We start from the raw sequence: 57,671 nt of genomic DNA on the forward strand, positions 1-57,671 counted from the left end.
TATGAGAATGGTCGTGGTGTTCTTGTGAGTGATTAGAATTATTATGGGAGTGGTTATGGTGTGAGTGATTACAAGAATGATTGTTTGAATGTTGTTTTATTGGTTTATGAATTAAGTCTTGATAGGTGCAAGTCATTGTTTTTCCTTTAAATTTAGTTTTAGGATAACTTTAATCCTTTTTAATTTTTGTGATTATAATTCATATTTAAGTAAATGTAAATTACTTACGAATTTGTAAGTATAAAGGAGTTTTTATGCAAATAAATATGAATAATGTAACCTGTCCTTTGCAAGTAGCTGCAAATATGATAAATGGAAAATGGAAAAGCATAATCATTTTTCAATTAAGTTTAGGTAATTCTTCTTTATCAAAATTACAAAAAGATATAATTGGAATTAGTCAAAAAATGCTTCTTGAACACTTAAATCAATTAAGAGAAAATGGCTTAGTAGATAAAATAACTTATGATGGCTATCCACTAAAAGTAGAATATTTTTTAACAAATCGTGGAAAGCAAATGTTAAAAGCTATTATTATTTTTCAAGAAATAGGCATTGAAGTTTTAAAAGAAAAGAAATTATTCAATGCTTTAAATGAAAAAAGCTTATCATACATACGAAAAAGTAAGTAATTTACAATTATTTTTAAAAAAGATAATATCTATCCTTTAATTTAATTTAAGGAGATTTTATGAATACAAAAGTTCAATTAATTAGAAGTGCTTGTGTAAAAATCACTATAAATAATGTGTGCTTTTTAATAGACCCTATGTTAGCACCAAAAGGCACTTATGAAGGTTTTGCAAATACTTATAATTCACATTTAAGAAATCCTTTAGTGGATTTGCCATTTAGTTTTGAAGAAATTATAAATGATGTAAATGCTGTAATAATTACTCATAATCATTTAGACCATATAGATGAATATACCTGTAAAAAATTAGATAAAAATATTAAAGTCTTCGTTCAAGATAATCAAGATTATAATTATTTTAAAGATTTAGGATTTAAAAATCTTGAGATTTTAAGCGATACTTTAGAATTTCAAGGAGTAAAACTAACAAAAACTAAAGCAAAACACGGAAGCGAAGAAATATATAAAAACGAAGAATTAGCAAGGCTTTTAGGTGATACAATGGGAGTTATTTTTAGTGCAAAAGATTGCAAAAGTGTTTATTTAATAGGAGATAGTGTTTTAACAAAAGATGTTGAAAATACTTTAAAACAAAATTATGATATTGTTATTGTAAATGCTGGAAATGCTATGGTTTTAGGATTTGATGATAGTATTATTATGAATGAAAACGATATTAAAAATATTGCTAAAATATCAACTAGCAAGATAATAGCCGTTCATTTAGAAGCTATTAATCATTGTATTTTAACTAGAAAAGCTTTAAAAGAATTTGTAAATAAGAATAATTTAAGCGATAGAGTTTTAATCCCAGATGATGGGGAAAGCTACATTTTTTAAAGGAGATAAAATGAAAAAATATGAGATTTTTAATGTAAATTGCAATCATTGTGTAAATAAGATAAAAAATGCTTTAGAAGAAGATTTTGGGGCAATTAATTTTAGTGATGATTTAAAATATATTTTTATAAATGCGAATAAAGAAGAATTTGAAGATGAGCTTTTAGAATTAGGATTTAGATTAGGTAAATTAGTATGAAAAATATAAGGCTTTTTATTAATGGAATGCATTGTGTAAATTGTGCTAATTCAATCAAACAAGAAGCCTTAAAATTAGGCGTAATAGATGCAAGGGTTGATTTTATCAATAAATTTGGAGAATTTAGTGTAAATGATGATTTTGATAGTGAAAAGCTAATTTTTGCTATCAAAAAACTAGGCTTTGAAGTAAGCTTAGAAAAAATAAATGCAAAAAAAACTTACGAAGGCATTAGGCTAATTTTTTTAGCGATTTTTAGTGTTTTAACTTTTATTGATTTTAGCTTTTTATTCTCTTGTGTTTTTGCAAGTTTGGCTATTTTACTTTCGCTTGATTTTTATAAAAGAGTAATATTTCATAAAAGCTATGGAATGGATTTACTTGTAGTGCTTGGAATTAGCATTAATTATTTTTATTCATTTTTTAGTATTCATCATCATTTCTTTTTTGAAAGCACTTTTGTCTGCTTTGTGATTAGGCTTGGAAAATTTATTGAAAATAAAGCAAAAGCTAAAGCAAATTCTTTAATCACACCAAGCAAAATCCCTACAATAACCCTAGCAAACAATAAAATAATAAAAGCAAATCAAATAAATAAAGATGATGAGCTACTTATTAAAAACGGCGAAGAAATCTTAGTAGATGGGATATGTCTAAATGAAGCCTTAATTGATGAGAGCGTTATTAGTGGAGAAAGCTTTAGTCTAAGCAAAAAAATAGGAGAATTAGTCTATGCAGGTAGCATTAATAAGGGCGAATTATTAAAGATAAAAGCAACTAGCACTTATTATGAAAGCTCACTTGAAAAACTTAAAGATGAAGCAATGAAAGCTAATAATAAGGATTTAAAAGCCTTTAAATTAGTTGATAAGATTAGCAAATATTTTGTATTAATAATTTGTATAATCGCTAGTATTACAGGACTTGCTTGGTATTTTATAGATTCTTCTAAGGTGTTTTTTTATGTTAGTAGTGTGTTGTTAATTTCATGTCCATGTGCCTTAGGACTTGCAATTCCTATGGTAATAGTAATTTGCATTAATTTATGCTTTAAAGAAGGAATAATTTTAAAAAATCCAGAGCTAATTAACTCAATAAAAGATATAGAATGCTTTGTTTTTGATAAAACAGGCACACTTACAAATTCAGTGCAAAAAATATCACACGATTTAAGCGAAGCTGATTTTAGGCTAATTGCAAGTATTGAAAATACTCAAAATCACCCAATAGCTAAGAGTATTACGAATAATTTTACTGATTTTTTAGATTTAAATGGAACTTGTGCTTTAAAGGATAATTCTTTAATTTATACTGATGAGAATTTAAAAGTAGAAATAAAACCTTGCGAAAATGAGTTTTTATGCTATAAAAATGATTTGTATTTAGGCAAAATTACTCTAGAAAACGAAATTAACGAAAATGCAAAAGAATTAATTAGCTTTTTAAAATCACTCAATAAAAGAATAATAATAATTAGCGGAGATAGTAAAGAAAGAGTAGAAAATCTAGCAAATAAACTAGAAATTAGCGAATATTATTTTAGAGTTACACCTGAAAATAAAGCTGCGATAATAAAGAATTTAAACGCAAAAAGCGTATTTATTGGGGACGGGGCTAATGATATTAAGGCATTAAGAACGGCTAATTTTGGTATATCATTTAGCAACGCAAATGCAATTGCTAAAAATAAAGCCGATGCGATATTGCTAAAAAATGATTTGATTAAAATCATAAAACTTTTTGAGATTTTTGATAAAGCTTATAGTAAGATTAAGCAAAATTTATTCATATCGTTTTTTTATAATTTCATAGGAATTGCTCTAGCTTGTGGGGTTTTTAGCGAGATTAATTTGCATTTAAATCCTGCACTTTGTGCTATGCTTATGAGTATTTCATCGCTTGTTGTGGTGTTTAATTCTTTGCTTTTGTTTAGAAAAAATAATTTATCTAGTTAGTAGTAACTAGATAAATACTAAATACTAAAATTTTTAAAATTCTGCCTTAAGGCTTCCGAGCTTAAAAACGCAACGCTTTGAGCTAGATTAAGCGACCTGCCATAACTTTTCATAGGTATTAAAAAGGTGTTTTCATTACTTAAAATCTCTTTAATTTCAGGCTGTGGCAAACCAAAACTCTCACTTCCAAACACTATAAAATCTCCTTCATTAAAACTAGCGTTAAAATAAGGATTTTTTGATTTTGTGCTAGCGAATTTCATTTTAGCAATATCATTATTAGCTAAAAAATCCTTTGCATTATCCCAAAAAATCGGCTCAAGTTTATCCCAATAATCAAGACCTGCATGCATAATCTTTTTGTTTGAAAAATCCAAAAAATGAGGTCCAACAAGGTGCAATTTAAAACCTAAGTTATAGCACATTCTACCTATTGTCCCTACATTTCCTGCAATTCTTGGCTCAACTAAAACTATATTAAACATTTTTCATATACTCCTTAATGGCTTTTTCTTCGCATATTAGTGCTTCTTCTTTTGAGCTAATATTTTCATATACGACTTTTATTTTGTCATTATAAATTCCTAATTCTTTAGCTCGTTTTACAATATCCTTATTTAGTCCAAGCCACTCTCTAAGTGGCATTTTAATAGCAATTTTGCATAAATTATAGTCATTTAAATCATTAAAATTTGGCTCTTTTGTTAAAAAGAAAAGCATTTTTTTATAAGGCATAAATTGATAATATGTATTAAAATAATCAATAAAATAAAAAAACATTAAAGCAAATCTTTTTTCCTTACAAACTAAATTCTTATTATCTTTAATCTTTTTTAAAACAGCAAAAAATTCATATTTGCTAACACTAAAACCAAAACATTTTTCAAATAAATTTAGTTTATACAAATAATAAAGCCCAATTTCAGGGTATTTTGCTTCAAATAATTTTATTAATTCATTATAAATTCTATCCTTGCTAAGGTTTGAAATATCAATTTTTTTTAGATACCTTAAATCCTTTTTCTTAGTCTTTAGCTTAAATCTAGCAATGAATTGAATAAATCTTAAAAGCCTTAGCGAATCTTCTTTAAATGTAGAATAATTCACTATTCTAATTAGCTTTTTTTTACAATCTTGAATGCCTTTATGTAAGTCTATTATTTCTTGTGTAAAAATATTAATCATTATTGTATTCATACGAAAATCTCTTCTAAGCGAGCCTTTGTATATGCTTGTTTCAACTTTTACACGAAAATCCGTATGTAAATCGCCTGTTTTTTTCTCTGTTCTTGCAAGTGCTAAATCATAATTTGCTTTTTTATATACAAAAAAACTTTTGCCTACACCTAAAGCGTTTAATTCTTTAGCAATCTGCTCCATTTTACTAGGACTTACATCATAAATCTCTATATCATAATCATTTGTATTATTTCTTAGATAAATATCTCTAACACAACCACCCACAAAATAAGCTCTTTTTGTGTATTTTGATAAAATTGATTGTATTGTTAAAAAAATCTCATCATCCCAAGGAAGCATTAATTTTTTAAACGCTCTTCAATACTTGCTAGTAAAAATTCTATAAAAGATATTGTTATTTCTAATCTTTTTTGTAAATCTTCTTCATTTTGCTTGGTGTTTAAAGCTTCAAAAAGAACTAAAATTCTTTCTTTAATTTTCAATAAATATTGCTTTTCATAAGTTGATAGCATAGCTGTGCTAGTAGTTTCTTTAGCTCTTTGAATATCTTCAATCTTAGCTATTATCTCTTCTTCGCTACTGATTTCATTTACTGCTTTTACTTCATTTATTTGCTCTTCTTCAGCTTTTTCGTATTCTTTTTTAATCTCTTCTGCTGCTACTTGAGATAATCTATCAATCATTTGTGATAATTCTTCATTATTCATATATTTATTAGCCACCTTTTAAACTCATTATATTCTTGTTCGCTTTTAGCATTCATAAAAAAATCATACATTAATAAATTAAGCTCAAGTTTATGCACCTTAGCACCACTTAATCTATAAATACCTTCTTTAGCTGCTTGATTGTTTTTATCACGCTTTAAAATATTTTTATATATTTCAAGGGCTTCTTCTCTTAGCCCTTGTTCTTCATAAATCTTTGCTGCGGTTATTGTTTGCATTAGCAATACTTCGCTACTAATTCGCCCATTTCTTGGGTATTTAATTTAATTTTTGCATTAGCTAAATCAGCACATCCATAGCCTTCGCTTATTACTCTTTTTACTGCATTTTCTATTTTTGATGCTGATACTTCATCGTTTAATGCAAATCTTAACATCATAGCAGCACTCAAAATTGTAGCAATTGGATTTGCTATGCCTTGACCAGCAATATCAGGAGCACTTCCGTGAATTGGCTCATAAAGTCCAACTTTTCCACCTATACTAGCACTTGCAAGTAATCCGATTGAGCCAACTACCATACTAGCTTCATCGCTTAAAATATCTCCGAATAAATTCTCTGTTAAAATCACATCAAATTGCTTTGGATTTTTAATAAGTTGCATAGCAGCATTATCTACATACATATAGCTTAATTCAACTTCAGGATAATTTACAGCCAACTCATCGCAAACTTCTCTCCATAAAGCTGAAGTTTCAAGCACATTAGCTTTATCTACCATACATAATTTTTTGCGGCGTTTCATTGCACTTTCAAAACCAATTTTTGCAATTCTAATTATCTCATCACGAGTATAAACCATTGTATTATAAGCTCTATCTGCTAGTTTTTCTCTAGGTTGTCCAAAATAAATTCCACCCGTTAATTCTCTTACTACAAGTAAATCAACGCCTTTTACAACACTAGCTTTAATAGTGCTAAGCTCTTCAAGCCCATCATATACAAAAGCAGGACGAAGATTTGCAAATACTCCTAAAGCTTTTCTAAGTGCTAATAATCCACTCTCAGGTCTTAAATGGCGTTCTAGCTTATCCCATTTTTCTCCACCAATTGCACCAAATAAAACTGCATTAGAATTTAATGCTACATCAATAGTTTCTTGTGGTAAAGGAACTCCAACAGCATCAATCGCAGCCCCACCCATTAAGCATTCAGTATATTCTAAATCAGGGCGAACTACTTTTAAAACTCTTATAGCTTCATTGATTATTTCAGGGCCTATTCCATCGCCTTTAATTACACAAATTTTATTCATTTTGCAACCTTACTAGCGTATTCAATCAAACCACCCGCATTTAATAATTCTTGCATAAATACAGGGATTGGATTTATTTTATAGCTTTCGTTTTTTGTGATATTTTTAATAATTCCATTTGTAATATCTATATCTAATTCATCATTTTCTGCAATTTTATCAGTATCGTTGCACTCTAATATTAAAAGTCCAGTATTGTATGCGTTTCTATAAAAAATTCTCGCATAAGTTTTTGCGATTACACATTTAATATTTGCAGCTTTAATAGCAATTGGTGCGTGCTCACGACTAGAACCACAGCCAAAATTCTCTCCTGCAACTATGCAATCATTTTCTTTAATTTCTTTAAAAAATCCAGGTCTAGCATCTTCCATAACATAACTAGCTAATACTTTTTCATCACTTGTATTTAAATATCTTGCGGCTATGATTAAATCTGTATCTATATTATCGCCAAACTTAAAAACTCTCATTAAAGCTCCTTAAAAATTATAATTAATACCCAACATAAACTTATTGGCAAAATAATCTTTAGCATAATTTAACTTATAATTTATCCCAAGATTAAGCCTATCGTTAAAAGAATAACCTAAACCTAAATTAATATTAGTTAATAGTTTTTTTGAAAAACCATTACTAATATCAATGCTATTTTGATAGCTTATATTTTTTGCCTTTAATAAATAATGTTTGTAAAAATTATATTCTAAATCAACACTAGCTAACAAGTTTAAATAATTTAAATTTTTCTTATACTCAAGTCCTATATTTGAATAAGTAAAAAACTTTTTAAAGCTATTAACACTTACGCTAAAATCATTGCCTAATTCATTAAAAGAATTTTGTTTATAAAAAATACCATTTAAAGCGACAAAAGGATAAAAATCATTCAATTTATAAGCAAATTTTAAAGTATATGCTAAAGAATTATCATAAAATTTTGCATAATTGCCAAATCTTTCTGTCTTATTTAAAGTATTAATATAACTTAATTTATTATTGATATAAAAATCATCTAAATTAAAATTCGCATTAGCAATTAAGCCAAGAGTTCTTGCATTGTTTTTAAAATCATCATTATAAATATTTGAATTATTATAAACAAAACCTAAAGCGAATTTAAAATCATCTTTTATTAAAGCATTGCTAATTAAAGTCTCATTTGAGCTTTCTTTTAAAGAATTAATTTTATTATATTTATAACTTTGTTCTATATTAAAATCATCTTTTAAATCATTTGCTTGAATACTTTTAACCTTTGCAATATTCATTAAACTATTATCGTATAAATCATTAGCAAAAAGCTTATTTGTATTTTTTGCTAATTCGTCTTGGGTAGTGTTTAAAATACTAGCATAAAACAAATCAGCTCTTCTTAAATTGTATTCAGCTTCGCTTAAATACCCATCTAAATTAATATTATTATAAGCTAAATCATCGCTTGTTTTATCTCTTTTACCAACTTCGTATTCTAAATAATTATCAAGTTGATTAAACAATAATTGATAATTTTTGCTTGCAAAATCATTTAAATTATTAATTTTATTCAAATCAATTCTTTTAACCATAACGCTTACTTTATCATTAGTATAAGTTGGCTCATTAATTTCTAAAAAGGTTACCAATGATTGCACTGATTTAAATCTATTTTCAATGCTTCTTGCCGTTAGAATATCTACATTTTGACCTTGAGTTATATTCGCACCTGATTTAACACCTACTAAATTAAATTCCCCGTCTAATTTAGCATTACCTAAAACTCTAAAACTCTCGCCTAAATTAGAATAAATCTTGCTATTTGAACCTAATTCAAGGCTACCTAAAGTTAAACCTTCGTTTATTAAAACACTATTATTTGTAATACCACTTGCAGTTGTATTGCTTACTCTTAAAACACCATTTGTATTTGTAAAATGTGCTTGATTTTTCTTGCCAGTTAGCCACAATGTGCCGTTTTTAATCTCGCTATTACCTTTAAAAGTATTATCCCCACTTAATACTAAAGTCCCAATTCCATCTTTAATAAGACCAAAATCACCTTTAATATTATTTGAAAATACATATAAATTATCTAAATCCACATTAGCATAAAAGTCTTTTCTAAACTCAGCAACCCCATTCATAGCACGAGTAGGATTTAAAATCCCTACCCCAAAACGAGCCTTAATATCATCAGCATTATTTGTAGTGCTTGTAACCTTAAATGCGGTTGTAAATAAACTCTCTTTAATATTATCATTACTCATCCAAGGGTATTTTTCATAAATTAAAGCCGCCACACTAGCAGTTGCTGGAGTGCTATAACTTGTGCCTTCAATTCCATTTATTTTAAAAGGAGCTGAAATACAATCATCCCAACCATTTTTCTTGCAAGTATTTCCGTGATGAAAAACTTCTTTAATTGCTCCATCATTATCTTGTATGTAAAAATGCTTACCATATTCATCTGCTCTTGCAGTATCTGTTTTATATCCTAAAACAATTACCCAACCTTTTCTTAAAGGACTATCAAGTGGGATTGCGTGGGTTGTAAAAGGCTTATTAATATTATCAGTAATATTACCTGCTGCATTAAAAACTAAAGCATTATTTTTCATAATTGCCGTATAAAATATGCCTGTATTTGGACTTGAATAATCTAAATTACTATATTCATAAGATTGATTAAAAAACCTAACTCCACTATTTGATAAAGCATCAATTGTAGCGGCTAAATTAATATCATCGCCAATTTCACTTTTACTAATAGGATTTACAATATTTGCAAATTTTATTTTATTTGCAATAAGACTTGCTGTATCTATTACATTTTTGCCGTGTAAAATAGGACTATTATTGCTATCTTTTAAAATAGAATTTGAATAGTTTTTACTTATAAAATTATCATCATCTATCCTATTTGCTAATGAATTCCATTTAGTTTGATTTGTCTTTTTATAATCATAATGCTCGTTAAATAATATATTTTTTAAATCATTAGTCCCTGTATCATTTATACCTATAATTATTCCATTACCTAAAAAGCCTTGATTCCAATTAAAACTAAATCCATAGCTTGATTGTTTTGCTTCAGCTCTTGAATTAATATCATCTGTATTTACTATATCTTTTGAGCTTTCGTAATTAGAAACATTATTTGCTACACTAAAAGTCTTTAAAGAACTATCATAAAGCTTATTAAAAACTTCTATTACTTCTTTATTTTGGCTTGTTAATTTTGCGCTTAACTCTACTTTATTTTCTATTTTAATGTTAGGCAAATTAGCATAAGTTTCTTTAATTTCTGCCTTGCTTATATTTGTATTAACAAGATTTAGCACTAGATTTGGCTCAATTGGTTTTGGAATACTAGGCTCTGAATTATTTGGGCTTGGATTACTTGGCTTTAAATCCGGATTACTTGGAACTGGATTACTAGGTTTTGGTGTAACTGGATTTGGACTACTTATAGGTGTCGTTTTTGGAATAGAATTTGAAACCGGAACTACAGCTCCACCACCGCCACCACCACAAGCACTTAATAAAAATATAGAAGCAATTAATGATAGTTTAAAATTCATATAAAAATCCTAAATTAAATTTATTTGCAAAATAATTCTTAGCAAATGAATTATTATAATCAAAATTAAAATTAACTTTATCATTTAAACGATAAGATAAATTAATACCTAAATTAAATAAATATTGTTTATAAAAGCCATTTGATATTTTTAATTCATCAGAAAAATCATATTTAGCTAAAAAATAATAATCTTTATTGAAATTATATTCTAAATCAGCATAAGTTTTAAGATTTAGCTTTTTAAAAGCAAAATTAGAATTAATTCCTAAATTAGCATAATAAAAGTCTTTATTAAACTTATTAAACGATAAAGCTAATAGATTACTATTTTCACTAAAACTATCTTGAAAATACTTCAAATAATTTAACCTAAAATAAGGACTAATATTATTATTTAATCCTAATTCACTTGAGATTAAAAAGGCTTTATTTTTAAATTTTGAGCTTAAATCAAATCTATTTGCATTATTTTTAATATCAAAATACGAAATCAAATTCTTAGAATAATAATCATCTAAATCTATTTTATAACCTGCTAAAAAGCCTAAAGTTCTTGAATTGTTTTTAAAATTATCATTATAAATCCTAGCGTCATTATAAACAAAAGCAAGACCTAAATTATCAAAATTATTAGCTATTTTATATTCACTTGAACTTTCTTTTAAATCACTAATTTTATTGTAATTATAACTTACTCCGAAATTATCAAAACTTATTTTATTTAGTGATTTTATCCTTGCGATATTTAAAATTGAGTTTGTATAAATATCTTCTGCAAATAATATTTTCGTAGTAGATGCTAATTCATCTTTTGTTGTATTTATTATCGCATTTGCAATCATATTGTATTTTAAAAACTCGCTTTCGCTTAAATTACCATTTAAATTCACTTCTTTATAATTTGCCGTATCCAATGGTAAATCAGGCTTTTTTGTTTCATAAAGCAATCTATCAAATTTTGAAAATAAACTTGTGTAATTTTTCTTAGCATAAGCATTTAATTCAGGTAAAGTATTTAAATCATCAATTTTATCTACCTTAATACTTAAATTATTTTCATCATATATTGGTTCGCTTAATTTCAAAAATGTAGAATTTGGTTTTATATTTTTAAACTCACCTTCAATACTTCCTGCTGTTAAGATATTTTCTCTTTCTTTATTTAAAGTATAGCCGTATTTAACCCCAACTACATTTAAATCCCCATTAAGTATAGCTTTATTAATTACATTAAATTTTTCGCCTATATTTGTATAAACTACGCTTGTATTAGCTAATTTTAGGTTATTAACTTCCATTCCTTCATTAACTAAAATTCCATTATTGGTTAAATTTGCAGCACTAGCATTACTCATTCTTAATATAGAATTATTAGTGATACTAGCTTTATTTGAATTACTAAGCCACAAAACACCTTTTTTAATACTTATATCTCCTGTAAAAGTGTTTTTTCCACTTAAAGCAAGAGTTCCAATCCCATCTTTAATAAGCCCTGCATTACCACTAATATCATTTGAGAATACATATAAATTATCTATATCTACATTAGCATTAAAATCATGCCTTAAACTTGCAACTCCATTCATTGCTTTTGCTGGATTTATAATGCCTTCTCCAAAATGAGCTTTAACTTCGCTTTCATTTGCTCCATAAACCTTATAAGCCGTTGTAAAAATACTCTCTTTAATATTATCATTACTCATCCAAGGATATTTTTCATAAATTAAAGCACCAAGAGTTAAAATAGCTGGGGCACTAAAGCTAGTTCCTGCATTATTATTTATTAAAAAAGGAGCTGCTATACAATCATCAATTCCGTATTTTTTGCAAGTATTTCCTGCAGAATATACATATTTTTTAACCCCATTATCTATAATATAATAAATATTTTTGTAATCTTCTTTTGGTTTATCATAATAACCAAGTGCAATTATCCAACCTTTTCTAAGTGGGCTATTAATAGGTAAAGCATGAGCTGAAAAATCTCCTGTTGTTTCCTCATTTCCCGCTGAACTAACTATAAGAGCATTATTTTGCATAATTGCTGGATAAAAATTCCCAACTAATTCTTCGCTTTTATTAATTTCGCCTATTTCTGCAAAAGAACGATTAAAAAACCTTATCCCACTATTTGATAAATAATCAATTGTAGCGGCAAGATTTATATCATCTCCTGAACTTAACTTATTTTTATATGCATCAAGTAAAGGCAAAGGCACATTAGCAAATCTTATATCCTTTGCCAAATGATTTGCTGTATTCATTACTAGCATTCCATGAGTTGCTTTTGCTTTTGTTTTTTCATTAATCAAAACAGAGCTTTTGTAAGTTTTTTGAGCAAAATTAGCATTATTAACTCTATATTCTAAATCATTCCAATATAATGTTGCGTGATTATTGTAATCATAATGATTATTAAAAGCTAATTTGCTTAAATCACTTGTCCCTGTATCTAGGATAGCTAAGATTATTCCTGTTCCTAAAAAACCTTGATTCCAATTAGAGCTAAAGCCTATATTTGTAACATAGCTTGATGAAGAATTTTGCGGTGTGAATTTTAAATAACTACTATTATATAAACTATCTTCTAAATTAAAATTAGCAGTAGGCAAATAATTTGTATAATCTTTATTAATTATGCTTTGATTATTTGAATTATTTGGCTCTACACTAGCAGCACCACCGCCACCACCACAAGCACTCAAAAACAATAAACTAAGTAATAAAACACTATATCTCAATTTAAATTCCTAAAAAATAATTTCGTGTAAAACATAAAAAACACAAGTTGCTAAAATAATGCTAATAAAACCTTTTTTAAACATTATATGAGAGATTAAGGCAACAAGCCCAGCTACTAAATAATCACTTGCATAAGGTGGGTTTTCATAATCTAAGCCTTTATATAAAAAGCAAACTAAGATAACCATAATCAAAAGTGGCATATGTTTTTCAAGATACATTAAAAGTTCATTTGGTTTTTTTGTCCCAAAAAATATATAAGCTAAAGCCTTTAAAACAACAGCACTAAAACCAGCAATTAATAAAGCACTCATCGTATAAGACATAATTTCTTTCCTAAAATCAATATAAAAATTCCTGAAAAAATACAACTTAACATCATATATTGTTTATCTATGAAAAATAAACCTATAAGCCCAAGAGTTAAGGCTATGAAAAATACTTTATTTTCTTTATGTTTTATGTAAAGTTCGTAAGCTAAAACTATAAATAAAGCATTTAAAGAAAATCCTAAAGCACTATAATCAGCCTTAGCAAAACTTGCTATAAAATACCCTACAATACAACCAAAAATCCAATAAAAATGATTAAAAGTTAGAATTAATACGGCAGTTTTTTTATCATAATCTTTTGCACTAAGTAAGGCAAAACTCTCATCAGTTAAAGTAAAAATCGCATAGTATTTTATAAAGCCTAAATCTCTAAAATATTTTAAAGCTCCTAAAACATAGAAAAAATGTCTAAGATTTAGCAAACTTGAAGCTATTAAAATCTCTACTAAACTAGCACCCGAGCTAAGTAAAGATAATAATAAAAATTGCAATGACGCAGAAAAAACAAAAACAGCAGCCACAAAAACTTCAAAAAAACTAAAAGAATTTGAATAAGCAAGAATGCCAAATGCAATACCAATTACTATATAAGCAACGGCAACGGCAAAAGTATCAATTAAAGCTTGTTTTATCATTTTGTATACTTTTTGATATATTCATCTACATTGCTTACTTCTTGTTTTTTTATAACTTTTTCTTGTTTTACATTATTATCATCATCTTGAAAATATATGTAATCAATCCCAAAAAGTATTCCTATAAATATAATTAATGGTATTAAAAAAATCATTTTCTCTCCTAAATGTATGCTTATAAATAATAACAAATTTTTTTAAAAAAACAATTCAAAAATTTTAAAAAAATCCCCTTAAAATAGAACTTTTAAAAGGATTTATAATTTATTATTTAATTCATAAAACTTTTAAAAATAATTAATACTTTAATTATTTTTTATCAATCAATCTAGTAATTTCACTATCTTTTAAATCTTTTGCTAATTCGCTTAATTCTTTTTTGTTTTTAATACCTAAGGCTTTTAGATTTTCTAAACGAGAACTAATACTACCTTTACCATATAAATGAGTATCAATTTTTAAAAAACCATTTTCGCATTGTTTTTTTAATTTTTCATAATCTTCATAAAAACTAGCGTATTTATCATAAAATTTACCAAATTCATTAAAGACTTTTAAAGCGTTTTGATTTACTTCATAGTTTTTCCAGCCAAAATAAATCATTTTAAGTCCCATAAAAAGCGTAGTAGGACTTACTAAAAATATCTTTTTAGCTTCGGCTTTTTTAAAAATCTGTGAATCACTTTCTAAGGCTAAATCTAAAATATTTTGATAAGGCACAAATAAAATCACATATTCATTTGCAAAATCAACTGCTAATTCATAATCTTTTTTCGCAAGTTCATTTATCCTAGCATTTAAATTATTTGCAATTTCATCTTTATAAACTTCTAAATTATCACTACTTGGTAAAGAGAACTTAGAATCAATAATAACGCATTTGTTAGGTTCAAAATACACAATCGCATCTGGTCTTTTTGTATTATTATCACTATCTTTAAAGCTTTCTTGCATAAAAAAATGCTCGTTTTCAATAAGCCCACTAGATAATAAACACTGCTTAAGCATAATCTCTCCAAAATCCCCACGAGCCTTTTTATCACCTTTTAAAATATTAGCAAACTCATCAGCCTTTTTGCCTAAATTCTGACTTGTTTCAAACATTGTTTTTATATTATTTTCTATGCTTGTATTTTGCTTTAATAAAGCTTTTTCATATTCGCTAATTTGCTCTTTTAAAGGGCTAAAAATCTTGTTTAAAAGCTCATTTGAATTATTTAATAATACTTTTGTGTTTTCTTCATAAATTAATTTTGAGCTTTTTTCATTTTGCTCTTTTAGGTTATTTTCTAAGGTTTTTAAAGTATTTTCATATTTTTCTTCTAAAGATTTTAAATTGTTTTCATACAATTTTACTTTTTCGTTTAAAGCTTCGTTTTTAGCATTTTCTAAATGGTATTTAGAAGATAAATTATCTAAAATATCTTTTGTATTTTTTAAGTTTTCGCACTCTTTTTCAAATTGCTCTTTAGTATTTTTAAGCTCTTCATTTAGCCTTGAAAGTTCTGTATTTAAAATTTCATTTTGATTACGCTTGTTTGCTATTTCAGCATTTATAAAATTATTCTCGTTTTTTAATTCTTTATAATCATTTTCAAGATTATTTACTTTTTCGCTTAAAGCCGAGTTTTGAATATTTAAATTATTTCTTTCATTTTCAATTTGCACTAAATTATTTTTATAATTATTTAATTCTTGTTTTAAATTCTCACTCAAAACACTCAAATATTCTTTATCTTTAGCAAGAGATAAAAACTCGTTTTTAAGCGAGCTTTCACTCTTAAAAATATTTATATAACGAATATAAAAAATAATGCAAACTATAAAAAATACAATACTAATAATGGCTAAAATTAGCTCATTTGTCATTTTCTAAAACCTGCAATAATCTTTCGTAATCAGCCTTTGTATCAATACCAAAAGACTTTGTATTAATCTCGCACATTTTAATGATTTTGCCATTTTCAATAGCTCTTAATTGCTCTAATTTTTCAATATGTTCTAAGCTTGATTTAAGAGTTATAAATTCTTTTAAAGACTTAGCTGTATAAGCGTATATACCTAAATGATGATTGTATTTTACACCCTTTTTATCTCTATCGTAAGGAATTACAGCTCTTGAAAAATATATAGCATTTTGCTTAGTATCAAGGACTACTTTTACCATATTTTCATCACTTGGAGTATCTTTTATAGTATAGCAACTCGCCATAAAAAATTCATTCTTAAATTCATTGCAAAATTCTTTAAACTTAATTAAATTGCTAAGCTCAAATAAAGGCTCATCTGCTTGAAGATTTATAATTAACTCATCATCATTAAGACCTAAAATATCAACGCATTCAGCTAATCTTTCAGTCCCACTTTCGTGAGTTTGCTTTGTTAAAATAGCTGTTAAATTATATTCTTTTGCTAATTCTAATACCTTAGAACTATCAGTAGCAATCACAACCCTATCAGCCTTACTAGCATTTAAAGCTGTGTAAATACACATAGGAATGCCTTTGATTGGCACTAAAATCTTTTCACTAAAACGACTTGATTTAAGTCTAGCAGGAATTATAATCATTGTTTTATCCATTCTATTATTGTTTTTTTAATCTCATCTACTTTTATATCTTTTGCATAATAATTAGTTGAATTTAAAGCATTTAAAAGACTATCATTAAGCTTATAATTATACTTTTTAGCCAAATCTTTAATGCCACTTAATTCATCTTTAAATATGCCTAAAGCTTTTTGAATACTAGGGGTAAATTTAGTCCATTCAGCAGTAGAACAAATCACATTAAAACTATCATCAAGAGCATTAATAGCTGTTGCTGTGTGTGGGTCTAATAAATAATTTTTATAAGCTTTAATATTTTCTAAAGTTTCGGTATCACTGCATTTATAAGCTATAAAATGCTCTTTTAATCTAGCAAGTTCATCTTTAGTAATTTTAAAATATTTATCACTTTCAAGACTTAAATATAATTGTTTAGTTCTACTAGCTCCGAAGAAATAATACATTAAGCGTTCAAGATTTGATGATTTTAAAATATCCATAGCAGGAGAATAAGTGCATTTAAACTCACGATTTCTTAAATCATATTCACCTGTAGTAAAGAAATCATAAAGAATTGTATTCTCATTGCTTACGATTTTGATTTTATCTATATTTGCACCCATTTGCTTAGCATAAAAACAAGCAAGTGCATTACCGAAATTCCCACTAGGAATTATCACATTTATTGGGTTTTTGTATTGAAGACTAAGATAATAATGATATAGCAATTGATAAGTAATTCTTCCAAAATTAAGTGAATTTGCAGCACTTAGATTTAAGCCTTGATTTTTTACAATTTCTTTAAATTCTTTATCGTTTAATAGATTTTTTAATGTGCTTTGAGCATCATCAAAATTACCATCAATTGCTAAAACTAAAGAATTACCATAATCTACATTAGCCATTTGACGCTCTTGAACAGCACTTGTTTTTCCTTTTGGGAAAATACAAACTACTTTTGAGCTTTTGTTTTTACTAAATGCACTAAGAGTTGCTGGGCCTGTATCTCCGCTAGTAGCACAGATAATTAAATGCTTATCATTATCCATAAGTCTTGCAAGTGGTGCTAATGCTAAGTCCTTAAAAGCTCTAGTTTTTCCGTGAAATAATTCACATATATCAGTTTTACTATCAAGTTTTTTGATAACAAAAGGCTCTTTAGTATCAAAATCTAAATATTCATCTAAACTCTTTTCAAAATTACTCAAATCATCACTCAAACTTGAAAAAATCTTTTTAGCAAATTCTTTATAACCCAAACCTTTTAATTCATCTTTATTAAATACTTGCAATTTACTAGGGCAAAACAATCCCCCATCGCTTGAGAGTGGGTTTTTAAGTGCATTTGCAAAATCACTTGTAATGTTTTCATCTCTACTTGAATAAAATATCATTATTTCTCCTTTAAAAATTCTAAATACTTATCTTTTGCTTTAAATTTATAATACACAAACTCAAAACATTCGTAATTATGGTGTTTTTTGATTATTTTATAAACCTTTTTTATATTTTTTGATTTTATTTCTAAACTAAACTCATCATCATTAATAATTTTTCCGTCCCATTTATAAATACTTGTAATTTTAGCAATATGAATACACTTGCTAAGCTCTTTTTTGATTATTTTATTTGCAATTTTTTTAAGCAATTCTAAATCATTGCTGGTTGTCTTTATAAGATACATTAAATTCCTTTAAATAATTAAATATAGCTGTTTTTAACTCATCAAAAATTATTAATTCTTCATCAATTAATATAGTTTCTAGATTAAAATCTTTTATTTTTACATAATCTTTTTTAGTTAGCAAAATATATTTTGCATTGTGCTTTTGCATAAGATTTATTAGCTCTTCTTTATTAAAACTTGAATGGTCGTTATAAAAATAATAAGCTTTTACTAAATCTTTATATTGCAATAATCTAAAAGGCTTTGCAATAGCTGATATTAAAATCATATCTTCTTTAATGTCTTTAATAAAAGAAGTCCTTTTAAAATGTAAATCTTGATAAGCATTAAAATCTGCAAATTTTTCATAACTTTTAGAAAGTCTATAAGCTCCACTTGGAAGGGTAAAATTATATTTATATTTTATATTTGAGTTTAATAAAATATCAAATTTTTTTATATTTGTCTTAGAAAAAGCGTCATCTAAAATAACGCATTTTGCACCTAAATCTAGTGCTTTTTGAATACCTTTAATTCTATCTTCACTAACAATTACATTTGCTTTTGTAAATAAAGCGTGTTCTAATGCTTCATCACCTGCGTTTAAATAATCGCTTAGAATTTGATTACGCAATTTTACTACAAGCAAACCTTTGCTTTTGCGTTTATAACCACGAAGAATAATAAAAATATCATCGTTATAAATAGGATAAAGCATATCGCTTAAAGCCTTGCAAAATGGGGTTTTACCATTACCGCCTACGCTGATATTTCCTACGCTAATTATTGGAATTTTAAAATCATTTTTCTTTGTAGATTTAAAGTTTTTACTAGCAATAAAAGAATATATATAAGAAAACGGCAAAAGAGTGAAAATTAAAATCTTTTGCCATAAATTAGGATTAAAAAAATATCTATCAATAAAACCCATTAAATCCAGCTTGAATCAAGAGTTTTTATAGCATCACAAACTCTTTTTACATCTTCATCGCTAAGATTTATATGAATTGGTATTGATAAAATCTGAGCATAGTTTGCTAAAGCATTTGGAAAATCATTGATTTTTAGATTATATTTTTGTTTATAGTAGCTTAAGAAATTTAAAGGTATGAAATGAATTCCTGTATTTATCCCCATTTCTTTTAGCTTTTTAGCAAAATTATCTCTATTTTTATCAACCTTTATGATATATCTTAAAAATGTGTGTTCTGGGGTTGTTGTAGGCAATTTAATATGCTTTAAACCCTTTAACTCTTCATTATAAATATTTGCTATTTCTCTTCTTCTTTTTAAGTAATATTTATAATTTTTTACTTTAGATAAAGCTAAAGACGCACATACTTTAGTGATTTCATACTCGTGTCCAATATCTGTTACATCATAAAAATATCCAAGATTGCCATCATCTCCCCAAGCATTTGATGAAATTCCATTTGAGTTTAATAATTTTGCTCTTTCATAAACTTTTTCATCATTAATTACTAAAAATCCGCCTGCAAACACAGGGTCTTTTCTCATCGCATTAAACCCAAAAGAAGATATTAAATCCTTAGTTCCTACTAATTCGCCTTTATACTCCATACCAAGTGCAAAACCACAATCATTTATTACAGATACATTGTATTTTTCACATAAAGCTCTAATTTCATCAAGTTTTGCTGCAAGCCCTGCGGTATGATTTACAAAAACTGCTCTTAATTTCTTGTGATTATGTTTAATTAGTGCTTCTTCTAAACTCTTTATATCAATATTAAAACTATCAAGCTCAACATCTACAAAAATAGGTTCAGCATCAAAATATCTAATACTTTGAGCAATTGTTGGAAATGAATTTACAGAGCAAATTACCTTATCTCCACGCTTTAAATCAATCGCACTTAAAGCTAAATGGTGTGCTGCTGTGTGATTATTGGTTAAAACTATACGAGAACCTTTATAAATTTCACTTAAACTATCTTCTAATAATTTAATACTATTTATATCATTATCTAATGATTTAATTAAAAACTCTTTATCATCTTCTGTAATTACATTTAAAAAACAAGAAATTTCTTTCATATTTATGACCTTTTAAATATTTTTATATTTTCTCTTTTGAACTTATTTTTATTTATTCTATCTAATAGTTTTATATAATTATTATCAATTATATTTTTTTCATAATTTTTTAAAAACTTATCAATTTCTGTATAAGTAAAACCAATATCGCTCTCATCATCTTGACCTTCATAAAGGTCTGCGCTTGGTTTTTTACTAATTATATTATTAGGTAGTTCTAAAAATTTAGCAAACTCAAATAATTCACTCTTGTAAAAATCGCCTAAAATATTAAAAGCACAGGCTAAATCTCCCCAAATAGTGCCATATCCTAACATTAATTCACTCTTATTGCTTGTCCCTGCTACTAATAAATTATGCTTAGCTGAATAATCATATAATAAAGTCATTCTAATCCTAGCTGCAAAATTTCCTATTAATACCTTATCATTAGAACCACTTGCTTTAATAAATTCATCTAAAATGTTTTGAATATTTATAATTTCATATTTTAAAGCATATTTATTTGCTAAATTAATAGCGTCATCAAGATTTGTTTTATTTGAAATATTAGTAGGCATTATAAGACAATGTGGCTTTTTTTCGCACTCGCTTAATATTCTTAATACAATAGCACTATCAAGCCCACCACTAAGCCCTAAAACAGCACCATTAAAATTTTTTAATATTTCATTAGCAAATGAAATCATTTGATTTTTAATATTTTGCATTATTTATCCGTTTTTAGGGGCATTTTATAAAATAAATATTAATCAATTCTATTATAACTTGGCTTTAAAAAACCATCTTCTATTAATTGATTAATAGCAAGTGCTGCAACAGGTAAAGCTGTTTGAGCTGCATAATATCCTTCTTTATCTTTATCAGGGCTCATTACTAAAACACCAATTGTGTATCTATTGTTTTCATCATTTGCAAAACCGAAGAAATTTGCATTATATTCTCTTTCATATTTTCCACTAACGCTAATTCTTGCTGTTCCTGTTTTACCACCTACGCTAATTCCTAAAGGCCAATATTTTGCTAAAGATTTTTGATTTGCAGTTTTTATTAATATCCTATTCATCTGCTTTGCAATTTCAAGTGGCAAGACTTCTTTTTCTGTTTTAGTATATATTTCTTTTAATTCCTTATCTTCATTATAATATTTAGCAATTTTAGGACTAATCCAAATTCCACGATTATTAAATACATTATAAGCTGCTAAAAGTTGTATAAAGGTGGTTCTAAAACCATATCCATAAGCCATAGTGTTTTTTTCTACTTCATAAGTTTTTTTAGCATCTTTTATAAAACCTGCTTTTTCATAAGGCAAGTCAATACCAGTTAAATTTCCTAAATTAAATTCCAAATAACCATTAATTAATTCTTTTACATTTTCTTTATTAGAAATTTGAACCATTCCTATATTTGATGAATGAACTATAATATCTTCAGCAATCATACTATCCATAGGATGTGTATCTGTTATGTAAAACTTATCAAGCTTCATTCTTCCGCCATAAGTCTTTACCCATTCAAAAGGAGTTATGCGATTTAGTTTTAATAAATTAGCAAAAGCAATTGGTTTAATTACGGAGCCTGGTTCGTATTCAAATTCTACAGCGTCGGTATTTAGATACGATAAATCACTTTTTCTATGATATGGGTCATACCTTTTGCTAGTTGCTAGTGCAATTACACTTGCGTCTTTGCTATCTAAAATGCCTATTATTACTTGCTTAGCACCAAAATTTTTTCTAGCAACACTTGCTATATTTTCTAATCCTTTTTGAAGCTTTAAATTTACATTTAAATATACATTACTACCATTAATTCTATCACTTAAAAAGCTATCAGAATTTATGATTATATTTCCACCAATATCCTTACTACCTGTTATTTTATAATCACTTTTAGGACTTAAATACTGCTCATAATATTTTTCCAAACCCTTTTTTGGAATATTTGAATATATTCCATCTTCTAAACTTAGTTGAGAATAACCAAGAATTGGGGTTAAAATATCTCCTTTAGAAAAAACTCTTTCTTCTTTATGTTCAATTATCTCAAGTCTTCTTGTACTTACTTTTCCATTTGCATTTTTAAAGGATTTAAAAAATCCTGAAACATAAAGTTTTTTAGATAATTCTTGTAAATAACTTGCGGCTTTTGAATCAATTTCTTTTGATAAAACAAAATTATAAACTTTTTTTTGCTTTAAAGCTTTTAATAATCTTGCTTTAATATCTTTCATTTCTTTATCATCAATAAAGGCATAAATCTGAAATAATTTTAAAAAATAATCTAATTTATCTAAATTAATACTTCTAATATCAATTTCAGCTCTATAAATTCTTCTACTAGTTACTAATGTATATCCATCAGCACTAATAATATCTCCATTTAAAGCACCTACTCGCTCACCTCTTTCAATACTACCTACATTCCTTTCATTAGTTTTGCTTCTAACAAAAGAAAAAATAATAAAAAAAGAAGCGAGCAACAAAAAAAACAATACTATAAAAGTCTTTTTACTAGGCTCGTAAGGTGTTTGCATTTTTTATATTTGAGTTCTACTTATCTCTTTGTATGCGTTAATAGCTTTATTTCTAACTTCTAACATAAATTTCATACTTGTTTCAGCCTTGTTAATAGCAATAGCTGCTTGATGTAAATCTTTCACATTTCCAGTAGCTACATCAGCCATAGCTTTATCTGATACAATTTGTTCTTTATTTAGCTCTTCTAATTCTTGTTTTAAAGCATCTGCAAATGAAAAACCATTATCAACTTTATTAGAATTTGATTTGGTATTTTCAATACTTTGAATCAAACTTGGATTGATTTTAATATTATTCATATTTTAAATTCCTATCTTAATAAATCAATAGCACTTTGAGCTATTGTTTTAGCACTTGTAAATGCTGCCACATTTGCTTGATAAGCCCTTGTTGCCTCAATTAAATTACTCATTTCTACAACAGGATTTATATTAGGATATGCTACATATCCTTTAGCATTTGCATCGGGATGATTTGGCTCGTATTTTAATATAAAATCCTTATCATCTCTTACTACTTTATCTACTACTACACCCATAACAGCAGGCTTTGCTTCAGGAAAATTTACAGGGTCATTTAAAGGATTTTCATACTCAAAAAAACTATTTTTAGAATTAATTTCTTCATTTAAAACATCATCAAAATTAACGGCTTTAAATACTACATCTTGCCTTCTATAAGGACCACCTTCATTTGTTCTAGTAGTATTTGCATTAGCTATATTTGAGCTAATTAAATTCATTCTAAATCTTTGAGCGCTTAGTCCATATCCACTAATATCAAAATCGCTTAAAAATGCCATAAATTATCCCTTAACTTAATTTAGAACTACTCTCAATTATAGTTCTTACAACTTCACTTTGTTTTTTTAGCACAGAATCAAGCGCACTAATCATAATTGCGTTTTTGCTTAATTCACTTGTTTCTACATCTAAATCAACGGTATTTGCATCATTTCTTTGCAAATGTCCATCTCTAGCAAAAATAGTTCCATTTTCGCTATTTTCAAATTCTAATGGTTGTAAATGCCTTTCATTAGTAACTGCTAGTTTATTACTCATACCTTTTCCAAAATGCATAAAATTTGTAGCTGCAATTTGTGCATTTTGTGTAGTTTTGTAAAGTTTATTTGCATTTTCGTTTAAGGCTGTTTCAAAATCAATATCTCTTGATTTATAAAAAGGAGTATCAATATTAGCTATGTTTGAGCTAATTAATTTATTTCTTAAATCTCTACCGGCTAAGGCACTTACAATCAATGGTTTAGATTTATAAAATTCCATTTTCTCTCCTTAAATTAAAATGCAAAAATCCCATAGCAAATAATATTCCAAAACTATTAATAATAATATACTCTTGTAATATTTACCCAATTTTCACTAAACTAGCTATTTATTTTCAAATTTTATGAAAGGATAAGTATGGCTAGTAGAAGAAGCTTTATGGGCTTTACATTAGGCGCTGCTGCGGCTGTTGGTGGTGTTTTTACACTAGTGGGTATGAAAAAAACTTGGGATCCACTTCCTAGTGTAAAAGCAGCAGGTTTTACAACCGTTGATTTATCGCCTTTAGCTGATGGAGAGCTAAGAACTGTTGAATGGAGAAAAAAACCAATATTCATTCTAAAAAAATCAAGTGATATGGAACAAAGCAATACAGATATAATAGCAGGAGATGCAAGATATACGGTAGTAATTGGACTATGCACTCATTTAGGTTGTATTCCAGCATATCATTCAGCTGATAAAGAATTTGTTTGTGCCTGTCATGGTGGAAAATTTAATGTAAGCGGAAAAAATATGTCAGGACCACCTCCTAAACCACTTGAAATTCCACCTTTTTCAATTGATGGAACTAAATTAGTTTTAGGAGAAGTTGGCAAAGAGTATGAAGAAATTATGAAAAATGTAGGAAAGGCTTAATCATGGCACATTTTGAAAAATCAAATGGAATTGTTGATTGGCTAGATCAAAGACTTGCTATCAAAAAATTTATGCAAGTTATGATGACACAATACTGGATTCCTAAGAAAATTAACTTTTTATGGGCAATGGGAGTAATTTTACTTACTATGTTTGCAATACTATTTATTACAGGACTTTTACTTGTAATGTATTATAAACCTGATGTTGCACTTGCTTTTGATAGTGTAAATAAAACTATTATGCAAGAAGTTGAATATGGTTGGCTATGGAGACATATGCACGGGGTTGCTGCGTCGGTAGTATTTTTAGTAATGTATATACACTTATTAACAGGTATTTATTATGGCTCTTATAAAAAAGGTCGTGAAATCATTTGGATAAGTGGTATGGTATTATTCGTATTATTCTCTGCTGAAGCATTTAGTGGTTATATGCTACCTTGGGGACAAATGAGCTATTGGGCTGCTATGGTTATTACTAATCTTTTTGGTGGTATTCCTTTCATAGGACCTGAATTAGTTGAATGGATTAGAGGTGATTACGCTGTTGGAGATGCTACATTAAATAGATTTTTTATGCTACATGTTTGCTTATTACCAATAGTTGTTATTGCATTTGTTGCAATTCACTTTTATGCTTTAAGATTTCCACATGTAAATAACGAAATTGCTGAAGAAATTGATTTTGATTTAGAAGCTGAAAAATATTTAGCTGGCAAGAAAAAAGAAGCGAAAGTTATATCATTTTGGCCTGATTTCTTATGTAAAGATATTTTTTATGTTTGCTTATTTATGATTTTCTATTTTTATCTAGTATGCTTTCACTATGATTTTGCTATGGATCCAATTAACTTTGAACCAGCAAATGCACTTAAAACTCCACCACATATTTATCCTGAATGGTATTTCTTATGGAGTTATGAAATCTTAAGAGGATTTTCTTATGAAGTTGGTCTTGCTTGCTTTGGTATAGCTCAAGTAATTTTCTTTGTATTACCATTCCTAGACCGCTCAAATGTAGTAGCGCCTGCACATAAGCGTGGAGCATTTTTTGTATGGTTTTGGCTATTAGTAATTGATATGATTGTTCTTACTATTTATGGTAAATTACCTCCTGTTGGAATTAATAATACAATAGCAACTATTGCTTCTGTTACATTTTTAGCATTATTAATAGTAGTTTTACCAGTAATTACTCTTATGGAAAGAAAGGCTAAGTAATGAAAGAGTTAAAAATATTTGCAATATTAGTTGTATTCACAGGTATTGTTTATTGGGGAGTTGAGCCTTACGCTCATTCACAAATGCACGAACATACTAGCGAAGTTAATTTTGATTTTAAAGCAGGCGATATAGCTCAAGCTGAAGTTGAATTAAAAAAAGCTAATGAAAGTGGTAAAAAAGATGATATTGATTTTGCTACAAAAAAATTAGAAGATACTAAAAAACTTTGGGCTAATGTTGATAAAATAGCTAGTTTAAAAACTGATGTTGAAGCTGGAAAGGCTGATTTTGAAGCTAATTGTGCTAGCTGTCATAGAGTTGAATTTGATGAATTAGTAGCTGCTGATGATGGAATTAGCGCTCAAGGTATTATTTATCCTGATTTAAGCACAGCAGGAGCTATTTATGATAGTAAATTCTTAATGGCAATTTCTCTTAATCCTGCACTTGCTATGAAAAATAACAAAAAATATAATGATGAAAATCCACACCCTATGATGACAGCATTTTTAGAAGATGATGGCAGTATAAGTGATGAAAATGCTCAATCAGTTGCTAATATAGTAGGATATTTAAATAGTATCGGAAAAGCTGCTCTTGAAGCAAAAAAAGCAAAAATTGCTAATGAAATAAATGCAAGTAAATTAAGCGATAGCGAAAAAGTTGCAAAAATTAATTTTGAGAACAAAAAAGTTATCTTTGAAGAAGCTTGCGGAAGATGTCATGATGTTAAATACGATGGTTTTATTGCTAAAGTAAATGGCGGAGATTTAAAAGATTATATGGGTTCAACGCCACCTGATTTATCAATAATAATTCGTGCTAAAGGAGATGAGTATTTACATAAATTTATAAACGATACTCAAAAACAACTTCCAGGAACTGCAATGCCTAGAGTTGGACTTAACGAACAAGCTCAAAATGATGTTGTTGCTTATTTAACTAGCGTTGGAGATAGTAAAAAAGCTGAACGCGAAGATTTAGGATACAAAATAATGGCTTATTTTGCATTATTAGCAATATTAGCTTATGCTTGGAAAAACGCAATCTGGAAAGAACTACATTAAAAAATTAAGCTAGGTTTTCCTAGCTTAATTTCACTATAATTACTCATATTCATAAAAACACATTAAAAGTATTAAAAATATTTAATTATCCATTTTAAATTCTAAGAATTTAAAATCATATTTTAACTTTTAAACACATTTATAAACCAAGAAATATTCTTAAATAATGCTATGATATGAAAAATAAAGGAGAGTTATGTTTAAAATATTAATGATTTTACTAATTACAAATATTTATTCATATCAAATAAATAAGTTAAAAATAGAGCTAGATAGTATTTATAAAAGCTTTCCTTATATTACAAAAGAAATAAGACAAGACCAAGATGAATTTTTAAAAAGTATTAGTGATTGTAAAGATGATAATAATTGCATTATAAATTCTTATAAAACTAGAATAAAAGAGCTTAACACTAGTCTTGAAAACTCAAAAACCTATCCTAAAGAATTAATAGAACATATAAAAATAATTCAAGAAAACTCAACTGATTGTTATAAGCGTAAATGCACAGTAGATTGTGAAGAGATATCAATAAATAATTTTTGGCAAAATTTTTTTAGATACAAATATATAAAAATTAAGCCAAAAATTATAGATGCTAAGCCTTACACAAGCCAAGAAGTAAAAGACACTCTTAAATACTGCTGGGATTTAGGGCTTGATAGAAAAGTTTATAAAGATATAGGGCGTGATAATATCTATGGTGTTGATAATGATGTGAGTTATTCTTTTTATGAAGTTGATAAAAATGGAGAGCTCTATTTTGCAAGTAAAATTAAGGGTAAAAAATACATAAAAAAACACAAAAATATAACTATTGGCGATGTAGTTTTAGATGATAAAAATTATTTAGCCTTATCAGGAGAATTTGGAAATATTTTGTTTATAGAAAAAGATTTTTGCAATCATCCTATTAAAAATAAAAATCTGTTAGATGTCATAAAAAAATCTAATAGAATAAAAATATCAACAGATTTTCATGAGCTTACACAAAGAATTTTTACGATAAATTACAAAGAAAGAGATTATTTTTTGGTTTATAAGATTTACTATTATAATGCATATCCAACATATGAAATTTATATACATAGTATTGCAAATATTGTATCTAACGCATATTATCTTTACACAAGGGCATACCCTTATACATTTACTGAATTAGAATCTTTACATTGTGAAACAAATTTAAAAAAGGAGAAAATTTGAGCGAATATTTAACTTCTAGTAATTTTACGCCTTTATTTTCTTTAAAAGATAAAAACGCTTATATTACTAGCTTAGTTCATTCTAGCGCTTTGTTTATTTGTTTTTGTGTTTTTATGTATATTGGAAATTTTTCTATGAAAGTTTCTAGTATTAATTTATTTATTATTGCTGCATATTTTGATGAGAGATATTTGCATTATAAGTTTAAAAAACCTAATATTATATATTTTCATAAGGATTTTATACATTTTGTTAATCATAGTTGTAGGCAAAGAGATGAGCTTAATGAAGAAGAAAAAACAATATATTTAAAAAATGCTAAAATCTATAAAACCTGCCTTAATATTCAAAGCAAACAACAATTATATAAATTAAATAATTTTTTAAGTATATTTTATATTTTTATAAGTGTTTGTAATTTTATACTTTTAGTATTTTTTAAAAATATTTATAAAATTTTTACTTTAAATAATCAAAGATTTTATGATATTTTACTAATAGAAGATGATGAGAATATTATTTGTATTTATATGAATAATTCTAACTATTCGCTTTTGTATGAATATTTTTTAAATAATTTTAATATTGATATAACAAAGCTTGATGTTAAAATCAAGCCCTTTTTCTTTCATTCGCACTTGGTTTATAAATACACTTAAAATAAGTAAATTAATCACAATAGCTTTTATATTAATTAGAATTTGATTTGTTTAATTTATAAAAATTAATATCATTTATTTTCACACATTTTATTATATTTTTATCTACTAATTCATCTAACATTTTTATATCTTTTTCATCAATTTCTTGTGAGCTTAATGGTCTTAAACTAATAGTTTTAAGCAAATCATCATATTTATTTATATTAGTTTTTCTACTCATAATATTAACTTTTATATTAGTTATCAAACTAGCCAATTTGCTTAATTTCTCAAAACTTGCAGCCTTTACATTATAATCACTCGGTCTATCAATAGTTCCTAAATCAAGTCTAGTTGCTTTAATATCCTTTAAAATATCATTTAAAGCAATAAAATCCTTTTCATCATCATTAATACCATCTAAAACCAAGCATTCTAAAATCAACTCACCTTTATAAATTTGACTAAATTCTTTTATACCTTGAACTATTTTATTTATATCTATATTCGTTCTATCAATTTTGCGAAATACCTTAGGATTTACACTATCAATGCTTAGTTTAACGCTATCAAGATTTAATAATGCCTTTTGAATATTTTTATCAAAAATTGTGCTTGCATTACTCAAAATTAATGATTTTGCATTCTTTTTAACTTCATTTATTTTTATAATCAATTCATCTAAATATGGATATAAAGTAGGTTCGCCATTTGCACTAATGCTTATATAATCGCAATCTTTATGTATTTTCAAAGCTTCTTTTAACTCATTTATTATATATTCAACACTTAAATTTGATTTATTTTCATATCTTAATTTAGCTTTTCCAAGTTCACAATATAAACAATCAAAATTACAACATTTCTCATTAGGGCTTAAATCTATACCTAAAGATTTTTTAAATCTTCTTGAATTAACTGGGCCAAAAATTACTTTCATAAAAATACCTTTAATATTAATTACTATTGAGATTTTAGCACTAAATACTAATGGAATTTAACTTAATCAAGCGTTTATGCTTGATTAAAATTTTTGTTTAGATTTGTTTATACAACGATATATGCTTGATTCTGAAAGATTTAAAAGATTAGCTATTTCTGTAATTGAGCCTTTTATATTAAAAATACCTTTTTCATAGATTTTATCTACTATTATTTGCCTTTGTTTTGGTTTTAGATTAGTATTTTTTAGCTCATTTACGCTAAGCCCTGTTAATTCTTGAATTAGCTCATTTAAATCAAGGCTCAAAACTTCTTCATAAGCAGCTTCTTCTACAGGTATATCACTACCTAATAATTGTGCTGCTATATTTTCCATTCTACTTTTATCGTAGTTTATACATAGCATTCCACTTAATTTATTGCCTTCTTTGATAAAAAATGTGCTACCTCTTATATTTTTTCCACCTGCACTTGCTTTATAATTGCTTAAAAAATCTCTTTCTTCATAAATCTTTTTATTAACAAGCTCAAGTGCAAATCCTGTAATAGGAGAATTAATACTTCTTCCGCTTATGTGATTATTAGCAATTTCTGCAATACTCATTCCATCATCATTTATATCGTGCAAAACTATTTCATAATCCTTGCCTAAAGCTTGTGCTAAAAAATGCACTAATTTTATATATTCTGTTCTTGTTTGTTGATTCATAAAGCCCTCGGTAAATGTTTTGTAAATTATAGTTGCGTAAAGTAATTATAAGCCCTATTTTAGGGCTTATTTTATAATAATTCATCTCCTGTTTTAATAAATTCAGCCATTTCAGCGTCTGGCACCATACTTCCACCTGTTGCCCATATTAGATGAATTGCGTTTTTGTGTTCAGTTTTAAGCTCATTAGAAATCATTAAGCCTTTAACTCCAGCTAAAGCCGAAGGCTCAAGCTTAATACCTTCGCTAGATGCAAGTAAGCTTAAATATCTATACATATTCTCATCACTTACCGTAAAGCTTCCATCAATTACACGCTCAAGCACTTTACCTACAAGACCACTCGCACGACCAACAGCAAGCCCATCAGCAGCCGTAATATTATCAAGCCCAATATCAGCTACACTTATTTCATTATGTTTTCCGGTAGCAAGTCCAAGTATCATACAAGGACTATGCGTTGGCTCAGCAAAAAAGCATTTTACACAATCGCAAAATTCAGCCTTAAGCCCATAAGCAACCCCACCAGGACCACCACCAACACCGCAAGGAAGATAAACATAAAGCGGTCTATCTTTGCTGATATTAATATCTAATGCTTGAAATTGTCCTTTTAATCTCTTTGCAGCAACGCTATATCCTAAAAATAAATTATGCGAGTTTTCATCATCTATAAAATAACAATACGGATTATTTTCAGAACTTTTTCTTCCTTGCTCTACTGCGACGCCGTAATCATCTTCATAAGTAATCACGCTGCATCCGTGCTCTCTTAGCATTTTTTTCTTCCATTCTTTAGCACAATCACTCATATGAACTTCTACTTTAAAGCCAAGTTTTGCACTCATAATTCCTATTGAAAGACCAAGATTACCTGTTGAGCCAACTGCTATTTTATATTTACTTAAAAATTCTTTATATTTTGGCTCGGCAAGTTTTGAATAATCATCTTGAATACTTAGCATATTATTTTCTATTAGCAAATCTTCTGCGTGTTTTAATACTTCATATATTCCACCACGAGCCTTAATAGAGCCTGATATTGGTAAATGCGAATCAAGTTTTATATAAACATCGCCTTGAATACTAGCACCACTTAATTTTTCTAACTCTTTTTTATAATTATTCACACAAGCTAATGGGCTTTCTATAATACCATTAGTAATATTTGTAGCAGGGAAAATTATCTTAAGTAAAGGTGCAAAACGATTAAGTCTAGCCCTTGCATCATCAATTCTATCAAGCTTAATAGCACCTTTGTTTAATTCATTTAATACATCATTACTTAGATTTGTATTAATCCAACTTGTTTCTTTCATTGCTTTTAGATTTTCAATTAACATTTTTACTCCTTATAAAATTATTGATAAAACATAGCTTAAGATTAAACCACTTATACTTGCTACTAAAGTCGCACTTGTAAAGTATTTAAACATAGCCTTTACACTCATTCCTAAGCTTTCTTTTACTAGCCAAAATAAGCTATCTGTTACGATAGTAAAACCTATAGCACCACTTCCTATTGCAAGGCATAAAACTTCTTTACTAACATTACTATCCATTTGCAAGACAATTCCTGCTGCACTAATCATAGCAACCGTTGCACTTCCAACACTAGCATGTAAAATAATAGCAATTAACCAAGCTAAAAATACAGGATTTAAACTCAAACTTCCTAAAGTCTGCTTTAATGCTTCGCCAATGCCTGAAGCAATTAATATCTCATTAAAAGCTCCACCTGCTCCTATGATTAATAAAATTGAAGCAATTTGCATAAATGAATTAGAACTAAATTCCATTAAATTTTGCATAGAATAGCCTTGCTTTAAGCCTAAAGTATAGTATGCTACAAAAACACTTATTAATAATGCGATAATAGGATTTCCAATGAATGCAAATACTGCATTATCTTTAAATACTAAAGTCTTAAGCAACATTAAAACTAAAGGTAAAAGTATTGTAAAATAAGTAATTGCTGTGCTTGGCATAGAGTTATAAGTAGAACTTGTATTATCAAAAACACTCATCTCATTATCTTTTGAAAAATCAAAGAATTTCAAAAACAAAACCCCACCTATAAAAGCACATATCATACCCACAACTATACTCATCCAAATTACTTGACCTATATCAGCACCTAAAGTAGCTACTATGCTAGTAGCTGCTGGGTGTGGTGGCACCATACAATGAACTGCCATTAGTGAAGTTGCTAATGCTATGCCTATTTTTATTCTACTAACACCTATTTCTTTAGCTACAACTAAAACTAAAGGCACTAATAAGACAAATCCAACCTCAACAAATACAGGAATACCAGCAATAAATCCAACCAACATCATAACAATATCAGCTCTTTTTTTACCAAGTAGATTTAGTAATGATAGGGCTATTTTTTGCGCTCCGCCACTAACTTCTAACATTTTTCCTAAGATACTTCCACAACCAATAATAACAGCTAAAAATCCTAGCGTCCCACCTACTCCATTTTCAATAATAGAACCAATTTTTGTTAAATCAACACCAGTTATAAGTGCGACAAAAATACTTGCTAAGCTTAATGATAAAAAAGCGTGGATTTTAAGTTTTGTAATACAAAACACAACTAAAGCAATAGAAGCTATTAAGACCGAAATTAAAGCAAAATTGCTCATCTTTTCTCCTTTATTTAAAAATCATCATTTGATTATACCCCCCCCATCTTTAAAATTTTCTTAAAATAATAATTTTTTTGATTTTTTTTAATAAATTTTCTTAATTTTTCTTACTTTTTCATAAAATATTACAAAAAGTAACAAATTTTTATTAATTTTAGAAAAAATAATAATAAAATTTTATTATTTTTATATAATGAAAATAAGTTAATTTTAAAAAAAAGGAGAAATTATGAGATTTAGGTGGCTTATAGCCTTTGTATTTTTCCTAATAGGCTTAATCGCTTATATGGATAGGGCAAATATTTCTGTCGTTGCTAGTTTTATGATGCAAGAATTTAATATAGATAAAACTCAATTTGGCTTATTAAATTCTGCATTTTTTATAGCTTATGCCGCAGCTCAAATTCCAAGTGGTATTTTAATTCAAAAATTTGGCAATAAATTTATGACTATTTTTGCATTAATTTTATGGTCAATTTTTACTATTTTAACGCCACTTGCAGGAACATTTATGCTACTTTTAGTAGTTAGATTTTTATTTGGTTTAGGAGAAGCTCCTATATATCCTAGCAATGCAGCATTTAATAATAACTGGTTTGGCAAAAAAGAAAAAGCAAGAGCAGCTTCATTTTTACTAGCAGGTTCATACTTTGGGCCAGTAATTGCTCCATTTATATCTGTTTGGCTTGTCAATAATTATGGTTGGCATAGTGTATTTTATGTATTTGGTGCGATTGGAATTTTAATCGCCTTGATTTATTATTTTATAAGTTCATCAAGACCTGAAGATAATAAATTTATTAGTAAAGACGAACTTTTATATATTCAAAGTGAAAGATTTGTAGATAGTATTAAAAAAACTCCTTGGAAAGCATTCTTAAAAAATAAAGAATTTTATGCACTTGGAATTGCATACTTTTTTTGTGTTTATATGACAGGTATGTTTATGACTTGGCTTCCTACATTCTTACTAGAAGCTAAAGGGCTTGATTTAAAAGCTATGGGATTTTACGCTGGAGCTCCTTGGCTTGCTATTTGTATATTTGTTGCACTTGGTGGTGGATTAAGCGATAAGATTTTAAAAATTACAAATAGTTTTAAAAAAGCTAGAACTTATTTAGCAGTTGCTGGATTTTTAATATTTGATATATGCTTATTTTTAGTTGTATATGTTGAAAATACAATGCTTAGTATTTTATTTTTAAGTCTTGGTTTTGGATTTTTAGGACTTCCTGTTGTTGTATCTTGGGCTGTTGCAGCTGATAAAGGTAGAAGTCAAGCAGCAGCGGTTAGCTCTTGGATGAATTTATGGGGAAATGTAGGTTCAGCGTTTTCGCCTATTTTAGTTGGCTGGATGGCACAAAAATATGGATGGAATATAGCTATATTATTTAATATAATTCCTGTAACACTTGCTATGATAGCTTATTTATTTGTAAAACCCGACAATGCTTTAGAAAGTAATTAATTTTAATAAAAGGAGAAAAAATGTTTATTTTAAACAAAAGAGTTAGTAAAGTTTCAGATGAAATTCTTAATCTTTATAAAGAGGTTTGCCCTTCAACTATAGGACATATGCAAGATTGTGGTTTTATTAGAAATTTAAAGCCACTTCATAGTGGAAAAAAATTAGTAGGAACTGCTATAACCGTTAGAATACCACACCTTGATTCTACTGCTGTTCATAAAGTATTTGATATTGTAAATGAAGGTGATATTGTAGTAATTGATACTAATAAAGATTATGAAAGAGCACCTTTTGGAGAATTAGTTTGCTATATGGCAAGACACAAAAAAGTTGGTGGAGTAATCATTGATGGTTGTGTAACTGATTTGAATGCTATTAAAAATCTTGGCGTTAATGTTTGGTATAGAAATGTTAGTGCTTTAACAACTAGAATTAAAGGAATTGAAGGCTCAATTAATGTTCCTATTGCTATTGATAATGTTGTTATAAATCCAGGAGATTTGATAATAGCTGATGATGATGGAATACTAGTTTTAAATCCAGATATTGATAATGTTGAAGAACTTGGCAAAAGAGCAATAAATGTTCAAATAGGAGAAATTGAAACAAAAGCAAAAATAGATAAAGGCATTCCACTTAGCGAAATTTTAGGTGCAAATAAATATTTTGAGGGTTTATGATGAATAAATTAAAAATTGCTTTAGCTCAAATAAAAACCGATAGAAATTATAAAATTAACCTTGAAAAAATTATTGATTTTATGCAAAAGGCAAAATCTTTTGGTGCTGAGCTTGTGGTGTTTCCAGAAACTTCACAGGCTTTTGTGCCTAGTAATGAAGGGATTAATTTTAATACCATTGCTCAAAATATTGATGAAGAATTTGTAATAAGCATTATTAATAAAAGTAAAGAGTTAAATATCGCAGTTGTTTTTGGCTTTTATGAAAAAGATAATGAAAAAACTAAAAATAGTGTAATTTTTGCTGATTGTGGCAAAATAATCCATAAATATTCAAAAACTCACCTTTACGATGCTTTTAGCTATGATGAAAGTAAAGATATAAATGCAAGTAATGAAAAAATAAAAGCCTTTGATACAAAATGGGGCAAAATGGGGATAATGGTGTGTTATGAACTTCGTTTCCCTGAAATTGCTAGAACTTTAGCACTTGATGGTGCAAGGCTTGTATTAGTTCCTACTGCTTGGGTAGATGGCAAATATAAAGATGAACATTTTATGCTACTTACTAAAACAAGAGCTTTAGAAAACACAATATATTTATGTGCTAGTAATCAAACAGGTAATATCTACACAGGTCGCTCGTGCCTAATAAATCCACTTGGACTTGAAGAAATAAAACTTGGCGTTGATGAAGGTATTCAAATATTTGAAATTGATTTTAATAAAATTGATGAAGTTAGAAAAGCCTTGCCTTGTATATCTCAAAGAAAGCCTAATTTATATAGCCTATAAACTAAATTTCGTATGCCTTAAACATACGAAATTTATAATAATTCAATTAATTGTATTTCATCACTAGCAAGTGCTTTTAAATCATTTGTAAAACCGCTTTTGCTAAATAAAATATATTTTTTAATAGGTAAATTACTATCTATTTTAGTAGCTTTTGCTTTTAAATCTTCTAAAACATTAGTTCCTACTGCTTTATTTTTATATTTACATTCAGCAACTATTAAATAATCTTTAGCGACCCCAACCGCATCAATTTCTGTATTTTTATCCCACCATCTACCGCATTTTAAAAGGTCTTTATGTGTATTTAAAAGATAATTAATCGCTAAATCTTCATACACCCTACTTATAAATTCCATAAAACTTGTCTTAATTATATTAATTACATAATCTGTATTATCAAGTTCAAGTTGAGATTTATAAGGAAATATATATGCAAAATAAAATCTTAAAAAATTATCTTTTATAAAATATAAACTTTTTTTTGATTTTTCTGGATTTTGTTCGGTTATAGGAATAATTTTATAAATAATATCAAGCTCAATTAATTTATCTATAAAAGATGTTATATTATTTGGACTTTTACCTAATTTACTAGCAATATTTCCAATCTTGTGTTCTCCACTAGCAATAATTTTTAAAATTGAAAAATAAGTTATAGGTTCATTGATTTCATTTTGCAATACAAAACTAGCTTCATTATATAAATATGAATTTGGATTTAAAATATTTCCTTTAATATTTTCATAAATATCCCCTTTATCATTTATAAGCTCAAGATATTTTGGAATACTATAAAAGACGCTATATATTTCTATAAGTTCATTTTTAGTTTTATTAGGAAAAAAATCTTTTAAATACTTAAACTCAAGTGCTTCAAGCTTAATAGCACTAGTTCTTCTACCATATAAAGGAGAATTATATGATAATGTATATTCATACATCATAGAAATAATTGAGCCACATAAAATCAAATGAATATTTTTATTCTTAAATATCTCATCACAAATATACTGAAATTGCGATGGAATAGAATTATCAAGCTTTGCAAGATATTGAAACTCATCAATTACTATTATTATTTTTTCATCTATTTTATTTGCTACATATAAAAATAAAGTTTTAATATCATTTATTTGAATTTGTTTTAACAAATCATCATTATAAAAATTAGCTAATTCATCTTTCATTCTATTAATTGTAATGTTAATATTTTCAAGGCTTGATAAAAAATAAAAAGCTTTTTTATCTTTTATATATTCTTTAATAAGTCTAGTTTTTCCAACCCTACGCCTACCATAAAGAATAGTGAAAGTAAAACCAATTTTATTAAATTCATCGTTTAAAGTTTTTAAATGTTTTTCTCTATTAACAAACATATTTAACCTTTATCGTTTTTAAATTATTATAATCTAAAAACGATAAATTTTAATTTATTCAAAACTTTTTATGTTTTCTAAATCTAAGACTTGTTTTTTAATTTTTTCTGAAAGATTTTTATCATTTACATTTGCATTAAATTTCTCAAGTAATTCATCTAAACTTAAAGCATTATCTGGATTACCTTTATTAATTTTTACTTCTTTAATAATAGTGCTTCCATTATTAAGCGTTGCTTTAAATTTGCCACAAAAATACTTTGGAAATCCACCTGAAATATATTTTTCATATTTAATTTTTTTAGCAAAATTAACAATCTCTTCACGATTTAATTCATTATAAGAATTTAAATTCACTTTACCATCTATAAACATATAACTTATTAAATACGCAAATGAAAATTTTGCTTCATAATCTGTTTTTGGATTGTGTTTTTTATCTATAGGGTCGCATATAAAAGAAATAGGAACGCTATCTACATAGCATAAAATCTCCTTTATATCATCAGGCTTTAAACCATCATTTTTAAGTTCTTTAGCACAATCAATAAGCCCGTGTGCGAAATGACAACTTGGATATGGCTTAATTGATACTTCTTTTACCATATAATCTTTTCCTAAATTTTTATCAAGCCTTGTCTTATCGCATTCATCTTCTATACCAAATGCTCTAAAGATATTATCACGACCTTCAAAAATACTAACAGGAGCAAAAAGACCAGCTTTTGCATATTCACAAGCTCTAATTCCATTTAAAACCGCACTTGCTATATGAAGTATTTTAGAATTGCTTCCATTACTTAAAAACTCATTTATCCCACCTGCAAAACTAGCAGCAAAACCTAAAGCATTGATTGTTTGCGAAACATTTAAATCATTGATAACACAAGCTGCAGCACTTGCTCCAAAAACTCCAGCAATAGCACTTGTATGAAAACCATTTTTATGAAATGTCCCATTACTAGCAACCCCAATTCTTCCTGCAACTTCCCAACCCATAATAAAAGCTTTTAATATTTTTTTACCATCATTTGTTTTAGAAAATCCATAACTAAGACAAAGCGGGGTTAAAATAGCACTTGCGTGAAGTATAGCTTCTGTTAGAGTATCATCAAAATCAAGTATATGAGAACTCATAGCATTTATCATAGCAGCATTAAGTGGGGTAGCCTTAAATTCACTACCCCAAATGCTTGTATTAGCATTCTCTTCTTTAAATGCCTTAATGGTTTTTAAAATAGCATCATTTTTGCTACCCGCAAGAGCAACTCCAATGGTATCTAACATCAATTCTTTTGCTCTAGTTTTTACATCAGCTGGTATATCTTCATAACTTTTATTTACTACAAATTCAGCTAATTTTTCACTATAAAGCATAATTAATCCTTTAAAATCTCTGCGTTTTTAATTTTTTCTAAAAACTCATCAACTAATTTTGGTGCATATCCAACATAAGTAGTAGCATCAAGTAAAGCATCTATTGATTTTTCATCTAAAACTTCTCTTACTCTACTATCTGCTAATAAAACTTCTTTGAATGTTTTATTATTTTCAATTCCAATCATAGCATTTTCATATACAATCTCATGAGCGTGTTGTTTTCCAAAATGCTCACTTAATGCAAACATAACCCTTTCGGCTAAAACAAAACCTTTTAAAGTATTAAGGTTATTTAACATTGAATCTTTTTTAACTTCTAATCCGCCTAAAGCTGTTTTCATATTATCAAGAACACAAGAAAGCATTAAAAAGATTTCAGGAAGTAATTTCCATTCCATTTTCCATACTTGTCCATCTCTTTCGTGTTCGTGTCTTTCAATATCGCTTAAAATTGCAATATTTGCTTTTAAAGTATTGCTAACTGTTACAGCATTTTCGCTTATTGCTGGATTTCTTTTATGTGGCATTGTAGAGCTTCCTACTTGACCTTTGCCAAATGGTTCAGCCACTTCATTTACTTCATTATGAGATAAAATCAAAATCTGATGAGCTATTTTATTAAAAGTAGCATTTATATTAGCTAATACATATCCAAGCTCAATAAATCTATCTCTTGCTGGTTGCCAAGAAATATAAGGAACTTTTAATCCTAAACTCTTTATTGTTAGTTTTTCAACTTCATTATGTTTATCACTTAAACTAGCTTTAGTGCCAACCGCACCAACTATAAGACCTACATAAAGTCTTTCTTCGCATTCAAGTATTCTTTCATAATGTCTATTAAGCTCATCAAGCCAAATAGCAACTTTATGTCCAAAAGTAATAGGAAGAGCTTGAAGCGCTAAAGTTCTTCCCATCATAGCTGTATTTTTATGCTCTACTGCTAGTTTTTTTAAAGATTTTGCTATGATTTTTAAATCATCTTTTATAAGCTTTAAAGCTTCTTTAAATTGTAAAACAAACCCAGTATCCATAATATCTTGAGTAGTTACCCCAAAATGGACAAATTCTCCATATCCATTCTCGCAAGCTTTTTCTAAGCCCCTAACGGTTGGAACTAATGGATGTTTTGTCTTTTTATATTCATTAAATATAAAATCCATATCCATATATTTATAAAATGATTTTTTAGCTATTTCTGTAGCTGCAGCTTCTGGGATAATGCCAAGCTTTGCTTGAGCTTTTGCAAGTGCAGCTTCAACATCAAGCCATTTTTGAATTCTATTTTCTTCACAAAAAATATCACGCATAGCTTTTGTGCTCCAAGAATCACCTAATAATCTCATATCAAATACACTAATACCTGTCATAATTTCTCCTTTTATTTAATTTTGTTAAATGCTTGTTCTAAATCAGCTATTAAATCACTAGCGTCTTCTAAACCTATATGAAATCTCACAAAAACCCTATTACTATCAACTTTAGTAGCAGTTCTTGGTGGCATAGTAACCGTTGCAAGACTTTCATATCCACCCCAACTAGCACCTATTGAAAAATATTCCAAATCATCTACGAATTTAATAGCTTGTTCTTTGCTAATTCCTGAATTAAATTCTATAGTTACCATACCATTAGTTCCTATGAAATCTCTTTTAAATATTTCATTGTTTGGATGGGTTGGTAATTTTGGATAAAAAATATTTTTAATTTCTTTTCTTGTTTGTAAAAACTCAACAACCTTATCTGCATTTTCTTCGTGATTTTTAAGTCTAATTCCAAGAGTTCTCATACCCCTAAGAACTAAATAACAATCATCAGGACTTGTAGTTAAACCTAAAGCTTCTGGTAATTCATTAAAATTTTTGTATTCTTTTTCATTAACAATCACACAACCCATAACAACATCAGAATGTCCGCTAAGGTATTTTGTAGCTGCAATTACGCAAATATCAACCCCAAGTTTTATAGGATTTGATAAATATGCACTTGAATATGTGCTATCAATTGCTACAGGTATATTGTGTTTGTGTGCTATTTCGCATAATTTAGGAACATCAATTATTTCATACATAATAGAACCAGGGCTTTCACATAAAATAAGTTTTGTATTTGGCTTTATTTTACTTTCAACATCACTAGCATCTGCTTTTAAAAACTCAACTTCTACTCCAACTTTATTTAAAAACAAATCACATATAGTTCTAACAGGTCCATAAATTCCATCAGTTATTAAAAAATGTGCGTCCTTACTTGCATAATTTAATAAAACCATAGCAAGTGCTGCAAGTCCTGTTGGATAAAGCGAAGCTCTAAATCCACCTTCTAGCTCACATAATAGTTTTTCAAGTTCAAAAGTAGTTTCAGTTCCCCTTGCACCATAACTTAAAACTCTTTGCGTTTTTCTAAGCTCACGATATTCTTGCCAAGTTTTATGGTCTTTAAATAATATAGTTGAAGCTCTCATAACACTAGGATTTACTGCTTTTACAGGTAAATCCTGACCACGACCTAAATGAATTAATTTTGTTTTAGTTTTCATATTCTCTCCTTTTTTTAAATATAAATACAAGTGCAAATAATATTTACAATACCAGCTACTATCATAGGTATTGCTGTTCTTTTTACAACCGCAAATGGGCTAACTTTAGCAATTCCTGCTACTGCTAAAATAGCAGGTGCAATTGGACTTACGCATCTTCCAAATCCTGTCATTATTTGAATAGGTGCTATCATCATAATTGTTTCAACATTAAAAGATTTTGCAATATTTGGAATTAATGGTGCAAAACTAAAAAACGCTGCATTTCCTGAACCCATCAAAAATGCTGATAAAGAAAGTAAAATTGATACAAATATAATTATTGCTAATACACCAAATCCAGCGTCTTTTGCAAAATTAATTAAAGTATCCACAAAACCTATTGATAAAAGCCCAGCAGCAAATACTTGACCGCATACAATAAGGCTTACGGTTATTACAAATAAATGTCCCATACCTTTAAAAAATACCATAATAGAATTTAAAGTTTCAATTACGCTTTTATATCTAATCATTTCAAAAATAATTGCTGCAAATGTAGAAATCATCATAGCTACAGGAACATTCATTTTTATGCTACTTCCAACAACTTTTGAAAATCCTAATATTAAAATTAGTGGAATTATTGGCAATATCGCATAAATTTTTGGCGGATATTTTGTTTTATTTTCGCCATTTTCACTAAGTTCTTTTTCAATTTCATCTTTATTAAACACAAAATTATCTTTTTTATCAAAATATTTAGATGTAAAATAAATAGCAATCGCAACAGCTAATATAATAGGTATAGTAGTTGGTAATTGATACTGAACAAAATAAGTAGCTGGATCAACTCCTGCTGTTTTAGCAGCTAATATAACATTACCACTTCCAGGACCATGGTCAATATATTGACAAGTCCCAATAACTGTTAATGCTGATAATTTTGAAACACCAGTCCTAACCAAAATAGGATACATAGTAACCATAAGTAAAAGTCCAAGTCCAGCGTGAGATGGTATAAAAATTACCAAAAATTGTGTAACAAAATAAGAAACTATTAAAAGCATATAAGGAGATTTTACCATACTAAGTGGCTTTTCAAAAACCTTAAATAAAGCATAACTAGCCCCAACATGCTCCATATACGCACTAAAACCTGCTATACACATAAGAGTAAGCCCAAGACCACTAAGTGTAGAAGAAAGGTTTTTATTAAAAACTTCAAAAAGATTAAAAAACCAAAAATTTAAATCCCCTTTAGCGTCTAAGACTTTGCTAGTAAAAATAGCATTACTATCGTGCATAGTCGCAACTAATAATAAAAACAAACCACTAAGCAACAACGCCATATGAGCATTTATCTTTTTTGCAAGCATAAAAACTAATATGGCAATTGCTACTAGTGAAAACAAAATGCTAAACATCTCAACTCTCCTTTAAAAATAAAATTATTATTTTGAAGTAAATTTAATAAAATTTTCTTAAAATTAGATAAATTTAATAAAATTTTAGTAAAAAAAGTAATATTTTTTATTATTTTTTATCAATTAATATTTTTTTGCTAATATTTTTGCAAAATTTTTCAAAAAAGGAGAAAAAATGAATTATCCAAAGGCTATTGGACCTTATAGTGTGTGTGGTAAATCAGATGATTTAGTATTTGTTAGTGGTCAGCTACCAATTGACCCTAGTACAGGAGAGTTTGTAAAAGGCGATATTAAAGAGCTTACAAGACAAAGTTTAAGAAATATAAAAGCTATCTTAAACGAGCAAGGTTTAGATATGAATAATGTTATAAAAATAACGGTTTTATTAGCTGATATAAATGATTTTGCAGCAGTTAATGAAGCTTATGCTGAGTTTTTTAAAGAGCCTTTCCCTGCTAGAAGTGCATTTGCAGTAGCAGCATTACCAAAAGCATCAAGAATAGAAATAGAAGCGATAGCTAAAAAATAATTCCGGTGAAAATCCGGATTTAAATTCCGTAAAGTATTTTTACTTTTAAAATCAAGTTTTTATTAATTGTTTATAAGATAAAATCAGTTCTTTAATTTAAGGAGATGAGATGTTAAATAATTTATTAGTATTTGATTATGAAGACGTGCAATTAATCCCTGCAAAATGTATAATCAATTCAAGAAGCGAATGCGATACTAGCGTAAGGCTTGGTAATAGAACTTTTAAACTACCTGTAGTTCCTGCAAATATGCAAACAATCATTGATGAAGAATTAGCGATTTCATTTGCTAGAAGTGATTATTTTTACATTATGCATAGATTTGAGCCTGAAAAAAGATTAGACTTTGTAAAAAAAATGCAAGAATTAGGGCTTTTTGCGTCAATTTCTGTTGGCATTACTCAAAAAGAATACGAATTTATTGATGAATTAAAAGCAAATGAGCTATATCCTGAATATATTACAATTGATATTGCTCACGGACATAGCGACAATGTAATTAAAATGATTAAATACATTAAAAGCACATTAAAAACTAGCTTTGTAATAGCAGGAAATGTCGGAACTCCTGAAGCTGTTAGGGATTTAGAAAATGCTGGAGCTGATGCAACTAAGGTTGGTATTGGACCTGGTAAGGTGTGTATTACTAAGCTTAAAACCGGTTTTGGAACTGGTGGTTGGCAGCTTGCAGCACTTCGCTGGTGTGCTAAAAGTGCTAAAAAGCCAATAATTGCTGATGGTGGTATTAGAAATCACGGAGATATAGCAAAATCAATTCGTTTTGGAGCTACTTTTGTAATGATAGGCTCATTATTTAGCGGACACGAGCAAAGTCCTGGAAAAACCATAGAAATTGATGGCAAAAAAATGAAAGAATATTATGGCTCAGCAAGTGAATTTCAAAAAGGTGAGCGTAAAAATGTAGAAGGTAAAAAAATGTATGTTCCATTTAGGGGAAATATTTTTGATACCTTAAATGAAATGAGAGAAGATTTGCAAAGCTCAATTTCTTATGCAGGTGGAAAAGAACTTCGTGATATTAGAAAAGTTGATTATGTAGTTGTTAAAAACTCAATCTTTAACGGAGATACTATCTAATTAATAAATTTTCCTAATTTAGCTATAAATTAGGAAAATACATACTCTATTAAATAATTTTTTTAATTTAAATTCTAAGCTAGTAATTATTTTGATTAAGCACAAAATATAATATTTTGCCTTATAACGACATTTAATATTTAATTCACATAAAAAAACTTATTTTTAAACTATCTAATTAATCTTATTAACTTTCATTAATGGGGGGGGGTATTACAATAAATTTTATTTCATTAAAGGAGTTAAATATGGATAAAAATTACGATGCTATCTAAATAATTTATTTTAAAACTAAAAAATATAAAAAATCTAAAAATTAAAAAAAACTATTTTGAAAGGAAAAAACAATGAAAAAATTATTAAGTTTAACAACAATGGCAATGATTGCGTTAGCAACTCCAACATTAAGTGCTGATACAACAGCTAACACTACTAAAACAGTAAAAAAGAATAATGTATCTCAAAATATAGATTATTCTAAAATGAATTATGAACAATTAGAAAAAATTGCTAAAAAAGCAGACGAAGAAGACACAGTGTTCGCATTACAAGCTTCAGGAATATTAAACAAGTTTTATACAACAGGATCAGAAGCAAACTATAAAAAAATGTTAGATTTACATAAGAAAGTTATTGCAAAAAGAGAAAATTTAATAAAAGAAATAGATAAACGTAAAGAAAAATATGACAAATATCATGAAAATAATCATGAAGCTTATGAAGCATATTGGAATTTAAGCCTGACAGCACATTCGGCTGAAAGCATAATAAAAGCATATGCAGACGGATATAGAAAGCTTTTAGATGAAAAAAATAGACTAAATAGCTATTAAAATTAAAATAACTTTTAAAAATTAAAAAGGATTTATAATGGGATTAGGTCAATTTTGGTATAAAACAAAAACCTAATCCATAAGCTATCTTGCTAAATTAATTAAAATCATTAAACTAAAATTGAAATTATCAAAAAACCTTTAAAAAAAATAGATTTAAGCACCTTAACACACAAAAGCTATTAATTAAAAGGCTTATGCAATTAATTCCTAATTTAAATTCTTTTAATTTTAAAATATAAAAATCATCATAAGATATTGATTTTAACGCTATTAAATATATGAATTTCAACTAAAATTCCTAGCTTATATGCTTAAATTAAACTTAATTAATTCATATATTAAATTATCATTATAATTTTTCTAATTTTTATTTTGCTAATTAATAATTTTTATTATAATAAAATAAATTTAATTTAAAAGGAAATAAAATGTTAGGGAAAAATCTTTCTTTAAAAGCTCAATTATTCATTGGTTTTGCTAGTATTCTTGCATTTATTTTAATCATATTTTTTAGCGGATATATTAAAATTAATAGCGTAAATAATGATTTAAACGAAATTAGCGATGTAAATGCTGTAAAACAAAGGTATGCAGTTGATTTTAGAGGTAGTGTGCATGATAGAGCAATAGCTATTAGAGATGTTGTTTTATTAAGTGATAAAAACGAGATAAATAATGCTATATCTTTAATTGATAAATTAGAAAACAATTACAATGTAGCAGCTAATAATATGGCAAAAATATTTGCAAATGCTAATTTGGTAGATGATAAAGATAGATTGATTTTAGAAAAAATTAAAGGCGTAGAAGCAAAAACTCTTCCTTTAATAAAAGAAATAATTCAATATAAAAACAATAATGATACAAACAAAGCTCACGAAATATTATTATCTCAAGCAAGAGATAGTTTTGTTACTTGGCTAAATGTTATTAATGAATTTATTGATTATCAAGAAGCAAAAAATCAAGCATTAACAAAACAAGCAAGAGGGACAATTAGCAGCTTTTTAAGTAGTAGTATAGCAATTAGCATAGTTGCATTTTTAGTAGCGATTTTCTTAGCACTTTATATAACAAGATTGATTATTAGCTCACTTGGTGGAGAAGTAAAAGACGCAGTTAAAGCAGTAATTAGCATATCACACGGGAATTTAGATACTAAAATTGATACTAAGTATAAAGATAGTATGCTATATGCTTTAAAAGAAATGGAAAATAAATTAAAAGATATTGTAGGAGAAGTAATTCATTCTTCAAAAGAATTAGAAAATAGTGCAAAAGAAGTAACAAATGCTTCAAATAATGCTAGCAAATTATCAAACGAACAACAAAACAAATCAAGAGAATCTTTAGAAAATATAAACAATGCTAGAATAGCTATGCAAGATGTATTAAATATAGCAAATCAAACTAAAGAAAATTCTCAAAAAACGGTTGAATTATCAAATAATGGAATTAATTCTATGAGAACTACAATTAAAGAAATAGAAAAAATCACAGAAACCGTGCATTATTCTTCAGAGCAAATCAAAATGCTAGATAAACACTCAACCGAAATTAGCAATAGTGCAGAATTGATTAAAGAAATCACAGAGCAAACAAATCTTCTTGCATTAAATGCTGCAATTGAAGCAGCTCGTGCAGGAGAGCATGGGCGTGGATTTGCAGTTGTAGCTGATGAGATTAGAAAATTAGCAGAAAAAACTGACACAGCAACAAATGAAATATCAAATATGATTTCAATAATACAAAGCGAAACTCAAGCAACGGTTGATGCTATTCAAACAGCAGTTCCACAAGTAGAAAGCGGAATGAGACTAGCTAATGAAGCTAATTTGATTTTAGAGCAAATCAGCCATCAAGCAAATGATTCATTATTAAAAGCTAATGAAGTAAGTAATGCTGCTAACGCACAAGTAGAAAAACTTCAAAGCCTAAATAACGATATGATAAGTATCACAAAAAGCTCTGAAAATACCAATAAATCTATGCAAGAAAACACACACGCAGCAAATAGCTTAAAAGAAATTGCAAATACCTTAACACAACATATAAAATATTTTAAAATATAAAAAGATTTTTATCCTAGTTTTTGCTAGGATAAAAATTAAATATCAAAACTTATCAATAATCTTTATTAATAATTCTTGTAATTTAATAGCAATACTAGGAGTATAATCAATATCTTCAATCAAATTATCAGATACAATTCTAATAGCTAAAAACGGCACATTAAAAGCTTTAGCAACTTGAGCAGCAGCTACACTTTCCATCTCTTCAACACTTGCATTATAGGTTTTATTCCAAAGATGAAGCATTAAGATTTCTTTATTAAACGCATCAGCACTAGCTATATTTACCTTTAAAACCCCTTTAGGAGCTAGGCTTATAAATTTATTTACTAAAGTTTCATCACTTGTAAAATACTCATTTTTTAAATCTTCATTATTTGCATCTAGCAAAGTTAGTGGAGCTATCATTGGCTCTTTTGCTAAAGGGTTGATAGTATATAAACTCTTAGGAGTTTTGTAAGAATTTGCATTATAAATTCTATCTCCTACAACTATATCTCCTAATTTAAGACCTTCTACAATAGCACCTGCTGTGCCTTGATTTATAATAATATCAGGCTTAAAATAAGTTATGCCTAAAGTTGTGGCTGCTGAAGCATTTACAAGACCTATTAAAGTCCTTGATACTACAATATCTTTTCCTTTAATTTTGCCTTCATAAAATATATAACTACCGATTTTAACTACCTTTTTATCACTCATAGCATTTACTAAAGTATCAATCTCAATAGGCATTGCACCTTGAATTAAAATCCTAGCAAAAATAAAGCTAGGAATTAATAATATTAATAGTTTTCTCATTTATTATCCTTAGGTAATAAAATCTCAAGCAATATAGCACTAAATCCTGCAGTTGCAACTGCTGAGCCAAATAGATTTTTAAACACATCAGGTAAATGCTCTAAAATAAGTGGTTGAGTGCTTACTCCTAAACCTAGAGCAAGTGAAATTGAAAGTATCATAACAGAACGCTTATTTAATTCTTCTCTTGAAATTATCTTAATTCCAGTTGCAGCAATTGTTCCAAACATTACTAAAATAGCACCACCAATTACAGGTTCAGGTATTCTTAAAGCAAACTCTGCAACAATAGGAAAAATCCCACAAATCATAAGCATAATACAAACAATATATCCAACATAACGACTTGCAACCCCGCTTAGTGCAATTACTGCGTTGTTTTGACCAAAACAAGAATTTGGAAAGGTATTAAAAAATGCTGATACTAAAGAGTTAAACCCATTAGCAAATACCCCACCCCTTAATCTTCTTTCGTATATTTCGCCTTTCATTGGCTGATGACTTAGCTCACTTGTAGCACTAATATCGCCAATGGTTTCTAGTGAAGTAACTAAAAATATTATCGCAAATGGCAAAATTAGGCTAGTTTCTATGCTAAGACCATAAAACAATGGTTCAGGAACTATAAATAAATTAGCTGAATGCACATTACTTAAATCAAATCTACCTAAAAATGTAGCAAGTATTAAACCAATAATAATTGAGAAAAATAAAGCTCCAACTCTAAAAATAGGCTTTTTAAAAGAGTTAAATACTACAATTGATAATAATACTACCCCACTTAAAGCTAAGTTTTCTAAACTTGCAAATTGTAAATTCGCAGGAATATCCTTGCTCATACTAGCAAATCCACCGCCTGCACTAATAAGCCCTGCACTAATTAAAGTAAGACCTATTATCATTACAACAATGCCACAAACTAGATTTGAAATAATTCTTTTCACATATTTTAAACTGATAGATACTAGCATTTCAGTGATACTACATAACATAAGAGTTCCAAAAATTGCTGCTAAAATCTCTGCATCACTTAGGTTTTGATTTCTTAATACTAAGCCACCTGTAATGATTGCTGAAACGAAATTAAAGCTTGTTCCTTGAACACTTAATAAACCTGAACCAATTTGAAATTTTCCGACCTTTAAAGTCATCATTTGAATAAATCCAGCTACCCCACTAGCAAATAATGACATAGAAATAATCCTAGTAGCATTTTCAGGGCTAAGTCCTAATTCTTTTCCTATTAATAATGAAGGAGTTATTACTGCTACAAACATAGCTAATAAATGAACAAGTGCAGCTAAAACAGCACGCACAAACGGAGGCCTATCTTCTAATTTATATATTAATTCATCTTTCATTTTATTCCTTTGTAATCTTTAAAAACTCTAATAACCTAAATGCTACATACTCATAGCCCGACTTAGTAAGATGTGTATTTTTTAATGATTTTTTATCATTTATCCAAGCAATTTTTCCCCCTTCTTTTTGCATTAAATTATCTATATCAAAAATATAAACACCACTTGTCTTTGCCACTTGTTTGATTAAAGTTTTTACTAAAGCATTATTCTCTCCTTTAACATAGTTTTTATTCACAAATAATGTTGGTTCTGGCGGGATTAATAATATTATTTTTGATTTTTTTGTTTTGAAAAGTTCTATAATATTTAAATAGTTATTAATGAAATTCTCTTGATTAATCTTATTTGACACACTCTCATTTGTGCCAAAAGAAAATATTATTAAATCATAATCTAATTTCTTAGCAACACTTTTAGCTAAGTTATAATCTATTCTTGAATAATTAAAAATACTAGCTCCATTAATACCTAAATTATCAATATAACTAGAATTATTAGTAATAAAACCACCGATTTTATTTGCCGTTGTAGAAAAATTAATCTGATTTGTATTTTTTTGATAATTTTTTATATTCCAAATTCCTGATTTAAATTCTAAATACTCAACATTATTAGCCTTGAATTTAAGATGGATATTAATCTCACATTTTGCATTGCAATTTGCATTAATTCCACCAAAACTTAAATTAGTTTTTGTATTTATCAAATACTCTACATTAAATCCTAAATTATTATAATCTGCTAAATACTGATTGTGCCATTTAGGTAAAATCGCAGGAACAAATCCTAAAGAGTGAATATTTAAAGCCTTTCTAAAATATTCGGGAATATAATCACTTGCTAAATGAGAATCTCCTATAAATGCTATTTTTTTATAAGGAATTAAAAGATTGCTTTTAGGTTTTACTTGGATTTCTTTTGGTTTATCAGGCTGAAAATTAACTAAATTTGTTTTAACTTTTGCTTCTTTGCTTACAAGAATTTCATTTTGGCTTTTTTGAGATATTTTAGGGGATTTATAAATCTTATCTGTTTTTATCTCTTTTATAAATAAACTATCCACATAACTACAAGATGAAAAAAATATAACTATACTAAGATAAATAATAATTCTCATTGTATTTCAACTGTTTTAAAAAAATCTTGTGAAATCAACTCATACCCAAGTGGAGTAAAGTGTATGCCATCATTTGACCTAATCCTTTTGCTTTTGCCATCTATCTTGATATAAAAATCAAAATGCTCGGTTAATACAGAATCTAATTTTATGAATTGATAATTATTTTTTTTAGCCAATTCATAAAATACTTCATTTAATATTTTTATTTTTTCATTTTGCTCATCGTTTTTAACTACAGGTAATTCATACCAAAAAATATTAGCGTTATAATCTCTTGTAATTTTTACAAGTTCATCAATTCTTTTTGTATAAAAACTCTTCCATTCACTATCGCCAAATTTTAATACCTTGTTGTTTTCATTAGCATTCCATAAATCATTTACACCTACTAAAATTACTACATTTTTAATTGCACTTTCTTGTAAAGAAGATTTTAAAACCTTTGCATAATCATAGTATTTTTTCCTAAGTAATCCTGTGCTTTGCTTTGCTAAATTCTCACATTTAATATTTTGTTTTTTTAAAGAATTGCATATACTTAGCCCAACACCTTGCATTAGACTATCGCCTAATAAAATTACTCCATTATCTTTACTTAAAACTAATTTTTGATTATTGTGAATTTCTTGCTTAGCAATTAGCTTAATCATATATAAAGTATCAAGATAACATTTATGAAATACCTTTATTTTATTATTGTTTTCATTGCTTATTTGTGGTTTTATTTCTTTTACCTTTGTAAAAAACACATTGTATTCTAGGTATTCTTTAAATTCATTGCTTTTTTTAAAAAATGCAAAATCTAAATCTATATTTTTATGATAATTTACTTCATAATATTCTTTTAAAGAGTCGTTAAATAAGCTAATAAAAATAATGCTTGAACTAATAATTATTAAAACAAATTCTTTCATTAAAACCCTGCATATATAAAGTTAGGAATTCCACTTGGCATATAAATAAACACAATTAATAAAACTAGATTAATTACAATAATTTTTATAAAAATATTTAAGTGTCTTAAAATATTTACAACCAATGCTAAGTGGTTTTTAGAATAAAAATTAATTATAAATAAAACAAATACTACTAAAAATATATAAATTTCTCTTTTATCAATGAAATTAAATTTCAAGAAAAATGAAAAATATTCTCTAACCTCATCAAAACTCACAAAATAAAAAAAGCTCCAAACAATGCTTATATAAGTAAAAGTTATAAATGAAGCTACAAATTTATTAAACCTATATGAAAATAAAGAAATAAAAATCAGCCCTAAAGCGTGAGCTAAACCCCATAAAGCAAAATTATACGAATTTCCGTGCCAAATACCCGAAATAACAAAGGCAATAATAATATTTAAACTTGTTCTATTTACCCTATTTCCACCAAGTGGAATATAAATATAATCGCGAATAAAACTTGATAAACTAATATGCCATCTTTTCCAAAAATCTTGAATGTTTCTAGCTTTAAATGGATTATTAAAATTCTTAGGCAATTTAAAGCCAATCATTAAAGCAAATGCAGAAACTAAATTAATATAAGCACTAAAATCTAAATATAATTTGATTGAATACAAGTAAAAACAATTTAATAAACCTAAAAAACTTAAATTATTTAAATCATTTAAAAATGCGTAAAAATACTTATCCACAATAGGTAAAATCAAAAATACTTTTACTAAAGCAAACAATAAATTAGCTAGTATTAAATCCTTGTGTTTAAAGCGTTTTAAAGTATTAAATTGCTTAATAAAATCAACATATCTAAATATAGGACCACTAACAAAAGTAGCAAAAAAACTAAGATAAGTAAAAAGCGTTAAATAACCAACTGGCTCTTGTTTTTCTTTATAAACCCAAACAATATAAGTAATTGCATTAAAAGTATAAAAACTAAGCCCTAAAGGAAAAATTATATCAGCAATCATAATATCAAAATAGCTTAGAACATAATCAACACTATCTTTAATACTTGAATAATATTTGAATATACATAGATTCAACACTATAAAAAATATAGCAGTATAAAAGATATTTTTAGTATTTCTAACATAAACGCTCAAAGCAAAAAAATGAATAAAAAAGCTAAAAACAAGCACTACTAATAAACAATAAGGATTAAATAAATATAGTATTAGTATATTAAACCCTAACAATAAAGCATTTTGCTTATTTTTGCCTAGTAAATTAAATACAATGAAAAATATAAATATTAATATTAAAAACTCAACAGAAAAAAAGCTCAAATCAATATTCCTTTAAAACATTTGCTAAGAATTTAGCACCATTTACATTTTCATATTCATATAAATTATTAGCATATTCTAAGGCATTTGTTTTAAACAAATTCAATACAAATTCTTTATTTAAATTCTTTTCTTCACAAATAAATGCTAGTTTGTTTTCTACTAAATGCAAGGCGTTAAAATATTGATGATTTTTATAAGCATATTTATACGGCACAAAAAGTGTTGGCAAAGCTATGTTTATTAGCTCAAAACTAGCACTAGCACCTGCTCTACTAATAGCAAAATCAGCTTCTTGCATATACTTATCAATCTCTTGTGAAAAACCTATTAGTGTTGGTTTAATTTCATATTTCTCATACGCTTTTTCGTATTTATCATACTCTTTAGCACCACATTGATGAATTAATTTAATATTTAATTTTAATAATTCAGGATAAAGCTCTAATGCAAAATCATTCAAAAATCTAGCTCCTTGAGAGCCACCTATTATTAAAATCGTTTTAATTTCGGTTCTTTTTCTTTTATTGAGTGCAAATTTTTCTTGCACAGGGTAAGGGCAAAACTCTTTTTCATAAGCTGAAAAAAACCTTTTAGCAAATGGTTTTGTAAGGCGATTTGCAAGACCCATTTTTGAGTTTTGTTCGTGAATTATTAGTGCTTTAAAACTGATAATTGCAGCTATACTAGCAGGCACACTTGAATATCCACCAACGCTTAAAACACAAGTAATTTTATGCTTTTTAAATATTTTAAGACATTCAAATACTAAAGCTATTAAAGAAAATAAAACTTTAATCTTGCCTAAAATTCCTTGATTTACGAAACCACTACTTTTTAAAAAATAGCAATTGCTACCTTCAAACCATAAACTATCTTGTCCTTTAGTGCTACCTATATAAACAAACTCATCTAATTCTTTTGACACAGCTTTAGCTACTGCTAAATGCCCGCCTGTTCCACCACCAGTAATTGCTATCATTCTTTATTTTCCAAATTAATATTTTCTCCTGTATTTTTAAAAATACTTAATAATATTCCAATAGCTATAGAATTAGCCAACATAGAGCTACCCCCATAGCTTAAAAATGGCACTGCAATTCCTTTTAAAGGAATTAAAGAAATAATTCCACCAATATTCATTAAAAAAGTAGCCATAATACAAACACCATAGCCTATACAAAACAAATAATTTTGCTTATTTTTCATATAAGTTGATAGTTTTAATACCGAAGCTATTAAAAAACCAAACAATAAAGAAACAAACAAAAATCCTAAAAATCCTATTTCTTCGGCAATGCCTGATAAAATAAAGTCAGTATGAACCTCACTTAAAAATCCTAATTTAAAAACCCCTAATCCAAATCCTTGCCCTAATAAATCTCCATTTGTAATAGCATTTAAACTATGTGATATTTGATAAGGCTCACTTGAATGGGCTATTTTAAGACTTTCTTGAATGCTTTCAGGGAAAATTGGTAAAACAAAATCTTGAATACTACCCCACCACTCAAGCCCTCTTTCAAGTCTTCTAGGATTATAAGCTATTAATGAAATTCCAGCAGCAATTGCAGCTAAAAATAAATATAAAATATTTCTAAACCTAACCCCAGCAGCTAATGCCATAATAAACAATGTAACAGCAGTTACAACACATTGTCCTAAGTCATTTTGAGTAATATAAGCATAGCCAAAAATAAAACAATATATAGCTATAGTTGGAGCTAATAATCGCAAATCTTGTAAAAATTTTCTTTTATTTTCATCAATCTTTCTTGAATATGTAAAAGCCAAAAAAGCTATAAAAGAAATTTTTACAAATTCTAATGGTGCAATGGAAAAACCAAAAAGCCTAATCCATCTTCTAGCTCCTTTAGTTTCAACAACTAACGAAGCAGGTAAAAATGGTAAGACAAAACAAGCTAAAACACTGCAACCTAAAATAACATATAAAATTCTATAACAAGCCTTTTCGCTAATTAATTGAAAGGTAAAAATAATAAGCACTCCAACAATCGCAAAAAGGGTTTGAGAAAATAAAAAACCATAAGGAGATTTTTGTCCCCCATAGTTAAAAAAACCCATAGAAAAAACAAAAACTATGCTAAACATCATAAGTATTAGCACTATTTCAAAAATTCTTAAATGGGTTTTAATCAATTTTATTGCCTTTTGCCACTAATTGATTGTAAAGCTATTATTAATTCATCTAAATTTTCATAAGGAATATGAACTTTCCATTCTGGAATATTTTCTTTTAAACACACAGCTATGCTTAAAACATCATTGCTACCATCTCCATAAGGGTTTTTAATATTAGCTAATGATATTTTGCCACTTTGAGTGCCTTTGAGTAAAATTGAACTAATTAGTTCAGCCTTCATTTATTAATCCTTTTTAATTTTGCTTGCATTTTTAGCCACTCACCTTGCTCCATTATAGGAAATCCACCATAAACCTTGCCACCAGCTAAATCTTTACTAACTCCGCCCCTAGCAGCAATAATAGCACCATCGCCAATTTTTAAATGCCCACTCGTTGCACTCTGACCGCCCATTACGACAGCATTTCCAAGCTCACTTGAACCCGCAAGTCCTGTTTGAGATACCACTAAGCAACCTTGACCTAAAACACAATTATGTCCTATTTGAACTAAATTATCAATTTTAGTGCCTGTTTTTATAAGTGTTTTTGAAAACACTGCTCTATCAATACAAACGCACGAACCAATCTCAACAAAATCTTGTAATTCTACATAACCATTATGATAGATTTTAAAATGTCCTTTGCTATTACTTGCATAGCCAAAACCATCGCTTCCAATAACACTTCCAGCGTGAATTATACAATGATTTCCTATTACACTATCATTGTAAATTGTAACATTTGGGTATATTATTACATTATCTTTAATACAAACTCCATCGCCAATATAAGCACCTGCTAAAATAGTGCAATTACTTCCTATGCTAACATCTTTACCTATATAAACATTTGGCATTATTGTTGTATTTTCGCCTATAATTGCGTCTTTACCAACTCTAATTAAATCCTTAGAAAATACCTTACTAAACAATGCAAAAATATATTTTGGGTCTTCGCAAATAACTGCTTTTACATTTGTTGGTAAAAGATTTGCTAATTTTTCACTAATTAATACCGCACCTGCTTTAGTAGTTTTTAAAGCATCACATTCTTTTATACAAAAACTAAGCTCATTTTCATTTGCATCTTCTAAGGAATTTAGATTTGAAATTTGCATTTCAAATTCTATTTTAATTCCTATATTTTCACATAATTCTTTTAAACTTTTCATATTAATTTTCCATCAAAACAACGCCGCTTCTAGCACAATCTTTAGGATTGTATTTTTTAATCGTCTTTAAAAAATTATCCACTCTATCGCTAGTATCATTTACGCAAATTGTCATATATTCATCATTTGAGTGAGCTATTGTTCCATTATAGCCTTTTAATAAACTATCAAGACCAGCTAGATTTTGGTCTATATTGATTTTTACCAAAACACATTCACGCTCAACAAATTCGCAATCTTCAAAAACTTTATAAGTAGAAATTAATTTGTGAAGTTGTTTAGTAATTTGCTCAAACACAGCTTCATCTCCACTTGTAATTATATTAATTCTTGAAAACTCTGTCCCTGCAATAGGAGCAACAGTTAAGCTATCTATATTATAACCACGACCAGAAAATAACCCTACTACTCTACTTAAAACCCCGTGTTGGTTTTCTACAATAACGCTTAACGCCCTTCTCATTTGCTATCCTTTGTGATTAATTTTTGTGGTAATATCATATTATAAATTGCAGCACCTGCTGGAACCATTGGTAAAACATCTTCATATCTTGAAATAACAACATCAATCACGCAAGTTCTAGGGCTTTTTAAACATTCGTGATATGCTTTAATAAATTCATCTTTGCTCTTTACTCTAAAGCTATCACAGCCAAAACTTCTTGCCAACATTTCATAATCAGGTTGCACATCTTCAAGATTGGTTTCTGAATATCTTTCATTATAAAATCTAGTTTGCCATTGGCGAACCATTCCTAAATAAGCATTATTTAAAATAATATTAATTACTTTTTTACGCTCTGCAGTTAGCGTCATTAATTCTTGAATATTCATCAAAAACGAACCATCACCAGCAAAATTAAGAACTACTTCATTATTTTTTGCAAATGCAACTCCTAAAGCAGCAGGAATTGAATATCCCATAGTTCCTAAACCACCACTTGTACTAAGTCTTCTTGGCTCATTGAATTTAAAAAATTGTGCTACCCACATTTGGTGTTGCCCTACATCGGTAATAATATTTGCATTAGGAGTAATTTTCGCACATTCATTAATTACCCATTGTGGTTTTAAGATTTCATCACTATCTTCATAACTAAATGATGGATATAAACTCTCGTGTCTATCTAAAACACTATGCCAAGTTGATAAATCAAATTCAAATTCTTTTACCTCATCTAAAAGATCGCTAATAACACTACCAACATCTCCAACTATAGGAAAATCAGCTTTAATGATTTTAGAAATTGAAGTTGGGTCAATATCAATATGAGCAATTTTTGCTAATTTTGCAAACTCGCTAGTTTTACCTGTAATTCTATCATCAAATCTAGCACCTAATGAAATTAATAAATCACATTCACTCATA

The 57,671-nt window shown here is 27.6% G+C and carries 58 protein-coding genes (1 of these 58 running past the window's edge); 16 read left to right on the forward strand and 42 right to left on the reverse strand.

Annotation, left to right across the window (positions count from 1 at the left end; all coding sequences use genetic code 11):
* Positions 1-254 precede the first annotated feature (254 nt).
* From AVBRAN12654_RS04585 to AVBRAN12654_RS04600, 4 genes are read left to right on the forward strand one after another with little or no spacing between them, the layout of a single operon-like run.
* Positions 255-632 (forward strand): winged helix-turn-helix transcriptional regulator, encoded by a 378-nt coding sequence (locus tag AVBRAN12654_RS04585; RefSeq protein ID WP_250325158.1) that lies wholly within the window; start codon positions 255-257, stop codon positions 630-632.
* Positions 633-691: 59 nt separating this feature from the next.
* Positions 692-1,474, forward strand: a complete 783-nt coding sequence (locus tag AVBRAN12654_RS04590; RefSeq protein WP_336608029.1) for an MBL fold metallo-hydrolase — start codon at positions 692-694, stop codon at positions 1,472-1,474.
* A 10-nt stretch (positions 1,475-1,484) separates the two neighbouring features.
* Complete coding sequence (locus AVBRAN12654_RS04595) at positions 1,485-1,673, forward strand: heavy metal transport/detoxification protein (protein WP_214117838.1); 189 nt, start codon at positions 1,485-1,487, stop codon at positions 1,671-1,673.
* Positions 1,670-3,628, forward strand: a complete 1,959-nt coding sequence (locus tag AVBRAN12654_RS04600) for a heavy metal translocating P-type ATPase (RefSeq protein ID WP_336608030.1) — start codon at positions 1,670-1,672, stop codon at positions 3,626-3,628. The genes AVBRAN12654_RS04595 and AVBRAN12654_RS04600 overlap by 4 nt, the downstream gene beginning before the upstream one ends.
* Positions 3,629-3,645: 17 nt before the next feature.
* On the opposite strand, the gene AVBRAN12654_RS04605 is transcribed toward AVBRAN12654_RS04600, so the two are convergent.
* The 22 genes from AVBRAN12654_RS04605 to AVBRAN12654_RS04710 form a co-directional block, all read right to left on the reverse strand.
* Positions 3,646-4,113, reverse strand: a complete 468-nt coding sequence (locus AVBRAN12654_RS04605) for a tRNA (cytidine(34)-2'-O)-methyltransferase (protein ID WP_214117840.1) — start codon at positions 4,111-4,113, stop codon at positions 3,646-3,648.
* Positions 4,106-5,167, reverse strand: coding sequence for a CCA tRNA nucleotidyltransferase (locus AVBRAN12654_RS04610; protein ID WP_336614015.1), 1,062 nt, complete (start codon positions 5,165-5,167; stop codon positions 4,106-4,108). The genes AVBRAN12654_RS04605 and AVBRAN12654_RS04610 overlap by 8 nt, the downstream gene beginning before the upstream one ends.
* Complete coding sequence (locus tag AVBRAN12654_RS04615) at positions 5,167-5,535, reverse strand: CiaD-like domain-containing protein (protein ID WP_336614016.1); 369 nt, start codon at positions 5,533-5,535, stop codon at positions 5,167-5,169. The genes AVBRAN12654_RS04610 and AVBRAN12654_RS04615 overlap by 1 nt, the downstream gene beginning before the upstream one ends.
* A complete protein-coding gene (locus AVBRAN12654_RS04620; protein ID WP_214117843.1) occupies positions 5,532-5,774 on the reverse strand; it encodes a hypothetical protein in 243 nt (80 codons plus the stop codon). The genes AVBRAN12654_RS04615 and AVBRAN12654_RS04620 overlap by 4 nt, the downstream gene beginning before the upstream one ends.
* Positions 5,774-6,811, reverse strand: a complete 1,038-nt coding sequence (gene leuB, locus AVBRAN12654_RS04625) for a 3-isopropylmalate dehydrogenase (protein WP_214120498.1) — start codon at positions 6,809-6,811, stop codon at positions 5,774-5,776. Before leuB ends, AVBRAN12654_RS04620 begins: the two co-directional genes overlap by 1 nt.
* Positions 6,808-7,284, reverse strand: coding sequence for a 3-isopropylmalate dehydratase small subunit (locus AVBRAN12654_RS04630; RefSeq protein ID WP_214117845.1), 477 nt, complete (start codon positions 7,282-7,284; stop codon positions 6,808-6,810). The genes leuB and AVBRAN12654_RS04630 overlap by 4 nt, the downstream gene beginning before the upstream one ends.
* 9 nt (positions 7,285-7,293) lie before the next feature.
* Positions 7,294-10,371: a S8 family serine peptidase gene (locus AVBRAN12654_RS04635; RefSeq protein ID WP_336614017.1), complete on the reverse strand. Its 3,078-nt coding sequence runs from the start codon at positions 10,369-10,371 to the stop codon at positions 7,294-7,296.
* Positions 10,361-13,114 carry a S8 family serine peptidase gene (locus AVBRAN12654_RS04640; protein WP_336614018.1) on the reverse strand — a complete coding sequence of 918 codons (2,754 nt, stop codon included), beginning with the start codon at positions 13,112-13,114 and terminating at the stop codon, positions 10,361-10,363. The genes AVBRAN12654_RS04635 and AVBRAN12654_RS04640 overlap by 11 nt, the downstream gene beginning before the upstream one ends.
* 9 nt (positions 13,115-13,123) lie before the next feature.
* Complete coding sequence (locus AVBRAN12654_RS04645; protein ID WP_214117848.1) at positions 13,124-13,441, reverse strand: AzlD domain-containing protein; 318 nt, start codon at positions 13,439-13,441, stop codon at positions 13,124-13,126.
* A complete protein-coding gene (locus AVBRAN12654_RS04650) occupies positions 13,426-14,082 on the reverse strand; it encodes an AzlC family ABC transporter permease (RefSeq protein ID WP_214120295.1) in 657 nt (218 codons plus the stop codon). The genes AVBRAN12654_RS04645 and AVBRAN12654_RS04650 overlap by 16 nt, the downstream gene beginning before the upstream one ends.
* Positions 14,079-14,237, reverse strand: a complete 159-nt coding sequence (locus tag AVBRAN12654_RS04655) for a hypothetical protein (protein WP_214117850.1) — start codon at positions 14,235-14,237, stop codon at positions 14,079-14,081. Before AVBRAN12654_RS04655 ends, AVBRAN12654_RS04650 begins: the two co-directional genes overlap by 4 nt.
* A 154-nt stretch (positions 14,238-14,391) precedes the next feature.
* Entirely contained in the window at positions 14,392-15,951 is a 1,560-nt protein-coding gene (gene rmuC / locus AVBRAN12654_RS04660) for a DNA recombination protein RmuC (RefSeq protein ID WP_336614019.1), read from the reverse strand.
* Positions 15,941-16,651, reverse strand: a complete 711-nt coding sequence (gene kdsB / locus AVBRAN12654_RS04665) for a 3-deoxy-manno-octulosonate cytidylyltransferase (protein ID WP_214117852.1) — start codon at positions 16,649-16,651, stop codon at positions 15,941-15,943. Before kdsB ends, rmuC begins: the two co-directional genes overlap by 11 nt.
* A complete protein-coding gene (thrC, locus tag AVBRAN12654_RS04670; RefSeq protein WP_214117853.1) occupies positions 16,648-18,024 on the reverse strand; it encodes a threonine synthase in 1,377 nt (458 codons plus the stop codon). The genes kdsB and thrC overlap by 4 nt, the downstream gene beginning before the upstream one ends.
* Positions 18,024-18,314: a divalent cation tolerance protein CutA gene (gene cutA / locus AVBRAN12654_RS04675; RefSeq protein WP_214120292.1), complete on the reverse strand. Its 291-nt coding sequence runs from the start codon at positions 18,312-18,314 to the stop codon at positions 18,024-18,026. The genes thrC and cutA overlap by 1 nt, the downstream gene beginning before the upstream one ends.
* Positions 18,286-19,227, reverse strand: a complete 942-nt coding sequence (locus AVBRAN12654_RS04680) for a tetraacyldisaccharide 4'-kinase (protein ID WP_336614020.1) — start codon at positions 19,225-19,227, stop codon at positions 18,286-18,288. The genes cutA and AVBRAN12654_RS04680 overlap by 29 nt, the downstream gene beginning before the upstream one ends.
* Positions 19,227-20,354: a DegT/DnrJ/EryC1/StrS family aminotransferase gene (locus tag AVBRAN12654_RS04685; protein ID WP_214117856.1), complete on the reverse strand. Its 1,128-nt coding sequence runs from the start codon at positions 20,352-20,354 to the stop codon at positions 19,227-19,229. The genes AVBRAN12654_RS04680 and AVBRAN12654_RS04685 overlap by 1 nt, the downstream gene beginning before the upstream one ends.
* A 2-nt stretch (positions 20,355-20,356) precedes the next feature.
* Positions 20,357-21,064 (reverse strand): NAD(+) synthase, encoded by a 708-nt coding sequence (gene nadE / locus AVBRAN12654_RS04690; RefSeq protein ID WP_214117857.1) that lies wholly within the window; start codon positions 21,062-21,064, stop codon positions 20,357-20,359.
* 38 nt (positions 21,065-21,102) lie between these two features.
* The gene (locus tag AVBRAN12654_RS04695; protein WP_214117858.1) at positions 21,103-22,893 is read right to left on the reverse strand and encodes a penicillin-binding transpeptidase domain-containing protein; all 1,791 of its coding nucleotides are present in this window, start codon (positions 22,891-22,893) and stop codon (positions 21,103-21,105) included.
* 3 nt (positions 22,894-22,896) lie between these two features.
* The gene (fliE, locus tag AVBRAN12654_RS04700; RefSeq protein ID WP_214117859.1) at positions 22,897-23,196 is read right to left on the reverse strand and encodes a flagellar hook-basal body complex protein FliE; all 300 of its coding nucleotides are present in this window, start codon (positions 23,194-23,196) and stop codon (positions 22,897-22,899) included.
* 11 nt (positions 23,197-23,207) lie between these two features.
* Positions 23,208-23,699 carry a flagellar basal body rod protein FlgC gene (gene flgC, locus AVBRAN12654_RS04705; RefSeq protein WP_214117860.1) on the reverse strand — a complete coding sequence of 164 codons (492 nt, stop codon included), beginning with the start codon at positions 23,697-23,699 and terminating at the stop codon, positions 23,208-23,210.
* Between the two features lie 10 nt (positions 23,700-23,709).
* Positions 23,710-24,180: a flagellar basal body rod protein FlgB gene (locus tag AVBRAN12654_RS04710; protein WP_214117861.1), complete on the reverse strand. Its 471-nt coding sequence runs from the start codon at positions 24,178-24,180 to the stop codon at positions 23,710-23,712.
* A gap of 138 nt (positions 24,181-24,318) precedes the next feature.
* Between AVBRAN12654_RS04710 and AVBRAN12654_RS04715 the strand changes: the two genes are divergently transcribed.
* The 5 genes from AVBRAN12654_RS04715 to AVBRAN12654_RS04735 all read left to right on the forward strand — a co-directional run bounded on the left by AVBRAN12654_RS04715 (position 24,319) and on the right by AVBRAN12654_RS04735 (position 28,978).
* Positions 24,319-24,819, forward strand: coding sequence for a Rieske 2Fe-2S domain-containing protein (locus tag AVBRAN12654_RS04715; RefSeq protein WP_214117862.1), 501 nt, complete (start codon positions 24,319-24,321; stop codon positions 24,817-24,819).
* Between the two features lie 2 nt (positions 24,820-24,821).
* A complete protein-coding gene (locus tag AVBRAN12654_RS04720; protein ID WP_214142682.1) occupies positions 24,822-26,042 on the forward strand; it encodes a cytochrome b in 1,221 nt (406 codons plus the stop codon).
* Positions 26,042-27,112 carry a c-type cytochrome gene (locus AVBRAN12654_RS04725; RefSeq protein WP_336609797.1) on the forward strand — a complete coding sequence of 357 codons (1,071 nt, stop codon included), beginning with the start codon at positions 26,042-26,044 and terminating at the stop codon, positions 27,110-27,112. Before AVBRAN12654_RS04720 ends, AVBRAN12654_RS04725 begins: the two co-directional genes overlap by 1 nt.
* A gap of 196 nt (positions 27,113-27,308) precedes the next feature.
* Positions 27,309-28,319 carry a hypothetical protein gene (locus tag AVBRAN12654_RS04730; protein ID WP_336614021.1) on the forward strand — a complete coding sequence of 337 codons (1,011 nt, stop codon included), beginning with the start codon at positions 27,309-27,311 and terminating at the stop codon, positions 28,317-28,319.
* Positions 28,316-28,978: a hypothetical protein gene (locus AVBRAN12654_RS04735; RefSeq protein ID WP_336614022.1), complete on the forward strand. Its 663-nt coding sequence runs from the start codon at positions 28,316-28,318 to the stop codon at positions 28,976-28,978. Before AVBRAN12654_RS04730 ends, AVBRAN12654_RS04735 begins: the two co-directional genes overlap by 4 nt.
* A 31-nt stretch (positions 28,979-29,009) precedes the next feature.
* Here the strand turns inward: AVBRAN12654_RS04735 and AVBRAN12654_RS04740 are convergent, their stop codons facing one another.
* The 4 genes from AVBRAN12654_RS04740 to AVBRAN12654_RS04755 all read right to left on the reverse strand — a co-directional run bounded on the left by AVBRAN12654_RS04740 (position 29,010) and on the right by AVBRAN12654_RS04755 (position 33,262).
* Positions 29,010-29,900 carry a radical SAM protein gene (locus AVBRAN12654_RS04740; RefSeq protein WP_336614023.1) on the reverse strand — a complete coding sequence of 297 codons (891 nt, stop codon included), beginning with the start codon at positions 29,898-29,900 and terminating at the stop codon, positions 29,010-29,012.
* 84 nt (positions 29,901-29,984) lie between these two features.
* Positions 29,985-30,611 (reverse strand): helix-turn-helix transcriptional regulator, encoded by a 627-nt coding sequence (locus AVBRAN12654_RS04745; protein WP_214117868.1) that lies wholly within the window; start codon positions 30,609-30,611, stop codon positions 29,985-29,987.
* Between the two features lie 71 nt (positions 30,612-30,682).
* Positions 30,683-31,954 (reverse strand): D-serine ammonia-lyase, encoded by a 1,272-nt coding sequence (locus AVBRAN12654_RS04750; protein ID WP_336614024.1) that lies wholly within the window; start codon positions 31,952-31,954, stop codon positions 30,683-30,685.
* Positions 31,955-31,963: 9 nt separating this feature from the next.
* Positions 31,964-33,262, reverse strand: a complete 1,299-nt coding sequence (locus AVBRAN12654_RS04755; protein WP_336614025.1) for a GntT/GntP/DsdX family permease — start codon at positions 33,260-33,262, stop codon at positions 31,964-31,966.
* Positions 33,263-33,494: 232 nt separating this feature from the next.
* Between AVBRAN12654_RS04755 and AVBRAN12654_RS04760 the strand changes: the two genes are divergently transcribed.
* From AVBRAN12654_RS04760 to AVBRAN12654_RS04770, 3 genes are read left to right on the forward strand one after another with little or no spacing between them, the layout of a single operon-like run.
* Positions 33,495-34,733, forward strand: a complete 1,239-nt coding sequence (locus AVBRAN12654_RS04760) for an MFS transporter (RefSeq protein WP_214117871.1) — start codon at positions 33,495-33,497, stop codon at positions 34,731-34,733.
* 20 nt (positions 34,734-34,753) lie between these two features.
* Positions 34,754-35,413 carry an RraA family protein gene (locus AVBRAN12654_RS04765; RefSeq protein WP_336614026.1) on the forward strand — a complete coding sequence of 220 codons (660 nt, stop codon included), beginning with the start codon at positions 34,754-34,756 and terminating at the stop codon, positions 35,411-35,413.
* Positions 35,413-36,207 carry a nitrilase-related carbon-nitrogen hydrolase gene (locus AVBRAN12654_RS04770; RefSeq protein WP_336614027.1) on the forward strand — a complete coding sequence of 265 codons (795 nt, stop codon included), beginning with the start codon at positions 35,413-35,415 and terminating at the stop codon, positions 36,205-36,207. Before AVBRAN12654_RS04765 ends, AVBRAN12654_RS04770 begins: the two co-directional genes overlap by 1 nt.
* Before the next feature lie 32 nt (positions 36,208-36,239).
* On the opposite strand, the gene AVBRAN12654_RS04775 is transcribed toward AVBRAN12654_RS04770, so the two are convergent.
* Genes AVBRAN12654_RS04775 through dcuC form a run of 5 tightly spaced genes read right to left on the reverse strand, consistent with a single transcriptional unit; the run spans position 36,240 to position 42,911 of the window.
* A complete protein-coding gene (locus AVBRAN12654_RS04775) occupies positions 36,240-37,586 on the reverse strand; it encodes an ATP-binding protein (RefSeq protein WP_336614028.1) in 1,347 nt (448 codons plus the stop codon).
* A gap of 54 nt (positions 37,587-37,640) precedes the next feature.
* On the reverse strand, positions 37,641-38,963 hold the full coding sequence (locus tag AVBRAN12654_RS04780) for an MmgE/PrpD family protein (RefSeq protein ID WP_336608047.1): 1,323 nt from the start codon (positions 38,961-38,963) through the stop codon (positions 37,641-37,643).
* 2 nt (positions 38,964-38,965) lie between these two features.
* On the reverse strand, positions 38,966-40,336 hold the full coding sequence (purB, locus tag AVBRAN12654_RS04785) for an adenylosuccinate lyase (RefSeq protein ID WP_214117876.1): 1,371 nt from the start codon (positions 40,334-40,336) through the stop codon (positions 38,966-38,968).
* 11 nt (positions 40,337-40,347) lie between these two features.
* Complete coding sequence (locus tag AVBRAN12654_RS04790; RefSeq protein ID WP_214117877.1) at positions 40,348-41,505, reverse strand: trans-sulfuration enzyme family protein; 1,158 nt, start codon at positions 41,503-41,505, stop codon at positions 40,348-40,350.
* 14 nt (positions 41,506-41,519) lie between these two features.
* Positions 41,520-42,911, reverse strand: coding sequence for a C4-dicarboxylate transporter DcuC (gene dcuC / locus AVBRAN12654_RS04795; RefSeq protein ID WP_214117878.1), 1,392 nt, complete (start codon positions 42,909-42,911; stop codon positions 41,520-41,522).
* 175 nt (positions 42,912-43,086) lie between these two features.
* Between dcuC and AVBRAN12654_RS04800 the strand changes: the two genes are divergently transcribed.
* The 4 genes from AVBRAN12654_RS04800 to AVBRAN12654_RS04815 all read left to right on the forward strand — a co-directional run bounded on the left by AVBRAN12654_RS04800 (position 43,087) and on the right by AVBRAN12654_RS04815 (position 47,450).
* Entirely contained in the window at positions 43,087-43,443 is a 357-nt protein-coding gene (locus AVBRAN12654_RS04800; protein WP_336614029.1) for a RidA family protein, read from the forward strand.
* Positions 43,444-43,552: 109 nt separating this feature from the next.
* Positions 43,553-44,542, forward strand: coding sequence for a GMP reductase (locus AVBRAN12654_RS04805; protein WP_214117880.1), 990 nt, complete (start codon positions 43,553-43,555; stop codon positions 44,540-44,542).
* 347 nt (positions 44,543-44,889) lie between these two features.
* A complete protein-coding gene (locus AVBRAN12654_RS04810) occupies positions 44,890-45,375 on the forward strand; it encodes a hypothetical protein (RefSeq protein WP_336614030.1) in 486 nt (161 codons plus the stop codon).
* A 431-nt stretch (positions 45,376-45,806) separates the two neighbouring features.
* Positions 45,807-47,450 (forward strand): methyl-accepting chemotaxis protein, encoded by a 1,644-nt coding sequence (locus AVBRAN12654_RS04815; protein ID WP_214117882.1) that lies wholly within the window; start codon positions 45,807-45,809, stop codon positions 47,448-47,450.
* 42 nt (positions 47,451-47,492) lie between these two features.
* Here AVBRAN12654_RS04815 and AVBRAN12654_RS04820 read toward each other — a convergent pair whose 3' ends face one another.
* The 11 genes in view from AVBRAN12654_RS04820 to AVBRAN12654_RS04870 are tightly spaced (at most 2 nt apart) and all read right to left on the reverse strand, a layout consistent with a single transcriptional unit that may run on beyond the window.
* Entirely contained in the window at positions 47,493-48,251 is a 759-nt protein-coding gene (locus AVBRAN12654_RS04820; RefSeq protein ID WP_336614031.1) for a 5'-methylthioadenosine/S-adenosylhomocysteine nucleosidase, read from the reverse strand.
* Positions 48,248-49,612 (reverse strand): uracil-xanthine permease family protein, encoded by a 1,365-nt coding sequence (locus AVBRAN12654_RS04825; RefSeq protein ID WP_214117884.1) that lies wholly within the window; start codon positions 49,610-49,612, stop codon positions 48,248-48,250. Before AVBRAN12654_RS04825 ends, AVBRAN12654_RS04820 begins: the two co-directional genes overlap by 4 nt.
* A 1-nt stretch (position 49,613) precedes the next feature.
* Entirely contained in the window at positions 49,614-50,732 is a 1,119-nt protein-coding gene (locus AVBRAN12654_RS04830; protein ID WP_336614032.1) for a GDSL-type esterase/lipase family protein, read from the reverse strand.
* The gene (locus tag AVBRAN12654_RS04835) at positions 50,729-51,649 is read right to left on the reverse strand and encodes a DUF459 domain-containing protein (RefSeq protein ID WP_336614033.1); all 921 of its coding nucleotides are present in this window, start codon (positions 51,647-51,649) and stop codon (positions 50,729-50,731) included. The genes AVBRAN12654_RS04830 and AVBRAN12654_RS04835 overlap by 4 nt, the downstream gene beginning before the upstream one ends.
* On the reverse strand, positions 51,649-52,986 hold the full coding sequence (locus AVBRAN12654_RS04840; protein WP_336607304.1) for an MBOAT family O-acyltransferase: 1,338 nt from the start codon (positions 52,984-52,986) through the stop codon (positions 51,649-51,651). The genes AVBRAN12654_RS04835 and AVBRAN12654_RS04840 overlap by 1 nt, the downstream gene beginning before the upstream one ends.
* Position 52,987: 1 nt before the next feature.
* Positions 52,988-53,968 (reverse strand): UDP-N-acetylglucosamine--N-acetylmuramyl-(pentapeptide) pyrophosphoryl-undecaprenol N-acetylglucosamine transferase, encoded by a 981-nt coding sequence (locus AVBRAN12654_RS04845; protein ID WP_336614034.1) that lies wholly within the window; start codon positions 53,966-53,968, stop codon positions 52,988-52,990.
* Positions 53,965-55,146, reverse strand: coding sequence for an FtsW/RodA/SpoVE family cell cycle protein (locus tag AVBRAN12654_RS04850; RefSeq protein ID WP_214117889.1), 1,182 nt, complete (start codon positions 55,144-55,146; stop codon positions 53,965-53,967). The genes AVBRAN12654_RS04845 and AVBRAN12654_RS04850 overlap by 4 nt, the downstream gene beginning before the upstream one ends.
* Before the next feature lie 2 nt (positions 55,147-55,148).
* The gene (locus AVBRAN12654_RS04855) at positions 55,149-55,370 is read right to left on the reverse strand and encodes a hypothetical protein (RefSeq protein ID WP_214117890.1); all 222 of its coding nucleotides are present in this window, start codon (positions 55,368-55,370) and stop codon (positions 55,149-55,151) included.
* The gene (lpxD, locus tag AVBRAN12654_RS04860; RefSeq protein WP_336614035.1) at positions 55,367-56,302 is read right to left on the reverse strand and encodes a UDP-3-O-(3-hydroxymyristoyl)glucosamine N-acyltransferase; all 936 of its coding nucleotides are present in this window, start codon (positions 56,300-56,302) and stop codon (positions 55,367-55,369) included. The genes AVBRAN12654_RS04855 and lpxD overlap by 4 nt, the downstream gene beginning before the upstream one ends.
* Position 56,303: 1 nt before the next feature.
* On the reverse strand, positions 56,304-56,765 hold the full coding sequence (gene ilvN / locus AVBRAN12654_RS04865; protein WP_214117892.1) for an acetolactate synthase small subunit: 462 nt from the start codon (positions 56,763-56,765) through the stop codon (positions 56,304-56,306).
* Positions 56,762-57,671, reverse strand: partial view of an acetolactate synthase large subunit gene (locus AVBRAN12654_RS04870; RefSeq protein ID WP_336614036.1) — the 3' portion only. 794 nt of this gene lie beyond the right edge of the window; only the last 910 of its 1,704 coding nucleotides appear in the window; its start codon lies beyond the right edge, outside the window; its stop codon occupies positions 56,762-56,764. Before AVBRAN12654_RS04870 ends, ilvN begins: the two co-directional genes overlap by 4 nt.

This window comes from Campylobacter sp. RM12654 (assembly GCF_020137585.1).
Taxonomy (GTDB): Bacteria; Campylobacterota; Campylobacteria; order Campylobacterales; family Campylobacteraceae; genus Campylobacter_E.

Coding starts and splice junctions, on each gene's coding strand:
- AVBRAN12654_RS04775 (WP_336614028.1), bottom strand. CDS start 37,586: ATGTTTGTTAATAGAGAAAAACATTTAAAAACTTTAAACGATGAATTT.
- AVBRAN12654_RS04790 (WP_214117877.1), bottom strand. CDS start 41,505: ATGAAAACTAAAACAAAATTAATTCATTTAGGTCGTGGTCAGGATTTA.
- AVBRAN12654_RS04630 (WP_214117845.1), bottom strand. CDS start 7,284: ATGAGAGTTTTTAAGTTTGGCGATAATATAGATACAGATTTAATCATA.
- AVBRAN12654_RS04835 (WP_336614033.1), bottom strand. CDS start 51,649: ATGAAAGAATTTGTTTTAATAATTATTAGTTCAAGCATTATTTTTATT.
- AVBRAN12654_RS04750 (WP_336614024.1), bottom strand. CDS start 31,954: ATGTTAATTGAAAATCTAAAAGCAATGAAAGAAACAAGTTGGATTAAT.
- cutA (WP_214120292.1), bottom strand. CDS start 18,314: ATGTATCTTATAAAGACAACCAGCAATGATTTAGAATTGCTTAAAAAA.
- fliE (WP_214117859.1), bottom strand. CDS start 23,196: ATGAATAATATTAAAATCAATCCAAGTTTGATTCAAAGTATTGAAAAT.
- leuB (WP_214120498.1), bottom strand. CDS start 6,811: ATGAATAAAATTTGTGTAATTAAAGGCGATGGAATAGGCCCTGAAATA.
- AVBRAN12654_RS04805 (WP_214117880.1), top strand. CDS start 43,553: ATGTTAAATAATTTATTAGTATTTGATTATGAAGACGTGCAATTAATC.
- AVBRAN12654_RS04605 (WP_214117840.1), bottom strand. CDS start 4,113: ATGTTTAATATAGTTTTAGTTGAGCCAAGAATTGCAGGAAATGTAGGG.
- AVBRAN12654_RS04680 (WP_336614020.1), bottom strand. CDS start 19,227: ATGGGTTTTATTGATAGATATTTTTTTAATCCTAATTTATGGCAAAAG.
- AVBRAN12654_RS04755 (WP_336614025.1), bottom strand. CDS start 33,262: ATGAGCAATTTTGCTTTAATTTCGGTCTTAATAGCTTCTATTGCTTTA.
- AVBRAN12654_RS04715 (WP_214117862.1), top strand. CDS start 24,319: ATGGCTAGTAGAAGAAGCTTTATGGGCTTTACATTAGGCGCTGCTGCG.
- AVBRAN12654_RS04740 (WP_336614023.1), bottom strand. CDS start 29,900: ATGAAAGTAATTTTTGGCCCAGTTAATTCAAGAAGATTTAAAAAATCT.
- nadE (WP_214117857.1), bottom strand. CDS start 21,064: ATGCAAAATATTAAAAATCAAATGATTTCATTTGCTAATGAAATATTA.
- ilvN (WP_214117892.1), bottom strand. CDS start 56,765: ATGAGAAGGGCGTTAAGCGTTATTGTAGAAAACCAACACGGGGTTTTA.
- AVBRAN12654_RS04620 (WP_214117843.1), bottom strand. CDS start 5,774: ATGCAAACAATAACCGCAGCAAAGATTTATGAAGAACAAGGGCTAAGA.
- AVBRAN12654_RS04820 (WP_336614031.1), bottom strand. CDS start 48,251: ATGAGAAAACTATTAATATTATTAATTCCTAGCTTTATTTTTGCTAGG.
- AVBRAN12654_RS04745 (WP_214117868.1), bottom strand. CDS start 30,611: ATGAATCAACAAACAAGAACAGAATATATAAAATTAGTGCATTTTTTA.
- AVBRAN12654_RS04595 (WP_214117838.1), top strand. CDS start 1,485: ATGAAAAAATATGAGATTTTTAATGTAAATTGCAATCATTGTGTAAAT.
- AVBRAN12654_RS04830 (WP_336614032.1), bottom strand. CDS start 50,732: ATGAGAATTATTATTTATCTTAGTATAGTTATATTTTTTTCATCTTGT.
- AVBRAN12654_RS04685 (WP_214117856.1), bottom strand. CDS start 20,354: ATGAAAGAAATTTCTTGTTTTTTAAATGTAATTACAGAAGATGATAAA.
- AVBRAN12654_RS04800 (WP_336614029.1), top strand. CDS start 43,087: ATGAATTATCCAAAGGCTATTGGACCTTATAGTGTGTGTGGTAAATCA.
- AVBRAN12654_RS04770 (WP_336614027.1), top strand. CDS start 35,413: ATGAATAAATTAAAAATTGCTTTAGCTCAAATAAAAACCGATAGAAAT.
- AVBRAN12654_RS04780 (WP_336608047.1), bottom strand. CDS start 38,963: ATGCTTTATAGTGAAAAATTAGCTGAATTTGTAGTAAATAAAAGTTAT.
- kdsB (WP_214117852.1), bottom strand. CDS start 16,651: ATGATTATAATTCCTGCTAGACTTAAATCAAGTCGTTTTAGTGAAAAG.
- AVBRAN12654_RS04650 (WP_214120295.1), bottom strand. CDS start 14,082: ATGATAAAACAAGCTTTAATTGATACTTTTGCCGTTGCCGTTGCTTAT.
- AVBRAN12654_RS04760 (WP_214117871.1), top strand. CDS start 33,495: ATGAGATTTAGGTGGCTTATAGCCTTTGTATTTTTCCTAATAGGCTTA.
- AVBRAN12654_RS04730 (WP_336614021.1), top strand. CDS start 27,309: ATGTTTAAAATATTAATGATTTTACTAATTACAAATATTTATTCATAT.
- AVBRAN12654_RS04635 (WP_336614017.1), bottom strand. CDS start 10,371: ATGAATTTTAAACTATCATTAATTGCTTCTATATTTTTATTAAGTGCT.
- AVBRAN12654_RS04710 (WP_214117861.1), bottom strand. CDS start 24,180: ATGGAATTTTATAAATCTAAACCATTGATTGTAAGTGCCTTAGCCGGT.
- AVBRAN12654_RS04585 (WP_250325158.1), top strand. CDS start 255: ATGCAAATAAATATGAATAATGTAACCTGTCCTTTGCAAGTAGCTGCA.
- AVBRAN12654_RS04845 (WP_336614034.1), bottom strand. CDS start 53,968: ATGATAGCAATTACTGGTGGTGGAACAGGCGGGCATTTAGCAGTAGCT.
- AVBRAN12654_RS04725 (WP_336609797.1), top strand. CDS start 26,042: ATGAAAGAGTTAAAAATATTTGCAATATTAGTTGTATTCACAGGTATT.
- AVBRAN12654_RS04610 (WP_336614015.1), bottom strand. CDS start 5,167: ATGCTTCCTTGGGATGATGAGATTTTTTTAACAATACAATCAATTTTA.
- AVBRAN12654_RS04815 (WP_214117882.1), top strand. CDS start 45,807: ATGTTAGGGAAAAATCTTTCTTTAAAAGCTCAATTATTCATTGGTTTT.
- AVBRAN12654_RS04720 (WP_214142682.1), top strand. CDS start 24,822: ATGGCACATTTTGAAAAATCAAATGGAATTGTTGATTGGCTAGATCAA.
- AVBRAN12654_RS04600 (WP_336608030.1), top strand. CDS start 1,670: ATGAAAAATATAAGGCTTTTTATTAATGGAATGCATTGTGTAAATTGT.
- AVBRAN12654_RS04855 (WP_214117890.1), bottom strand. CDS start 55,370: ATGAAGGCTGAACTAATTAGTTCAATTTTACTCAAAGGCACTCAAAGT.
- AVBRAN12654_RS04810 (WP_336614030.1), top strand. CDS start 44,890: ATGAAAAAATTATTAAGTTTAACAACAATGGCAATGATTGCGTTAGCA.
- AVBRAN12654_RS04615 (WP_336614016.1), bottom strand. CDS start 5,535: ATGAATAATGAAGAATTATCACAAATGATTGATAGATTATCTCAAGTA.
- AVBRAN12654_RS04645 (WP_214117848.1), bottom strand. CDS start 13,441: ATGTCTTATACGATGAGTGCTTTATTAATTGCTGGTTTTAGTGCTGTT.
- AVBRAN12654_RS04655 (WP_214117850.1), bottom strand. CDS start 14,237: ATGATTTTTTTAATACCATTAATTATATTTATAGGAATACTTTTTGGG.
- flgC (WP_214117860.1), bottom strand. CDS start 23,699: ATGGCATTTTTAAGCGATTTTGATATTAGTGGATATGGACTAAGCGCT.
- AVBRAN12654_RS04825 (WP_214117884.1), bottom strand. CDS start 49,612: ATGAAAGATGAATTAATATATAAATTAGAAGATAGGCCTCCGTTTGTG.
- thrC (WP_214117853.1), bottom strand. CDS start 18,024: ATGATATTTTATTCAAGTAGAGATGAAAACATTACAAGTGATTTTGCA.
- dcuC (WP_214117878.1), bottom strand. CDS start 42,911: ATGTTTAGCATTTTGTTTTCACTAGTAGCAATTGCCATATTAGTTTTT.
- purB (WP_214117876.1), bottom strand. CDS start 40,336: ATGACAGGTATTAGTGTATTTGATATGAGATTATTAGGTGATTCTTGG.
- AVBRAN12654_RS04695 (WP_214117858.1), bottom strand. CDS start 22,893: ATGCAAACACCTTACGAGCCTAGTAAAAAGACTTTTATAGTATTGTTT.
- AVBRAN12654_RS04590 (WP_336608029.1), top strand. CDS start 692: ATGAATACAAAAGTTCAATTAATTAGAAGTGCTTGTGTAAAAATCACT.
- rmuC (WP_336614019.1), bottom strand. CDS start 15,951: ATGACAAATGAGCTAATTTTAGCCATTATTAGTATTGTATTTTTTATA.
- AVBRAN12654_RS04765 (WP_336614026.1), top strand. CDS start 34,754: ATGTTTATTTTAAACAAAAGAGTTAGTAAAGTTTCAGATGAAATTCTT.
- lpxD (WP_336614035.1), bottom strand. CDS start 56,302: ATGAAAAGTTTAAAAGAATTATGTGAAAATATAGGAATTAAAATAGAA.